Source organism: Lonepinella sp. BR2271 (genome assembly GCF_051851515.1).
GTDB lineage: Bacteria > Pseudomonadota > Gammaproteobacteria > Enterobacterales > Pasteurellaceae > Lonepinella.
The window spans coordinates 57,285-114,955 of sequence record NZ_JBPDVF010000007.1 but is presented as its reverse complement, the minus strand read 5'-3'; the positions used below and the strand labels follow the sequence as shown (position 1 = coordinate 114,955).

The 57,671-nt window shown below is 41.3% G+C and carries 50 protein-coding genes, 3 tRNA genes and 1 pseudogene (2 of these 54 cut by a window edge); 25 read left to right on the top strand and 29 right to left on the bottom strand.

Annotated elements, in window-relative coordinates; all coding sequences use genetic code 11:
* The 3 genes from ACTG7X_RS07330 to ACTG7X_RS07320 all read left to right on the top strand — a co-directional run.
* Positions 1 to 933, top strand: part of the annotated coding region (locus tag ACTG7X_RS07330) for a hypothetical protein (RefSeq protein WP_439257851.1) (this coding region is incomplete at its 5' end). The annotated region extends 3,077 nt beyond the left edge of the window; 933 of its 4,010 annotated nt are in view.
* A gap of 215 nt (positions 934 to 1,148) precedes the next feature.
* The gene (locus ACTG7X_RS07325; RefSeq protein WP_439257850.1) at positions 1,149 to 1,700 is read left to right on the top strand and encodes a hypothetical protein; all 552 of its coding nucleotides are present in this window, start codon (positions 1,149 to 1,151) and stop codon (positions 1,698 to 1,700) included.
* Between the two features lie 253 nt (positions 1,701 to 1,953).
* Positions 1,954 to 2,127, top strand: coding sequence for a hypothetical protein (locus tag ACTG7X_RS07320; protein WP_439257849.1), 174 nt, complete (start codon positions 1,954 to 1,956; stop codon positions 2,125 to 2,127).
* A gap of 308 nt (positions 2,128 to 2,435) precedes the next feature.
* Here the strand turns inward: ACTG7X_RS07320 and ACTG7X_RS07315 are convergent.
* Positions 2,436 to 2,511, bottom strand: a tRNA-Gly gene (locus tag ACTG7X_RS07315).
* A 97-nt stretch (positions 2,512 to 2,608) separates the two neighbouring features.
* Positions 2,609 to 3,157, bottom strand: a complete 549-nt coding sequence (gene orn / locus ACTG7X_RS07310; protein ID WP_439257848.1) for an oligoribonuclease — start codon at positions 3,155 to 3,157, stop codon at positions 2,609 to 2,611.
* A gap of 96 nt (positions 3,158 to 3,253) precedes the next feature.
* Between orn and rsgA the strand changes: the two genes are divergently transcribed.
* Positions 3,254 to 4,312, top strand: a complete 1,059-nt coding sequence (rsgA, locus tag ACTG7X_RS07305; RefSeq protein ID WP_439257847.1) for a small ribosomal subunit biogenesis GTPase RsgA — start codon at positions 3,254 to 3,256, stop codon at positions 4,310 to 4,312.
* Here rsgA and argA read toward each other — a convergent pair.
* From argA to potA, 5 genes are all read right to left on the bottom strand, one after another.
* Entirely contained in the window at positions 4,304 to 5,614 is a 1,311-nt protein-coding gene (argA, locus tag ACTG7X_RS07300; protein WP_439257846.1) for an amino-acid N-acetyltransferase, read from the bottom strand. The two genes, rsgA and argA, sit on opposite strands and share 9 nt — an antisense overlap.
* 185 nt (positions 5,615 to 5,799) lie before the next feature.
* Positions 5,800 to 6,903 (bottom strand): extracellular solute-binding protein, encoded by a 1,104-nt coding sequence (locus tag ACTG7X_RS07295; RefSeq protein WP_439241920.1) that lies wholly within the window; start codon positions 6,901 to 6,903, stop codon positions 5,800 to 5,802.
* A 162-nt stretch (positions 6,904 to 7,065) separates the two neighbouring features.
* Positions 7,066 to 7,836 carry a spermidine/putrescine ABC transporter permease PotC gene (gene potC / locus ACTG7X_RS07290; RefSeq protein WP_386692969.1) on the bottom strand — a complete coding sequence of 257 codons (771 nt, stop codon included), beginning with the start codon at positions 7,834 to 7,836 and terminating at the stop codon, positions 7,066 to 7,068.
* Entirely contained in the window at positions 7,836 to 8,696 is an 861-nt protein-coding gene (potB, locus tag ACTG7X_RS07285) for a spermidine/putrescine ABC transporter permease PotB (RefSeq protein ID WP_439257845.1), read from the bottom strand. The genes potC and potB overlap by 1 nt, the downstream gene beginning before the upstream one ends.
* Positions 8,677 to 9,798 (bottom strand): spermidine/putrescine ABC transporter ATP-binding protein PotA, encoded by a 1,122-nt coding sequence (potA, locus tag ACTG7X_RS07280; protein ID WP_439241947.1) that lies wholly within the window; start codon positions 9,796 to 9,798, stop codon positions 8,677 to 8,679. The genes potB and potA overlap by 20 nt, the downstream gene beginning before the upstream one ends.
* A 309-nt stretch (positions 9,799 to 10,107) precedes the next feature.
* Here potA and pepT point away from each other — a divergent pair, with 309 nt between their 5' ends.
* Entirely contained in the window at positions 10,108 to 11,352 is a 1,245-nt protein-coding gene (gene pepT, locus ACTG7X_RS07275) for a peptidase T (protein WP_439257844.1), read from the top strand.
* A gap of 66 nt (positions 11,353 to 11,418) precedes the next feature.
* On the opposite strand, the gene ACTG7X_RS07270 is transcribed toward pepT, so the two are convergent.
* The 7 genes from ACTG7X_RS07270 to ACTG7X_RS07240 form a co-directional block, all read right to left on the bottom strand.
* Positions 11,419 to 11,505: transfer RNA gene (locus tag ACTG7X_RS07270), tRNA-Leu, on the bottom strand.
* A gap of 34 nt (positions 11,506 to 11,539) precedes the next feature.
* Positions 11,540 to 11,615: transfer RNA gene (locus tag ACTG7X_RS07265), tRNA-Gly, on the bottom strand.
* Positions 11,616 to 11,774: 159 nt separating this feature from the next.
* The gene (gene pgsA / locus ACTG7X_RS07260; protein ID WP_439257843.1) at positions 11,775 to 12,335 is read right to left on the bottom strand and encodes a CDP-diacylglycerol--glycerol-3-phosphate 3-phosphatidyltransferase; all 561 of its coding nucleotides are present in this window, start codon (positions 12,333 to 12,335) and stop codon (positions 11,775 to 11,777) included.
* Between the two features lie 111 nt (positions 12,336 to 12,446).
* Positions 12,447 to 14,705, bottom strand: coding sequence for a DNA topoisomerase IV subunit A (gene parC, locus ACTG7X_RS07255; protein ID WP_439257842.1), 2,259 nt, complete (start codon positions 14,703 to 14,705; stop codon positions 12,447 to 12,449).
* Positions 14,706 to 14,810: 105 nt separating this feature from the next.
* Positions 14,811 to 16,736 (bottom strand): DNA topoisomerase IV subunit B, encoded by a 1,926-nt coding sequence (parE, locus tag ACTG7X_RS07250; RefSeq protein WP_439241910.1) that lies wholly within the window; start codon positions 16,734 to 16,736, stop codon positions 14,811 to 14,813.
* 354 nt (positions 16,737 to 17,090) lie between these two features.
* Positions 17,091 to 17,396 (bottom strand): helix-turn-helix domain-containing protein, encoded by a 306-nt coding sequence (locus ACTG7X_RS07245; protein WP_439257858.1) that lies wholly within the window; start codon positions 17,394 to 17,396, stop codon positions 17,091 to 17,093.
* The gene (locus ACTG7X_RS07240; protein ID WP_439257841.1) at positions 17,396 to 17,764 is read right to left on the bottom strand and encodes a type II toxin-antitoxin system RelE/ParE family toxin; all 369 of its coding nucleotides are present in this window, start codon (positions 17,762 to 17,764) and stop codon (positions 17,396 to 17,398) included. Before ACTG7X_RS07240 ends, ACTG7X_RS07245 begins: the two co-directional genes overlap by 1 nt.
* Positions 17,765 to 18,311: 547 nt before the next feature.
* Between ACTG7X_RS07240 and ACTG7X_RS07235 the strand changes: the two genes are divergently transcribed.
* Positions 18,312 to 19,787: an ATP-dependent nuclease gene (locus tag ACTG7X_RS07235; protein WP_439257840.1), complete on the top strand. Its 1,476-nt coding sequence runs from the start codon at positions 18,312 to 18,314 to the stop codon at positions 19,785 to 19,787.
* 218 nt (positions 19,788 to 20,005) lie between these two features.
* Positions 20,006 to 20,566, top strand: coding sequence for a hypothetical protein (locus ACTG7X_RS07230; RefSeq protein WP_439257839.1), 561 nt, complete (start codon positions 20,006 to 20,008; stop codon positions 20,564 to 20,566).
* A gap of 90 nt (positions 20,567 to 20,656) precedes the next feature.
* Here the strand turns inward: ACTG7X_RS07230 and ACTG7X_RS07225 are convergent.
* Positions 20,657 to 21,667: pseudogene (locus ACTG7X_RS07225) on the bottom strand (IS256 family transposase); the annotation flags it as partial.
* Between the two features lie 188 nt (positions 21,668 to 21,855).
* On the bottom strand, positions 21,856 to 23,787 hold the full coding sequence (locus tag ACTG7X_RS07220; RefSeq protein WP_439257838.1) for an ABC transporter ATP-binding protein: 1,932 nt from the start codon (positions 23,785 to 23,787) through the stop codon (positions 21,856 to 21,858).
* 202 nt (positions 23,788 to 23,989) lie between these two features.
* Between ACTG7X_RS07220 and ACTG7X_RS07215 the strand changes: the two genes are divergently transcribed.
* Both ACTG7X_RS07215 and ACTG7X_RS07210 read left to right on the top strand, forming a co-directional pair.
* On the top strand, positions 23,990 to 24,904 hold the full coding sequence (locus tag ACTG7X_RS07215) for an Rpn family recombination-promoting nuclease/putative transposase (protein WP_439257837.1): 915 nt from the start codon (positions 23,990 to 23,992) through the stop codon (positions 24,902 to 24,904).
* 115 nt (positions 24,905 to 25,019) lie between these two features.
* Complete coding sequence (locus tag ACTG7X_RS07210; protein WP_439257836.1) at positions 25,020 to 25,250, top strand: hypothetical protein; 231 nt, start codon at positions 25,020 to 25,022, stop codon at positions 25,248 to 25,250.
* 255 nt (positions 25,251 to 25,505) lie between these two features.
* On the opposite strand, the gene folK is transcribed toward ACTG7X_RS07210, so the two are convergent.
* The 3 genes from folK to dksA all read right to left on the bottom strand — a co-directional run bounded on the left by folK (position 25,506) and on the right by dksA (position 27,966).
* Positions 25,506 to 25,994 carry a 2-amino-4-hydroxy-6-hydroxymethyldihydropteridine diphosphokinase gene (gene folK, locus ACTG7X_RS07205; RefSeq protein ID WP_439257835.1) on the bottom strand — a complete coding sequence of 163 codons (489 nt, stop codon included), beginning with the start codon at positions 25,992 to 25,994 and terminating at the stop codon, positions 25,506 to 25,508.
* Positions 25,995 to 25,997: 3 nt separating this feature from the next.
* A complete protein-coding gene (pcnB, locus tag ACTG7X_RS07200) occupies positions 25,998 to 27,290 on the bottom strand; it encodes a polynucleotide adenylyltransferase PcnB (RefSeq protein ID WP_439257857.1) in 1,293 nt (430 codons plus the stop codon).
* 229 nt (positions 27,291 to 27,519) lie between these two features.
* Positions 27,520 to 27,966 carry an RNA polymerase-binding protein DksA gene (dksA, locus tag ACTG7X_RS07195; RefSeq protein WP_439257834.1) on the bottom strand — a complete coding sequence of 149 codons (447 nt, stop codon included), beginning with the start codon at positions 27,964 to 27,966 and terminating at the stop codon, positions 27,520 to 27,522.
* A 315-nt stretch (positions 27,967 to 28,281) separates the two neighbouring features.
* Between dksA and ACTG7X_RS07190 the strand changes: the two genes are divergently transcribed.
* The 7 genes from ACTG7X_RS07190 to ACTG7X_RS07160 all read left to right on the top strand — a co-directional run bounded on the left by ACTG7X_RS07190 (position 28,282) and on the right by ACTG7X_RS07160 (position 37,587).
* Entirely contained in the window at positions 28,282 to 30,708 is a 2,427-nt protein-coding gene (locus tag ACTG7X_RS07190; RefSeq protein ID WP_439257833.1) for a DNA internalization-related competence protein ComEC/Rec2, read from the top strand.
* Positions 30,709 to 30,768: 60 nt separating this feature from the next.
* Positions 30,769 to 32,517 (top strand): lipid A ABC transporter ATP-binding protein/permease MsbA, encoded by a 1,749-nt coding sequence (msbA, locus tag ACTG7X_RS07185; protein ID WP_439257832.1) that lies wholly within the window; start codon positions 30,769 to 30,771, stop codon positions 32,515 to 32,517.
* A 15-nt stretch (positions 32,518 to 32,532) separates the two neighbouring features.
* Entirely contained in the window at positions 32,533 to 33,525 is a 993-nt protein-coding gene (gene lpxK / locus ACTG7X_RS07180; protein WP_439257831.1) for a tetraacyldisaccharide 4'-kinase, read from the top strand.
* A complete protein-coding gene (gene kdsB / locus ACTG7X_RS07175) occupies positions 33,522 to 34,310 on the top strand; it encodes a 3-deoxy-manno-octulosonate cytidylyltransferase (protein WP_439257830.1) in 789 nt (262 codons plus the stop codon). The genes lpxK and kdsB overlap by 4 nt, the downstream gene beginning before the upstream one ends.
* A gap of 107 nt (positions 34,311 to 34,417) precedes the next feature.
* On the top strand, positions 34,418 to 35,221 hold the full coding sequence (locus ACTG7X_RS07170; protein ID WP_439257829.1) for a DUF4198 domain-containing protein: 804 nt from the start codon (positions 34,418 to 34,420) through the stop codon (positions 35,219 to 35,221).
* Between the two features lie 369 nt (positions 35,222 to 35,590).
* Positions 35,591 to 37,417, top strand: coding sequence for an excinuclease ABC subunit UvrC (uvrC, locus tag ACTG7X_RS07165; RefSeq protein WP_439257828.1), 1,827 nt, complete (start codon positions 35,591 to 35,593; stop codon positions 37,415 to 37,417).
* Positions 37,418 to 37,434: 17 nt separating this feature from the next.
* Complete coding sequence (locus ACTG7X_RS07160; RefSeq protein ID WP_439257827.1) at positions 37,435 to 37,587, top strand: YoaH family protein; 153 nt, start codon at positions 37,435 to 37,437, stop codon at positions 37,585 to 37,587.
* A gap of 47 nt (positions 37,588 to 37,634) precedes the next feature.
* On the opposite strand, the gene ACTG7X_RS07155 is transcribed toward ACTG7X_RS07160, so the two are convergent.
* From ACTG7X_RS07155 to idnD, 3 genes are read right to left on the bottom strand one after another with little or no spacing between them, the layout of a single operon-like run.
* Complete coding sequence (locus tag ACTG7X_RS07155; protein WP_153985868.1) at positions 37,635 to 38,984, bottom strand: GntP family permease; 1,350 nt, start codon at positions 38,982 to 38,984, stop codon at positions 37,635 to 37,637.
* A gap of 20 nt (positions 38,985 to 39,004) precedes the next feature.
* Positions 39,005 to 39,769 (bottom strand): gluconate 5-dehydrogenase, encoded by a 765-nt coding sequence (idnO, locus tag ACTG7X_RS07150; RefSeq protein WP_439257826.1) that lies wholly within the window; start codon positions 39,767 to 39,769, stop codon positions 39,005 to 39,007.
* Between the two features lie 12 nt (positions 39,770 to 39,781).
* On the bottom strand, positions 39,782 to 40,822 hold the full coding sequence (gene idnD, locus ACTG7X_RS07145; RefSeq protein WP_439257825.1) for an L-idonate 5-dehydrogenase: 1,041 nt from the start codon (positions 40,820 to 40,822) through the stop codon (positions 39,782 to 39,784).
* A 245-nt stretch (positions 40,823 to 41,067) separates the two neighbouring features.
* Here idnD and ACTG7X_RS07140 point away from each other — a divergent pair, with 245 nt between their 5' ends.
* The 3 genes from ACTG7X_RS07140 to ACTG7X_RS07130 are packed head-to-tail and all read left to right on the top strand — an operon-like array spanning position 41,068 to position 42,121.
* A complete protein-coding gene (locus ACTG7X_RS07140) occupies positions 41,068 to 41,613 on the top strand; it encodes a gluconokinase (protein WP_439257824.1) in 546 nt (181 codons plus the stop codon).
* A gap of 42 nt (positions 41,614 to 41,655) precedes the next feature.
* Positions 41,656 to 41,832, top strand: coding sequence for a hypothetical protein (locus tag ACTG7X_RS07135; protein WP_439257823.1), 177 nt, complete (start codon positions 41,656 to 41,658; stop codon positions 41,830 to 41,832).
* Positions 41,825 to 42,121, top strand: coding sequence for a type II toxin-antitoxin system RelE/ParE family toxin (locus tag ACTG7X_RS07130; protein ID WP_439257856.1), 297 nt, complete (start codon positions 41,825 to 41,827; stop codon positions 42,119 to 42,121). Before ACTG7X_RS07135 ends, ACTG7X_RS07130 begins: the two co-directional genes overlap by 8 nt.
* Here the strand turns inward: ACTG7X_RS07130 and gntR are convergent.
* Positions 42,118 to 43,119, bottom strand: coding sequence for a gluconate operon transcriptional repressor GntR (gene gntR, locus ACTG7X_RS07125; protein WP_439257822.1), 1,002 nt, complete (start codon positions 43,117 to 43,119; stop codon positions 42,118 to 42,120). The two genes, ACTG7X_RS07130 and gntR, sit on opposite strands and share 4 nt — an antisense overlap.
* A gap of 112 nt (positions 43,120 to 43,231) precedes the next feature.
* Here gntR and selD point away from each other — a divergent pair, with 112 nt between their 5' ends.
* The gene (gene selD / locus ACTG7X_RS07120; protein WP_439257855.1) at positions 43,232 to 44,278 is read left to right on the top strand and encodes a selenide, water dikinase SelD; all 1,047 of its coding nucleotides are present in this window, start codon (positions 43,232 to 43,234) and stop codon (positions 44,276 to 44,278) included.
* Between the two features lie 142 nt (positions 44,279 to 44,420).
* Here the strand turns inward: selD and dxs are convergent, their stop codons facing one another.
* From dxs to xseB, 3 genes are read right to left on the bottom strand one after another with little or no spacing between them, the layout of a single operon-like run.
* Entirely contained in the window at positions 44,421 to 46,292 is a 1,872-nt protein-coding gene (dxs, locus tag ACTG7X_RS07115) for a 1-deoxy-D-xylulose-5-phosphate synthase (protein WP_439257821.1), read from the bottom strand.
* A 44-nt stretch (positions 46,293 to 46,336) separates the two neighbouring features.
* Entirely contained in the window at positions 46,337 to 47,233 is an 897-nt protein-coding gene (gene ispA / locus ACTG7X_RS07110; protein ID WP_439257820.1) for a (2E,6E)-farnesyl diphosphate synthase, read from the bottom strand.
* Positions 47,214 to 47,483 carry an exodeoxyribonuclease VII small subunit gene (gene xseB / locus ACTG7X_RS07105; RefSeq protein ID WP_439257819.1) on the bottom strand — a complete coding sequence of 90 codons (270 nt, stop codon included), beginning with the start codon at positions 47,481 to 47,483 and terminating at the stop codon, positions 47,214 to 47,216. The genes ispA and xseB overlap by 20 nt, the downstream gene beginning before the upstream one ends.
* 112 nt (positions 47,484 to 47,595) lie before the next feature.
* Here xseB and thiI point away from each other — a divergent pair, with 112 nt between their 5' ends.
* Positions 47,596 to 49,044, top strand: coding sequence for a tRNA uracil 4-sulfurtransferase ThiI (gene thiI, locus ACTG7X_RS07100; RefSeq protein WP_439257818.1), 1,449 nt, complete (start codon positions 47,596 to 47,598; stop codon positions 49,042 to 49,044).
* A gap of 25 nt (positions 49,045 to 49,069) precedes the next feature.
* Here thiI and ACTG7X_RS07095 read toward each other — a convergent pair whose 3' ends face one another.
* Positions 49,070 to 49,777 (bottom strand): class I SAM-dependent methyltransferase, encoded by a 708-nt coding sequence (locus ACTG7X_RS07095; RefSeq protein WP_439257817.1) that lies wholly within the window; start codon positions 49,775 to 49,777, stop codon positions 49,070 to 49,072.
* Between the two features lie 24 nt (positions 49,778 to 49,801).
* Between ACTG7X_RS07095 and gloB the strand changes: the two genes are divergently transcribed.
* Positions 49,802 to 50,503, top strand: a complete 702-nt coding sequence (gene gloB, locus ACTG7X_RS07090) for a hydroxyacylglutathione hydrolase (RefSeq protein ID WP_439257816.1) — start codon at positions 49,802 to 49,804, stop codon at positions 50,501 to 50,503.
* Between the two features lie 42 nt (positions 50,504 to 50,545).
* Here gloB and ACTG7X_RS07085 read toward each other — a convergent pair whose 3' ends face one another.
* On the bottom strand, positions 50,546 to 51,982 hold the full coding sequence (locus tag ACTG7X_RS07085; RefSeq protein ID WP_439257815.1) for a sucrose-6-phosphate hydrolase: 1,437 nt from the start codon (positions 51,980 to 51,982) through the stop codon (positions 50,546 to 50,548).
* Between the two features lie 152 nt (positions 51,983 to 52,134).
* Here ACTG7X_RS07085 and ACTG7X_RS07080 point away from each other — a divergent pair, with 152 nt between their 5' ends.
* Both ACTG7X_RS07080 and scrK read left to right on the top strand, forming a co-directional pair.
* Positions 52,135 to 54,060, top strand: coding sequence for a glucose PTS transporter subunit IIA (locus ACTG7X_RS07080; RefSeq protein WP_439257814.1), 1,926 nt, complete (start codon positions 52,135 to 52,137; stop codon positions 54,058 to 54,060).
* 118 nt (positions 54,061 to 54,178) lie between these two features.
* Complete coding sequence (scrK, locus tag ACTG7X_RS07075) at positions 54,179 to 55,066, top strand: fructokinase ScrK (RefSeq protein WP_439257813.1); 888 nt, start codon at positions 54,179 to 54,181, stop codon at positions 55,064 to 55,066.
* Positions 55,067 to 55,124: 58 nt separating this feature from the next.
* Here the strand turns inward: scrK and ACTG7X_RS07070 are convergent, their stop codons facing one another.
* Positions 55,125 to 56,330: an aromatic amino acid transport family protein gene (locus ACTG7X_RS07070; protein WP_439257812.1), complete on the bottom strand. Its 1,206-nt coding sequence runs from the start codon at positions 56,328 to 56,330 to the stop codon at positions 55,125 to 55,127.
* A 298-nt stretch (positions 56,331 to 56,628) separates the two neighbouring features.
* Here ACTG7X_RS07070 and ACTG7X_RS07065 point away from each other — a divergent pair, with 298 nt between their 5' ends.
* A protein-coding gene (locus ACTG7X_RS07065) for an NCS2 family permease (protein WP_439257811.1) crosses the window boundary here: on the top strand, positions 56,629 to 57,671 show its 5' portion. Its footprint extends 271 nt past the window's final position; the window shows 1,043 of its 1,314 coding nt (coding positions 1-1,043); the start codon lies at positions 56,629 to 56,631; its stop codon lies off the right edge, out of view.

Here is a 57,671-nt window from a genome sequence, read left to right as displayed (position 1 = left end):
GTTTACTACCGTGCAGAAGATGGTACTTACCACTTAACAGAAGTGGAAGGATCAACTGAATACACGGGCAACTTGGCAAACACCGTAGCAAGCTCAGATTCAACTAGCAACCAAGGTGGTAATATCATCAGCTCCGAAATTATCTTAGGCGCAGGCAACGACCACTTAATCGTGGAAGGCTGGACTTATGGCGGTATTGCTGGAAAACAAGCTATCGCAAATGGGTTTATTACTTATGACCAACAATATGACTACGATTATGAATCATACGCTGCTATTTACAACAGCCTTGTAGATGTGGGTGGTGGTTTGAATCATATCGTGGCTAATGGAACAGACAAGCATACACAAATCCGTACGTACAACAACGAAATCATTTCTTCTTGGATTACGGATCGCGGTGAAGATGGTCAAACCACGATTATTGCTCAAGGTATTAGAAACTCACACATCAGCTTAACAGGTGGTGGTGATGATACCATTAGTTTTGAGTATGGTGAGTATAATGGTGGTAATAAATCAGACTTTGATATCTATGATTCAACAGGCAATGTCATTGATTTAGGTCGTGGCTTGGATACACTGATCTTAACGGGTAATGATGTTTATACCTTAAGCAAGATTTCAAGCACCGCAATGTCAGCCGAAACCATTCAAATGACAGGTTCAGGCGCTAAGCTCGTTGTTTCATTAAGCGACTTGCTTAATGAAAATGGTACTGTGGCATTAGATCCAGAAATCGGTCAAGATAAGAAGTCTGTATTACGTCTTGTAGATCAAGGTTCAAACAACACCGTAGATTTAGAAGATGGCAAGTTCACCAAAACTGACAAAGTAATCGTTGACCAAGACGACGCGAAATACGATGTATACACCGTATCTGGCCACGACAACTTGTTAGTTTACGTTGAACAAAGTTTCACTGTAATCTAATCTAGGCGTTACGCTAACCCCAAAACCGCGGTGAAATACCGCGGTTTTTTGTGGGTTGAAAATAAACAAGCAACTATGCTAAACTAAGTCCAACGGCTTAAATAATAGGGAGAAAACGATGAATAGCGTACAACCTAGCCCCCCTCTTGCTCGCTCAATCATTGAACTGCAAGATAACATCAACCAAAGAGTCGCCATTACAGGAAACACCCACGATGAAATCCTTGCACAACTTCAAAGACTTGGCAACCTTGCTAGAGCAAGAAACAGCGAGACCCAAAACCATAGAAATCATCAACATCAGCAAGCCTGAAATTGACGAATTTTTCTATGAAATCAGTGCTATTTTGCTTGATAAATCCATTGATGATATCAAAGAACAATACATCTACGACCTTGCAACCTTAATTAACACTTGGCAAGTGCAAGGTTTTGTAGAAGTGTACCACCAAGACAGCGACGCAAAACACGGCAGAATTAAACCTTCACATATCAATGCCAAAGGGAGCATAACCCCACTTTACATTGGCTTATACCACGCTCGTGTGCAGTACAACCAAAACGACCCCTTGCTCATTGTTACCTTTGAGCCAGATCAAACCAGCAGTAACGACAATAAACAAACACCAATCATCCGTTTTTTGATAGATCACAACAGTATGTTCGTACATTTTAATGAAAAACATCAACAACAAATAATGCACAAAATCCACCAAACCATCAACAAACTCATTAACGCCCCTGAACATTATCAGGATATTTTGTAAATGTGCGGTGAAATTCTTACACCTAAATCTACCAACGCTGAATTGATACACAACTTAATTCAATTTGATAGTTATGTACAAAAGGGCAATTTTACGAAATTTGCAAATGACCAAAAAAATTTGCACGCACATCTAATCTAGTTAAGCTAAACCTAAAATCGCGGTGAAATATTGCGGTTTTTTTGTGGGTTGAATGTTTGACCTTAATCCTTTAAAATAAACTTTATTTTCTCAATAAAACCAAGGGGTAATTATGGCGACATCATCATTAGATAAAACCTTTGTGGTGAATGATTGGGAAGCGATTAAACAACTAGATTGGGATTTAGCCCATCCCGTGGAAGTTAAGTTAAAACGCACCCCAGAACCAACACAAACCGAAATAGATAAAATTATATGTCAAATCAAACAACGATTTCACTTTTAGAATGTGAAGATAAGCCCGAACTTATCGCTTTATATGAACGACATTATTTTAAAGCCATTAACATCAGCAATAATCAAAATGATTTAATCACAATGTATTTTGTTCCTAAATTTAGTGATGAATAAAATCGGGATAATTTTACGAAATTTGCAAATGACCAAAAAAATTTGCACGCACATCTAATCTAGTTAAGCTAAACCTAAAATCGCGGTGAAATATTGCGGTTTTTTTCTGAACGTCATATAGCGAATTTTTGATGACATATTTACTTGATATAAAAAAGGACGCAAAAAGCGTCCTTTAAAATTTGGAGCGGGAAACGAGGCTCGAACTCGCGACCCCGACCTTGGCAAGGTCGTGCTCTACCAACTGAGCTATTCCCGCAGAGCGACATGCAATATGTCGAAAACAGGGCTTATTATAAGAAAAAATTTCTGTCGTGCAAGTAGAAATTTTTATTTTCTGTTTGTTTGTAGAAATTCTAAGCTAATTTAATAAAATGTTCGCGGTAATAAGCGAGTTCTTTAATACTTTCCCGAATATCATCTAAGGCTAAATGGGTGTTTTCTTTTTTAAATCCCTCTAACACTTCAGGTTTCCAACGGCGAGCCAGTTCTTTGAGTGTGCTGACATCTAAATAACGATAGTGGAAATAATCGGCTAAATCGGGCATATATTTAAATAAAAAACGTTTATCTTGTGCCACGCTATTGCCACAAATAGGGGATTGGCCTTTTGGTACCCATTTTTTTAAGAAATCGAGGGTTTGTAATTCGGCCGCACGTTCGGTGAGCTTGCTGGTTTTGACGCGTTCAATTAAGCCATTTTCTGTATGGGTTTTCACACACCAATCACTCATTTTGGCTAATAATTCATCAGATTGTTTAACCGCTAATACCGGCCCTTCGGCAAGGATATTTAAGTTTTTATCCGTGACAATGGTGGCGATTTCAATAATCCGTTCTTTTTCGGGATCTAATCCTGTCATTTCGAGATCGATCCAAATGAGATTTTCTTTATCTTGTGGCATAATATCAAGTATCCTATGTTGAATTTGTGCTATTGTAGCAAAATTCACAATGATAAAATAGATAGAAAAATCACCGCACTTTTAAGGAATAAACCCTTGGCAAAGCAAAAACTCACCCAAAACCAAAAACGCCGTATTCATCGTAATAATGCAAAAGCCTTAGATCGTCATCAACGCCAGCAGAAAAAACAAATAGATTGGCAAGATGATATGCTCGGGGATACGCAAGATGGCGTGGTGGTAACCCGTTATTCTATGCACGCGGATGTGGAAGATGGACAAGGCCATATTTTCCGTTGTAATTTACGCCGTACGTTGGCGAGCGTGGTAGTGGGGGATCGGGTCATTTGGCGTAAAGGGCTGGCGCAATTACAGGGGATTAGTGGCGTGATTGAAGCGGTGCAACCCCGTCAAAATGAACTGGCTCGCCCTGATTATTATGATGGGTTAAAAGTCATGGCAGCCAATATTGATCGCATTATTATTGTGTCTGCCGTGTTGCCAACCCTATCATTGAATATTATTGACCGTTATTTAGTGATTTGCGAAACGGCGAATATTCCAGCGGTGATTGTGTTAAATAAAGTGGATTTGCTTTCTGAGCAGGCACTGGCGGAAGCAGAACAACAGCTAAAAATTTACCAAGATATTGGTTATCAAACCCTGATGATTTCCGCCCAAACGGGCAAAAATATGCAAAAATTAACCGCACTTTTAGCTTCTGGCACCTCTATTTTTGTGGGGCAATCGGGGGTCGGGAAATCCAGTCTGGTCAATCAAATCATGCCTGAAGTCAATGCGGTAACCAATGCGGTGAGTGAAAACTCAGGCTTAGGACAACATACCACCACTTCATCACGTTTATATCATTTGCCACAAGGGGGCAATCTGATTGATAGCCCGGGTATTCGAGAATTTGGTTTATGGCATTTAGAACCCGAGCAAATTACGCTGGGTTATCGTGAATTTCAATATTTTCTTGGCACGTGCAAATTCCGTGATTGTAAGCATTTAGACGATCCGCAATGTGCCTTACGAGAAGCCGTTGAACAGGGCAAAATTCACCCTGTGCGTTTTGAAAATTACCACCGTTTAATTTTAAGCCGTGATGAAACGAAATCACAACGACATTTTGTGGGCGAGTTATCAAGCTAAATCCTGAATCAAAATCTTAGATCGCCGTTGATAATTATAATGTTCTCGTTTTTCCTGTGGCAGATCTTCCACATTGGCGACGCTAAATCCGCGTTCTTGAAACCAATGAACGGTTCGGGTGGTGAGAACAAATAATTTTTCAATGCCGACATTTTTGGCGCGTTTTTGAATGGCGTCTAATAGAATATCACCACGCGAGGAGTTACGATAATCAGGGTGAACAGCGACACAAGCCATTTCAGCCATTTTTTCCTGCTGATAAACATTTAATGCGGCACAAGCGATAATGACACCATCTCGGTCAATAATCGTATATTTTTCAATATCCATTTCTAATTGTTCACGAGAGCGTTTGACTAAAATACCTTGTTGTTCTAAGGGTTGAATCAGTTCTAATAAACTTGGAATATCACGAATGGTCGCCAAGCGAATATCTTCGGCATTTTCCATTGAAAGCTGTGTTCCCACACCGTCACGGGTAAATAATTCTTGCAATAATGAACCGTCCTCTTCATAACTTAATAGGTGCGAACGTTTAACCCCTGCACGGCAAACATCAATGGCCGCTTGTAGAAAGCGAGCTTGGGAGCTGTGATAAAGATCGTTGTGAATAAATTCTTGCAGATATTCCACCGCATTTTGTGGTAATAAATCCGAAATGGTTTGTTTTTGTGGGTCTAAAATCCCTTGTGTGGCACTAAAGCCAATCAGTTTTTCGGCTTTAATTTTAATCGCAACTTGTGTCGCAATTTCTTCAAAGGGCAGATTAAAACTTTCCCCCGTCACGGAGGGGGCAATCGGGCCAATTAATACGATTGCGTCACGATCTAACTGTTGTTGAATATTTTCCACTTCAATACGGCGGAGTTTACCACTTAATAAATAATCGACACCGTCGTCCACGCCAATGGGTTGCGCTAAAATAAAGTTACTGCTGACCACATTGAGCAAAGGCGAATGGGGAAGTCGCATGGACAGTCTTGAGGTAATATCATAATTCAGTTTTCCCACCGCTTGCTTGACCAAATCAAGGGTTTTTTGATCGGTAATGCGAATATTTTTATGATATTGTGGTGTAATCTGGTGTTGTAAAAGTAATTCATTAATTTGCACTCTCGCACCAAACACAATAATTAATTTGATTCCTAGACTGTGTAATAAACGAATATCGCTGATGATATTAATAAAATTTGTACTCGCAATCGTATCCCCATCAAGCATAATCACAAACGTTTTGCCACGGTGCATATTGACATAAGGGGTAGATTGACGAAACCATTGGACTAATTCGGAGCTGTGCATAATATCTTCCTTTGGGGTAATTTTATATATTTATTCATTTATTATGAATATATATTCATTTTAATCCCTATGCAAGCAAAATTATGTGAATGCGAGAAATTTATTTTATGTTTTGGTTTGTTTGAGATAAACAAAAAGTGCGGTGAAAATCACCGCACTTTTTTAAGTTATCAAATTCCGCAATATTATTTTGCTGCTTTTAGCTCTTGATAATATTTTTCATATAATTCAACCGCTTCGCCAACATCATCTTGCCAGTAAGATTTTTGCAAGACGTCAGCCGTTGGGTAGATGGCTGGATCGTTGGTGATCTCTGCGGGTAATTTCGCTTTTGCTTTTAAGTTAGACGTTGGATAACCAATCTCTAAGGTTAATTGCTCAGACACTTTTTCACTTAACATATAGTTAATTAATTTGTGTGCGGCGTCTGGGTGTTTTGCATTAGCGGGAATGGCTAAGGTATCAACCCATAATACAGGTCCTTCTTTCGGGAAGACCATGTCAATGGTATCTGGTGATTCTTTTTTCGCAATGCGTACAGAACCGTTCCATAATTGACCTAATTCAACTTCGCCAGAAATAAACGAGTTCGCTGGGTTGTCTGAATTGAAAGAAAGTACGTTTGGACGCAATTTCAATAATTCTTCGTAAGCGGCTTTGATTTCATCTGGGTTGGTGGTATTTGGATTTTTACCTAATTTCACTAAGGCAATATTAAATACTTCACGTGCGTCATCTAATAATTGCACTTTACCGGCAAATTCAGGTTTCCATAAGTCACCCCAAGAAGTGAAATCAGATCCTTTGTAGGTTTTGACGTTATAGGCAATACCCGGTGCACCTAATAATTGTGGTAAAGAGTATTTGTTACCCTTGTCGTAGTCTTTGTCTAACCAATCCGGATCGAGTTCCGCAATCACTGGCAATTTGCTGTGATCTAACTCTTTTAACATTCCTTCACGTGCCATTTTAGACACGAAATAGTTTGACGGCGCAATCACGTCGTAACCGTCAGCCCCCGCACCTTGTAATTTCACTTTGGCATACATGGTTTCGTTAGATTCAAGGCTTGATACGTTGACTTTGATACCGGTTTCTTTAGTAAATTCATCTAATAAACCATCTGGTACATATTCCGTCCAAGTATAAAGATTGACCACTTTATCTTCGCTTGCTGCGGGGGTGGCCGCAGGGGCTGCAGAAGTTTCCGTTTTGGTTTCTTTATCGTTACAACCAGTCAAAGCAACAGCGACTAAGCTAACTGCGAAAAGACCTGCTAATTTTTTCATTTAAGATTTTCTCCGTTGAGAGTAAGTAAGAGTATCCGCTTTTTATTTTTTCAAATAGAAAGTCATAAAAAAACGCCTGACTTTGGGCTAGGGACTAGCTTCGGGTCGGGCGCTATTTTATGTTGAAACGTTGGTTTTGTCTAGGCTTTCTCTAGGTTTTGCCTATATTTTCTCTTTCTTATTAATCAACTGACCGATCACCACTAATAACAAGGAAAGTACGATCATAATGGTGGCGAGGGCATTCACTTCAGGGGTGACCCCTGTTTTGACCAAAGAATAGATTTTCAATGGTAAAATTTCATAGCTTGCACCGCTGACGAAAGAGGACACCACAACGTCATCTAAGGAGAGGGTGAAACTTAATAGCCAACCTGAAATAATCGCAGGCAGTGCGAGAGGTAAAATAATTTTACGCAAAATCGTCACTTCACTGGCGCCTAAGTCACGAGCCGCCTCAAGCATACGTAAGTCAAAACCTTTTAAGCGAGAGAACACGCTGACCACCACATAAGGCAAACAGAAGGTGATATGGGCGAGTAATAGCGACCAAAAACCTAAGGAAATGCCCACAATCATAAACAGAGCCAATAAAGACACCGCCATCACGATATCGGGGGACATCATCACCACAAATAACATACCGCTGACGGCTTGTTTACCACGGAATTTATAACGGTATAAAGCAATCGCCGTTAAGCTACCGATAATGGTGGCCAAAGTCGCACCCACAAAGGCAATGACGACCGAGTGAATTGCCGCTTGAATTAGCGTATCATTGTTAAACAAACGCTCATACCAGTTCCAAGTAAACCCTTTCCAACTTAACCCATAACGGTCACCGTTGAACGAGTTACCCACTAAAATCACGATGGGGATATACAAATAGGCATATACCACCAACATAAAACCACTACGTAGGATACGACCCATTATTCTAGCTCCACTTTCTTATTCAGTAATTTATTCGCTTTATAGTAAACGAAAATTAATAATGCCATTAAAATGGTTAAGCCAATACTAATCGCCGAACCAAATGGCCAGTTACGTGAAATTAAGAATTCACTCTTAATCACGTTACCCACTAACAAGACTTTTGCCCCGCCTAATAAGTCTGCTACATAGAACATTCCCATGGCAGGCAGTAATACCAGTAAGCAACCAGAGACAATCCCCGGCATGGTCAATGGAATAATGATTTTTACAAAACGTTGGAACCCATTGGCGCCTAAATCTTTGGCAGCCTCTAATAGGCGAAGATCTAATTTTTCAATGGCCGAGTAGAGTGGCAAAATCATAAAAGGTAATAGCAAATAAACTAAGCCAATAATCACCGCAATTTCGGTATTTAAAATCCGAATCGGTTCGCTAATAATCCCAATGGATAATAATAAGCTGTTTAAAATGCCTTTTACCCCAAGAAATACTTTCATGCCGTAAATACGAATCAATGAGTTGGTCCAAAATGGCAACACCAACAGGAACATCAACAGTGGGCGGTATTTCTCCTTGATTTTTGTCATGATAAAGGCGAACGGGTAGCCAATCACCAAACATAAAATCGTGGCAATGCCTGACATATACAAGGAATTCCACACCACAGTGCCATATAACGGCTCGAATAGTCGAGTGTAGTTTTCAAAGGTAAACGGCAACGCATAGAAATTGCTGGCGTCTTTGCTTAAGAAACTCACCAAAAATACAAGAAAGTTCGGTGCAAAAACAAAGAAAATCAGCCACGCAAAAATAATGCCGACCGTAACCTTTTGGAATTTATTGGTGATCATTTTCATCGTTTAATACCACTTCCCATTTTTCAATCCAAGTCACCGCCACTTTTTGATCTAAGGAGTGATCGATATTCGGGTCGTCCTCATTAAAGAATTCGCTAACCAGCACCATTTTGCCGTTATGTTCTAATTCAACGGTGGATTCCAAGGTCATGCCTTTGTAGTTACGTTCACGAATGTAACCAATGATGGCACTGGATTGTTCATTTTCATCCAGTTCTTCAAGCAACACATCTTCAGGGCGTAACAATACCTTGAGTTTTTGTCCTTCATGCACTTCTTGATCCACATAAATATCACAAATGCGACCTTCTACATTGGCTTTTACTCGTTTTTCATCCACACGGTGTAACACGGTAGCGTCAAAAATATTGATTTCGCCAATAAATTTCGCCACGAATAAATTACGCGGTTCTTCGTAAATTTCACGTGGTGAACCGTCTTGTTCGATATTACCTTTTCTTAACACAATAATGCGATCAGACATGGTTAAGGCTTCTTCCTGATCGTGGGTCACGAAAATAAAGGTAATGCCTAATTGACGTTGTAAAGATTTTAATTCATTCTGCATTTGCTTACGCAATTTGTAATCCAATGCAGATAAGGATTCGTCTAATAATAAGACTTTCGGTTTATTCACCACCGCACGGGCAATGGCGATACGTTGTTGTTGACCACCTGAAAGTTGGCTTGGTTTGCGTTCAGCCATGTCTTCTAATTGCACCATACGCAAGGCGTCCAGTACACGGGGTTTAATTTCTGCTTCAGGGACTTTTTGCATACGCAATCCAAAGGCCACGTTTTCAAAAATGGTCATGTGTGGAAAGAGTGCATAACTTTGGAACACGGTATTGACATGGCGTTGTTCGGCGGGAATATGGGTCACATCTTCACCGTCAATAATAATTTGGCCGCCATTGACTTCTTCAAAGCCCGCAATTAAGCGTAAAACCGTGGTTTTACCACAGCCTGAAGGGCCTAAAATCGTGATAAATTCACCGTTATTAATGGTGAGATTGAAATCTTGGATAATGGTGTTATCACCATAGGATTTTGTAAGAGAACGTAACTCAACAATGGGTTTTGGCGTTTCTTCCAAAACGATAGGGTTAGTCGTTTTTTCCACTAGCTTTGGTTTTCTCCCTGAAAAACTAATATGGATTAGTTAAATAGAACCACAACACTCACTTAAACGGATAAGCAAGCACCGAATTTTATAAGCCCTTATGATATAGCGATTGGGGCATAATGAAAAGGAAATAATGCCTTTTTTCGCCAATTTTTTTCAGTGGTTACCCAATAAATGCCTAAAAATTGATATAGATAAAACTTCGTGCATAAATTTGTGAAAAAAATTGCGTATTGAATGGGGTTTTTGCATAATCAAAACAGAAAAATATTAAGGGAGAAAACCATGTCAACAGCGGAATATCATCATGATTTATTGGAGCGTTTTTTAAACTATGTGTCATTTGATACGCAAGCCAAAATCGGCGCGAAATACTCGCCAAGTTCACCGGGTCAACTGAAATTAGCCAAATTTTTAGCGCAAGAACTACAAGCCTTGGGATTGCAAGATATTCAACTTTCTGAACATGGGATTTTAACCGCTTATTTGCCAAGCAATGTGACCAATGCACCCACTATCGGCTTATTGGCGCATTTAGACACCTCGCCCGATTGCAGTGGTAAAAATGTCAAACCCGAAGTGATTGTCAATTATCGTGGCGGTGATGTGGCGTTAGGCCTTGGTGAACAATTTATTAGCCCTGTCATGTTTCCGTTTATGCACAAATTAGTGGGCAAAACCTTGATTGTCACGGATGGCACCACATTGCTTGGTGCAGACAACAAGGCGGGAATTGCCGAAATTATGACCGCACTTTTTCGCTTAAAACACAGCAATCAGCCTTATTGCAATGTTCGTGTGGCATTTACCCCTGATGAAGAAATTAGCTTAGGTATGCAATTTTTTGCGTTGGACAAATTCCCTTGTGATTGGGCCTATACCATTGATGGTGGCGCTGTCGGGGAATTGGAATACGAAAATTTTAATGCGGCCAGTGCGACAATTTGTCTTTCTGGTCGCAACATTCATCCGGGTTATGCCAAAGATAAAATGGTCAATGCGTTAACCTTGGCTTGTGAGTTTCAACAATTATTACCCGCTGACGAGGTGCCAGAAAAAACAGCGGATAAACAAGGTTTTTTCCATTTAAACCGATTTGTGGGGGATGTCAACGGGGTAGAATTACATTACTTAATTCGGGATTTTGATAATGCACATTTTGAACAACGTAAAGCCTTGCTTGTGTCATTGGTGAATCAACTCAACCAACAAAAACAGCTTTCGCCACCAATTCAAGTGACGATCCAAGACAGTTATAAAAATATGTATAACTGCGTGAGTAACGTGCCAAAATCCATTGAATTAGCCGATTTAGCTATGCGAGAATGCGGAATTAAACCTCATCATAAACCGATTCGTGGTGGCACGGATGGCGCTTGGTTAGCCGAACAAGGATTAGCTTGTCCGAATATTTTTACCGGTGGTTATAATTTCCACAGTATTCACGAACTGATTACCCTTGAGGGCATGGAAAGTGCCGTACAGGTGATTTTAAAAATCTTGGAATTAGCTACCGATAGAGATGAATAGCGGAGTGAGAGGCATAAAAAAAGACAGGCTTAAGCTGTCATTATATTGTTTTCATGTTGCTTTAAATGGTGCCCGAGGCCAGACTTGAACTGGCACGCCCCGAAAGGCGAGGGATTTTAAATCCCTTGCGTCTACCGATTCCGCCACTCGGGCTAAACGCATTTCCTAACTTTTGCTAGGTTTAAATTGGAGCGGGAAACGAGGCTCGAACTCGCGACCCCGACCTTGGCAAGGTCGTGCTCTACCAACTGAGCTATTCCCGCTTTGTTTTCGGCTGATGGCTTTCAACGGTTTTGCATTTTACGGATTTTATAACCCGAGTCAAATGTTATTTTAAATAATAAATTCAAATGGTTAAATTTAAATCGATTTTGTATTCTTTTGTAAACAAGATCACGAAATAAATTAATTATGCCTCTAAATTATTCATTATTATGATCTTGCAAAAGCGGCTCTTTGGCTGCATGTAAATATTGCAACATAGACCAAATCGTTAAAATGGCGGCCACATAGAGTAAGGCAATAGCGGCGTATTCCATAAGGCTGTTATAACGCCATAACAACCCCCCCAATGCCAACATTTGTGCGGTGGTTTTGACCTTGCCAATCCAAGACACCGCCACTTTAGCTCGACTGCCCACTTCGGCCATCCATTCACGCAAGGCGGATACGATAATTTCTCGGGAAATTACCACAATAGCCGGAATGGTAATCCAAAAGGCATGATAATATTCCACAATTAAAATTAAGGCAGCGGAAACAATAACCTTATCCGCCACAGGATCTAAAAAGGCGCCAAAACGGGTAGTTTGTTTCCATTTGCGTGCTAAATAGCCATCAAATAAATCGGTGATAGAGGCCACAAAAAAGATCGCCGTGGTCACAATATTTGTCCATTCAGCGGGTAAATAGAACGCAATAATAAAGAATGGGATCAGAATCACCCGAAAAATAGTTAATATGGTTGGAAAATTGAGTTTCATTGGTCTAAACATGGCGTAAGAATAATGTCTTATTCTAAAACAAATTTATCGGTTTTGAAAATAAAAATAGGAGAAAATTTCCCCTATTTTGTGTTTGTGTCGTTCTTTGCGCTATTCCGCCGGCTCAATCACGTCTATTTCTACGCCACTATGCAAGCCTCGTGGCAAACTGGAGCCTTTTCTGCCTCGTTCTGCTCGGAATTTTTGCAAATCTTCTGGTTTTAGCGTGATTTTTCGTTTACCAGAATGGAACACCAAACTGGCGTTTTCGGAAATCAGCAATAATTTCACTAAACTGTCTTTGCCCGCTTTCAAATCTGCACCGGAAATCGTAATGATTTTGTTCCCTTTTCCTTTCGCAAGGGTCGGCAAGTCTGCCACAGGGAAAATGAGCATGCGTCCGGCTTGGGTTAAGGCCACCAAAAGTGCGGTGTTTTTTGGCAAAATTTTGGTCGGTAACACATCGGCATTTTCAGGCAAGCTGATCACCGCTTTACCTGCTTTGTTGCGAGCAACCAAATCCTCAAATTGACAGATAAAACCATAACCTGAACTGGATGACATTAACAAGGCTTGATCGGTATTTTCCATTAAGACTTGCGTTACATTTGCGCCTGTGGGTAAGGTTAATTTACCGGTTAACGGTTCACCTTGCGAGCGAGCAGATGGCAAACTCAATGGATCCAACGCATAGCTCCGTCCTGTGCTGTCGATAAACACCGCAGGCTGATTGCTTTTACCTTGCGCATGGTCAAGATATTTGTCCCCTGCTTTATAACTTAACCCTGTCACATCAATCTCATGACCTTTAGCACAACGCACCCAACCTTGTTCTGATAAAATCACGGTCACCGCCTCAGCAGGTAACATTTCGCTTTCAGAAATGGCTTTGGCTTCGGCTCGTTCAATTAATGGTGAACGGCGTGGGCTGGCGTAGGTTTTAGCGTCTTGCTGAATTTCTTTTTTGATTAAGGTATTTAAACGGCGTTCAGAACCCAGTAACAATTCTAACTGTTCACGTTCTTCTGAGAGTTTATCTTGTTCCGCTTGTAATTCTTGTTCCTCTAATTTGGCTAAATGACGTAAACGCAAGTTCAAAATGGCTTCCGCTTGTTCATCACTCAAATTAAAGCGAGCCATTAATTCCGCTTTGGGGTCATCTTCGTGGCGAATAATCTCAATCACTTCATCAATATTTAAGTAAGCGATCATCAAACCGGCTAAAATATGCAAACGAGCTAAAATTTTATCCAAACGGTGTTGTAAACGACGGGTAACCGTTGTTCGACGGAATTGCAACCATTCCGTGAGGATTTGCACTAATCCTTTTACCGCTGGTTTATGATCCAAGCCAATCATATTCATATTGACTCGATAAGATTTTTCCAAGTCCGTGGTGGCAAATAAATGTGCCATCACCGCCTCCACATCCACACGGTTAGAACGAGGCACTAGCACGATTCGTACAGGATTATCCTGATCCGCCTCATCTCGCATATCTTCCAACATTGGCAATTTCTTGCTATTCATTTGATCGGCAATTTGGGCTTGAATTTTGGTCGGGGATGATTGATGTGGTACAGCGGTAATAATAATTTCACCGTCCTCTTTTTTCCACGCCGCCCGCATTTTGATTGAACCACGCCCTTGTTCATAGATTTTACGAATATCCGCTTTTGGCGTAATAATTTCCGCCTCTGTTGGAAAATCAGGGCCTTGCACGACGGTTAAGAGATCGTCAAGGGTGGCTTTCGGATTATCCAATAACATCACGCAAGCGTCGGCAATTTCATTGATATTATGGGGCGGAATATCCGTTGCCATACCGACTGCAATGCCTGTTGTACCGTTCAGCAAAATATGCGGTAGGCGAGCAGGTAAATATTGCGGTTCTTGCAGGGTGCCGTCAAAATTTGGCTGATAATCCACCGTGCCTTGTCCCAATTCACCGAGCAACATTTCGGAAATTTTGGATAAACGAGATTCCGTATAACGCATAGCCGCAAAGGATTTCGGATCGTCCGCCGCCCCCCAGTTGCCTTGCCCATCTACCAAAGGATAGCGATAAGAAAAGGGTTGCGCCATTAATACCATGGCCTCATAACAGGCACTGTCGCCATGCGGATGGAATTTACCCAACACGTCCCCCACGGTGCGAGCAGATTTTTTATATTTCGCACTGGCGTTTAAGCCGAGTTCCGACATGGAATAAATAATCCGTCGTTGTACCGGTTTTAGACCGTCGCCGATAAAAGGCAAGGCACGATCCATAATCACATACATGGAATAATTTAAATAGGCACTTTCGGTAAAAGTGCGCAGTGGCATTTGTTCAATGCCCTCGTAGTTGATATTGTTATTTTCAGTCATATTTTGTTCCCGTTCCCTCTCCCTTTGGGAGAGGGCTAGGGTGAGGGTAAAATTACGTAATAACCCTCACCCCAACCCTCTCCCAGAGGGAGAGGGGGTTATATTTTACACCGTTAAATCCACCTGATCGCCCTTGGCTTGCAACCAGTTTTTGCGATCATCCGCTCGTTTTTTATTGAGTAACATATCCATTAATTCAAAGGTATCATTCGGTAAAACATCTTCTTTTTCCACCGCACTTTCGTCATCTTCTTTGTAGGTTAACTGCACTAAACGGCGAGTATTCGGATCCATGGTGGTTTCTCGCAACTGACTCGGGTTCATTTCACCTAACCCTTTGAAACGCTGTACATTCAGTTGACCACGTTTTCCTTTTAAACGATCTAAAATAGCGTCTTTTTCACTTTCGTCTAAGGCGTAATAGACTTCTTTACCCAAGTCAATACGATATAACGGTGGCATGGCCACAAACACATGTCCCTCTTGCACTAATTTGGGGAAATGGCGTAAAAACAACGCACAAAGTAGAGTAGCAATATGCAAGCCGTCGCTGTCCGCATCCGCTAAAATACACACCTTGCCATAACGCAACTGGCTCAAATCGTCGTTGTCGGGATCAATCCCCAATGCTACCGCAATATTATGCACTTCTTCCGAGCCAAGCACCTGATCGGAGGCCACTTCCCACGTATTTAAAATTTTACCACGCAAAGGAAGAATAGCTTGATAATCCCGATTACGAGCCTGTTTTGCTGAACCGCCTGCAGAATCCCCCTCCACCAAAAATAGCTCCGTGCGATCTAAATCTTGTTGTGAACAATCCGCTAATTTCCCCGGTAACGCAGGACCAGAAGTCAATTTTTTACGCACCACTTTTTTCGCCGCATTGAGCCGTTTTTGGGCCGAGCTAATCGCCATTTCCGCCAATGCTTTGGCTTGTTCCACATTGTTATTCAGCCACAAACTGAACGCATCTTTCACTACGCCACTAATAAACACCGCACTTTGGCGAGAAGAAAGCCGTTCTTTGGTTTGCCCTGAAAATTGCGGATCGTGCATTTTCAGTGACAGCACATAAGCACAACGATCCCACAAATCGTCAGCCGTGAGTTTGACATTGCGTGGCAACAGATTATGAAATTCGCAAAATTCACGCATGGCGTCTAATAAGCCTTGTCGCAAGCCATTAACGTGCGTTCCGCCCAAAATCGTCGGGATCAAATTCACATAGCTTTCGCCTAGTAACTCGCCTCCCTCAGGCAACCACAATAACGCCCACGCTACTGCCTCCGAATTGCCTTTAAACTCGCCCACAAAAGGCGTTTCAGGCAGAGCCGTAAAGCCATTGACTGCCTCGCTTAAATAATCGGATAGTCCGTCTTGATAAAGCCAAGTATCTTCCGTGCCATTGACCTTATCAATAAATTTGATTTCCAACCCCGAACAGAGTACCGCTTTGGCTCGCAACAAGTGTCGCAAGCGAGAAACAGAGAATTTATCGCTGTCAAAATATTTTGGATTCGGTTTGAAATGTACCGTTGTTCCTGTATTGCGACGACCGCAACTGCCAGTCACGGTTAAATTTTCCACTTTCTCACCATTGGCAAAAGCGATATGATGGACTTCGCCATTGCGTTTAATGGTCACATCCACCCGTTCCGACAGGGCATTCACCACCGAAATCCCCACGCCGTGCAAACCGCCTGAAAATTCATAATTCTTATTGGAAAATTTACCGCCCGCATGCAGTTTGGTGAGAATCACTTCAACACCTGACATTTTCTCCGTCGGGTGCATATCCACAGGCATACCCCGCCCATTGTCGGTCACTTCAAGGGATTGATCTTTGTGTAAAATCACTTCAATTTTGGTGGCGTAACCCGCTAAAGCCTCGTCCACGCTATTATCAATGACTTCCTGCCCTAAATGGTTCGGGCGAGTGGTGTCGGTGTACATCCCCGGGCGAACCTGCACAGGTTCTAAGCCTTTGAGTACCTGAATGTTTATAGAATCGTATTGTTTTTCGGTCATAGTGTTCATTTAGGTTGTACCCTCACCCTAGCCCTCTCCCAGAGGGAGAGGGGATGGCTTAGGTATTTATTTAAAAATTTGTATTACTTCATACTGTTCCCTCTCCCAAAGGGAGAGGGGATGGCTTAGGTATTTATTTAAAAATTTGTATTACTTCATACTGTCCCTCTCCCAAAGGGAGAGGGGATGGAGCAAGGGAATTAATTTAAAAATCTGTATTACTTCATACTGTTCCCTCTCCCAAAGGGAGAGGGGATGGAGCAGGGGAATTAATTTAAAAATTTGTATTACTTCATACTGTTCCCTCTCCCTTTGGGAGAGGGCTAGGGTGAGGGTCAATCCCTCATTATTTTGCTATAACGCAAAAGAAACCGTTTTCCCCGTTGGCAACGCTACCGAAAGACTAAGCTGTCCCCCCATTGCCTCCACATAACGCTTAACCGACGACAAGCGAATATCATTGCCCCGTTTTTCCATTGCTACGACGGACGGTTGACTAATGTTGAGTTCTTTTGCGAGCTGTTGTTGGGAAAGTTCAAGTTCTTCACGAATTTCAGCTAATCTTAATTCCATTAACATTCGTTCGGATTCACGTTTGATTTTTTCTTGGCGTTCAAGGGGAAGTTCAGCTAACACATCATCAAAATTTATAAATTCCATCATTTGTTCTCCATTTGTGTTAAATAAATTTCATAAATTTTCTCGGCTTGAGTAATCATCGTGGTATAAAAACGTTTTTCGTTCTTACCTTTTTTATCTCCACCACATAAAACAACGGCTTGTCTTAATGGATCAAAAATAAAAAAGAGACGAAAAACAGATTGTTTTGATTGTACTCTAAGTTCTTTCATATTGGGATATTTGACGCTGTGCAATGTATCCACATAAGGGCGACCAAGGTTGGGGCCTCGCATTTTGAGCAGTCGTATGGCAGAAAAAACATTGTCTGTATCATCAGGATCTAGTTCAGTCAACCATAACTTTACTTCTTTTTGTAGAATAACCTTCCACGCTTTCATTTTTGCCATATCATTTCTCCATAGATTATAATTTATCATTTTCCAACAGACAAGCAGTTTGAGCCAACCAAATTTATCTGAGTTTTAGAAATTTTGCTATGACTTGTTATCGTTTTTGGAATCAAGATCACAAAAATAGGTTAAAATATGGCGTATTCTTTATATTAAAAACCGAGGGGACAACATGAGCAAACCGAGCAAACTCAAAGCACTTCAATTTAACTTTGTTCAGCTACCTAAAGAAGTGCAAGAGCAATTTAGGCGTTTTGCCAAAATTCTTCAAATTATGTCTAATAAGCCAAAACCGCCGAAATTTTGCCCCCATTGTCGCTCTGCACATTTTGTCAAAAACGGCACGAAGTGAGGCACTCAGCGCTATCTTTGCCGCATTTGCAACAAATCGCTCACCCCTTGTAACAACAACGCTAAATCTAAAACACCCATTTCCTAACGCTCAAAAAATAGCCGATCAAACAAACGCAAATTGCGCAAAAAAAAAACAATTGTAGAATAATAAACAAACACAAACAATCCAACCCTAAATGAGGCTATCCCTATGACCTACAGTAATGACATTAATGATCTACTTGATAAAGTAAAAGAACGTAAATATGGGAAATATCTACTAAAACTAGATATTCATAAAATGCGCGGTATTACAGATCAAGAAATCAAATTTGATTTTCCCGTTACGGCAATCATCGGACCAAATGGATGTGGTAAATCAACCATTTTAGGATCTGTTGTATGCGTATATACCGCACAAAATAATAAATCTATTATACCAAGTAAATTTTTCCCTAAAAGTAATGTGGGCGATACTTCAATGCAAAATTGGGGAGTAACAGGACATTATTTAAGTAAAACAAATAAAGACCAAAGCGAACGCACTCACACAACGGAGTTTAAAGAAAGTAATTGGGCAAGAAGAAATACACCTGTACGTGAAATCTTATTTTTTGGAATTGAACGAACCGTTCCTGCTAGTGAGAAAACAGCATTTAATAAATTAAGAAATAAAAAACAAATTAAGGATCAACAAGAATTAGGCACTTTAAATAAAAATGCAGCTACCATAGCGAGTGCAATTTTAAATAAAGAATTATCAAAATATAAAAAAACCAATATAGATGGAACGACATTCCTAATCGGAGAGAAAAATGACATAAATTATTCTGAGTTCCATTTTGGTGCAGGTGAATCATCTATCATAAGAATGATAGAACAAATTGAATCTGCCGATAAAAACACATTAGTATTAATTGAAGAAATTGAAAATGGTTTACACCCAATAGTCGTAGAAAGATTGGTACAACGACTGATTACAATAGCCAAAGAAAAATCCATACAAATTATATTTACCACGCATAGCGACTATGCGCTATCCCCATTGCCTGATGAAGCAATATGGTCTTGCATAAATCAAAAATTACAACAAGGTAAACTCTCTGTAGATTCATTATTAGCATTATCTGGATATATTGAGAAAAAACTTATTATTTATGTTGAAGATGAATTTGCTAGACTTCTTGTAGAAAGAATCTTATCTGACGTCCCTGAGCTTAAGCGACAACTAGAAATCCATCAAGCTGGCGGCGCAGATAGTGCTATAAAATTCCATAAAAATATTAAATTAAATCCAGCAACGAAAAATAAAGTCAAATCATTATGCATCCTTGATGGTGATCAAGAAAAATCTATAGATAAAGAAAATGGCATTATTACGTTAAAAGGCAATGCACCTGAAGAAGAAATATTCAATGCAGCACTAAATCTTACAGATGAAGAATTAAAATCACTAATGAAATATTGCAATCTTGGGGAAAATTACCCAATGCAATCTTTTAGGGAAAGTATTAACACGATAAAAAACATATCACGTGATCATCATCTTGTTTTTAAAGAATTATCTGAACAAACAGGACAAAGAACAGAAACTCTAAGTATTGGATTTATTTCTTTTTGGAAAGATAAAAACCAAGACTTCTGTCAAAGCATTATTGGTGAAGTTGAACGTATTCTAAATACATAACACCTGTTTCTGCCCTGTTCAACTAATGTGTTGATAACCTTGCAATATAAGGCTTCAAAATTCAAGCCTTATATTGCAATAAATAAACAAAATTTGATGATTATTTAAATATAAACCTATTTAAAAATCATCAACTATTTTCTAAAAAACTATTGTATTTATTTTTATCTACGATAACATCATAATAAAAAATAAATATAATAAAAAAGGAGTTAAATATGCTCAGTAATAAAATTAAATTAGGTTTAATTTGTGGTTCTTTATTTTTAATTTCTCAGAATGTTTTGGCTTCCTATGGATGCCAAGATTTCCCTAAATTTGAAGATAGTTATTGCAGTCCTGATGGTTCAAGATATTTCTATTATGGTGAAGTTACTAAAGAAATGAAACAAATTAAAAGCACCTTTAGGGGAAAAACTTACACATATAAAGATTTAATTCAGCCTTTAAATCCTGATGAAATAGTGGAAATTAAAGAATTTACAAATGAAATTAGAGGTTTTAAAAATGAATTAAAAAGCAAACTAAATAACCTTACAGAAAAACAGTTTGAACAAGTGTTAAAAATAAGAGGTGATTATTTAGAAAATATTTTAGATAAAAAATTATACAGTAGTTCTATAATTAGCAATTTAGTAATTATAGATAATGATATAATTTCTCTTTTTGAAAAGTTTAATGTAAGTCAAGAAAATAGAGAATTATTTAAAAAAGGATCTTCTGAAAAGCACAAAACATTAAAAATAATGGAAGAGTATATAAAAATGGAATCATTCTAAATTAAAAAGCAATAATATATTATATTATTGCTTTTATTTCTAACTATTAAATCGAGCCTATCCCACATTTTGTGTAAACACCAATTTCACTTAAAGGTGATCGCTTAAACGATCACCAAATTCTAGCACAAAATGGTTCAATGCTGCTCGCCAATTTCGGATCGGCATTGACCATTTTTTAGACGCATCTTTAATCGCAAGCCAAACGATTTTAATCACGGATTCGTCAGTCGGGAAGACATTTCGTTTTTTAATCACTCGCCGAATCACGCTGTTCAACGATTCAATCGCATTGGTCGTGTAAATTGCCTTACGAATATCGTCAGGATAGCTGAAAATCGTGGCTAAATTCGCCCAATGATTCTGCCAGCTTTTGGCGATTAAGGGGTATTTTGCTTGCCATTTTTGCTCAAAATTAGCCAGCGCCTGTAGGGCTACCTGTTCCGTAGGTGCTTGATAAATCAGCTTTAAATCCGCTGTCACGGCTTTGTAATCTTTCCAAGTGACATATTTCAAGCTATTACGCACCATATGCACGATACAAAGTTGAATTTTCGTGTCAGGAAAGACGGTGTTTATCGCTTCAGGAAAGCCTTTTAAGCCGTCAATACAGGCAATTAAAATATCCTGTACGCCACGATTTTTAAGCTCGGTTAGCACGTTTAACCAAAATTTTGCCCCTTCATTTTCGGCAATCCAGAGTCCTAATAGTTCTTTGCATTCCTCCAGATTCACGCCCAAAGCGACAAAAACCGCCTTGTTAATAATCCGCCCATCTTGGCGAACTTTCACCACGATACAATCCAAATAAACAATGGCATACACCGCATCAAGCGGTTCATTTTGCCACTCAATAATGCGTTCTTTGACCGAATCCGTCACCCGAGAAATCAGGCTCGGTGAAACATCGGCATCATAAAATTCCTTAAAGGAATCAACGATTTCCTGATTACTTAACCCTTTGGCATATAAGGCAATGATTTGCTCATCCATACCCGTGATGCTAGTCTGATTTTTCTTAATAATTTGCGGTTCAAAGGTGCTGTCACGATCTCGGGGAATGTTGAGTTCAATATCTCCCTCATCGGTGAGCAAGGTTTTTAGCTAATTCATTAGCCAATAATTTAATTTGTTGTTCATTCATAATAAAAATACCTGTTTTTGGTTATTATCTCAGAAACAGGTATTTACACAAATTTTGGTATAGGCTCGTTTTAACTCACTATGTTAGCAACCATTTTGTTATTGACGGCGTGTAAATTGGGGCGTATTGCATACGCCCCGACAAATTAACTCAGATTCTTCTTCTCTTCCAATTCTTCCCACCGCAAAAACGCCGTTTCTAATTCATTTTCAAGCTCGGCTAATTGTTGCAATTTTGCGGAAGTGGTTTCGTGGGATTGTTGGAAAAACGCAGGGCTACCCACTTCCGTTTGAAGTGCGGTGATTTTTTGTTCTAATTCTTCCAGTTGTTGCGGTAATTGCTCCAATTCACGTTGTTCTTTGTAAGACAGCTTGGTGGCTTGTTTTTTCGGTTTTTCAGAAACTTTCGGATTTTGCACCGCAGTTTTTTCCGCTTTTTCGGCGGTTTTAACGGGTTCATTCAACGCTTTTTGAGCGAAAACGTTGGTCTGTTGCTGTTTAGCGTCAAAATAACCGCCCACATATTTATTCAACACGCCATTGCCTTCAAACATATAACATTCGGTAGCAACGTTATCAATAAATTGACGGTCGTGGCTGACAATCAGCAGGGTGCCTTGATAATCTGCTAGAATTTCTTCCAATAATTCAAGGGTTTCCACATCTAAATCGTTGGTCGGTTCGTCCAGAATTAATAAATTATTCGGCTTTAATAATAATTTTGCCAACAATAAGCGATTGCGTTCACCGCCAGACAGGGCTTTGACAGGGGTCATGGCTCGTTTGGGTGGAAATAAGAAATCTTGTAAATAGCCTAACACGTGGCGTTTAATGCCGTTGACTTCAATATCTTGCTTGCCGTCTGCCACGTTATCCATAACAGATTTTTCGGGATCAAGATCTACCCGATATTGGTCGAAATAGGCAATGTCTAATTTGGTGCCACAACGGATTTTTCCTGAAGTGGGTTTAAGTTGTTCGAGTAATAGTTTAATAAAAGTCGTTTTTCCACAACCATTGGCACCCACTAAAGCAATTTTATCGCCCCGCATAATATTGGTGCTGAAATTGGAGAGCAATTTTTTACCGTCAATCTCAAAATTGGCGTTTTCGAGTTCAAACACAATTTTGCCGGAACGACTAGATTGATCGAGTTGTAATTTTGCTGTACCAAGCTGATCTCGGCGTTGACGGCGTTCTTCTCGCAAGGCTTTTAAGGCACGCACACGTCCTTCGTTACGAGTACGTCTTGCTTTAATCCCTTGCCGAATCCAGACTTCTTCTTGAGCGAGTTTTTTATCAAATAGGGCATTTTGCAATTCTTCCACACGCAGATTTTCTTCTTTGGTGGTGAGATAATTGTCGTAATCACCTGAATAGGAAACAAGCTGTCCACGGTCAAGATCCACAATGCGTGTTGCCATTTTGCGAATAAAAGAACGGTCGTGAGAAATAAAGACGATACTGCCTTTAAATTCCAGTAAAAATTCTTCCAACCATTCAATGGCATCTACATCCAAATGGTTAGTAGGTTCGTCCAACAACAACACATCAGGGTTGCACACCAACGCCCGAGCCAAGGCCGCTTTACGCAACCAACCGCCCGATAAATCCGACAATTTGGTATCAGGATTAAGATTCAGTTTAAGCAACACTTCTTTGATTTTATTATCAAATTGCCAGCCGTTATTGTGTTCTAATTTAGCCTGCACGTTGGCGAGTTGATTGAGTAGGCTTTCGCTATAATCCTGTTCTAATTGCGTGGATAAATGATGATATTCTTTCAATAAATCGGCTAAATGCCCAATCCCCTCGGCCACATAATCAAACACATTACCGCTTGCTGTACGTGGCGGATCTTGTTCTAAACGAGAAACAACGAGATCTTGGTTTAACAGCAATTTGCCATCATCCATCACAGTATCGCCAGCCAGAATTTTGAGTAGGGTAGATTTGCCTGCGCCATTGCGACCAACTAAACACACTCGCTCGTTGGGTTCAATATGTAAATCGCAGTGATCAAGCAAAGGATGATCACTAAAAGAAAGATAGCCGTTGGTTAAACTGATTAATGCCATAATGATTGATTAAATTGAAAAAATTGCGGAGATTTTAGCAGTTTTTTGGGGGAATTTGTAGTGATTCATTTTTTACCCTTAGTTTTGCCCGCTAAAAAATCAAATTTTGTGATCTTGATTCCAAAATTGAACTAAAAATCTTGTAGGATTTTCACCGCGGTTAATAATAACCTCAATTTTTAATGACCCAAAAGGGGGGATTATGCAACAACATTCACGTTACATTGATTTAACAACTGATTATGGTTTCAAGCGTATTTTTGGTATGGAGTCGCACAAAGAAATCTTACTGGCTTTTTTAAACGAATTATTCAAAGGCAAGAAGGTCATTAGCGATTTAATGTATAACAAAAACGAACACGTAGGTGATACGTCAAAATTAGGTGCTGTGATTTTTGATCTGACTTGTACCACCGATGACGGTTCGCAATTTATTATTGAAGTGCAGAGTAGTATTCAGGATAATTTTAAACAGCGAACGATTTATTACGGTGCAAAATTGCTGAGTGACCAAGCGCCAAAAGGCAAACGGTACGAGTGGGAATATGCCATTAGCGAGGTTTATGTAATTGCGATTATGGATGGTTTTCATTTCTCTGAAACAGATGAATATTTACACGATATTTGTCTTTGCAACAAAAAGACAGGGGAAATTTTTTATGATAAACTGGGTTTTATTTATATTGAGCTCATCAATCTCAACAAACCAGAGAAACAACTCAGCACAAATTTGGAAAAATGGTTGTATGTCCTTAAAAACATTGTAGAACTCAATAGTTTACCCGATTTTCTGAATGACCCCATTTTTGAAAAAGTATTTGAAATTGCCGAATATAGCAACTTAGATAAAAAGGAGCAAAAAATGTACGATGTCAGTTTAAAACGTAAATGGGACGAATATTCCTTGTTAAGCTCCGCCACGAGAAAGGGGATTGCCCAAGGGATTGCACAAGGGATAGAACAAGGGATAGAACAAGGGATAGAACAAGGTTTACAAAAAGGCTTACAAAGTACCGCCCAGAATATGCTTAATCGTGGTTTTGATATTCAGCTAGTGTCTGAGATTGTAGGTTTGCCCGTAGAGGACATTCAAAAAATGAGACAAACCTTGAATTAAGTCTAAGCTCAATAGGTTCTAACAAAATGGTGGTTTTTATTCACAATTTAAAGGGGCAGAATTCTGCCCTTTAAACATCGTTTTATATAGCAACTTAGATAAAAAGGAGCAAAAAATGTACGATGTCAGTTTAAAGCGTAAATGGGACGAATATTCCTTGTTAAGCTCCGCCACGAGAAAGGGGATTGCCCAAGGGATAGAACAAGGGATAGAACAAGGTTTACAAAAGGGCTTGCAAAGTACTGCCCAGAATATGCTTAATCGTGGTTTTGATATTCAGCTAGTGTCTGAGATTGTCGGCTTGCCCGTAGAGGATATTCAAAAACTTAGACAAACCTTGAATTAACTCTAAGCTCAATAGGTTCTAACAAAATGGTGGTTTTTATTCACAATTTAAAGGGGCAGGATTCTGCCCCTTGAGTATGGCTTTATCGTCCACAAGATATAACTCATTTTTAGGCAAAAAAAATGCAACTGTTAAGTTGCATTTTCATTAGGGATGTTTAGGATTTATGAACAAAATTTTCACTTGTTTTGGAATCACAACTAAGTGAAGTTACCTTAAGCACTAGGGATTACTTAAGATGGAAACCATTATAGCTTATTTATTTTGAATTACAAGCGTCATTTTATTATTTTTGATATTTTTCATCAGGTCGGATAACTTCACTCCATCTGGTAAAATTAAATCGCTATCAATTTCATACAGTGGAATAATTACAAACTCTCGATTTCGCATATCATAATGGGGAATGGTCAGTCTTTCTGACTGAATAACCCGTTGACCATAAAGTAATATATCTAAATCTAAAGTGCGTTCGCCCCAATGACGTAAACGCACTCGGCCTTGTTGATTTTCAATCTGTTGTAAGGCGTCTAATAATGCCAGAGGCGCAAGTTCTGTCTGAAGTTTTGCTACGGCATTAACATAATCGGGTTGATCTTGTGGCCCGAGTGGTTTACTACGGTAAAATGAACTGACCGCTAGCACTTGGGTTTGAGGTAAAACCGCCATAGCCTCAATAGCCGCATTTAGTTGTTGCACAGGTTGATTTAAATTACTGCCTAAGGCAATGTATGCAATGACCATGGGTTAGTCCTTTTTCGGCGAACGTTTGCGAGCATAACGTTTTTTCGGGCGTGGCGCATTTTTATTTTGCTCTTGGATCAACGCAATACGTTGTTCGGTACTGCTAAACTGATATTCATGCCACCATTTGGCCAATTCAATGCTTTCACCGCCCTCAATTTCCGCACGCATGGCTAATAGGTCGTAAGCCGCACGGAATTTCGGGTGTTGCATGGTGCGTTCAGGGAATTTGCCCGAACGTTTGGCAAGCTGTAATTGCAACATCCAAATTTCACGAATGACGCCCGTATGTCGACGAGGTACAGCAAGGGCACGACATAACACGTCCATGATTTCATTTCCTGCTAACGCATAGGCGTCGTGGTTATTTAATCCGCCCTCATTTTTTAGCGTATCGACTTTTTCACGTAACGGATACCAAAAGAATGCCGCAAATAAGAATGCGGAGTTAATCCGTAAATTATCAGCGATACGTTCGTCGGTGGATTTCACCGAATGAATCATCATGCGTTCCGCTAAGCTGTCGCCTTTTTCGGTAAAATAAGGGAGCAGCGCAGGGAACAGTTGTTCAAATAAGGCGTATTGACGCAATAAATGATAGTTTTTTTCACCGCAGCCAGTTTGTAATAACTTCAAACTTTCATCAAATAAACGAGCGGGCGGGATATTTTTCAACAGCGGTGCAAGTTCGACAATCGGCGTTTCGCTGGATTTGTCCAAAAACATATCTAATTTCGCCATAAAACGAATGGCGCGCAACATGCGTACGGGATCTTCTTGATAGCGAGTGACAGGATCGCCGATGAGGCGTAATTTCCCCGCTTTCAGATCGTCAATGCCTTGATAGAAATCGTAGATGACATTGTCTTTGGGGCTGTAATAAAGGGCATTTACGGTAAAATCACGGCGTTCTGCGTCCTGTTCTAATGTCCCGTAAACATTATCCCGTAAAATCATGCCGTCATCATTTTGTTTCGCTTGTTGTTCGGAGTGTTTGACTTCGTGATTGGCACGGAATGTGGCGACTTCAATAATATCTCGCCCAAACATAATATGGGCTAAACGGAAACGGCGTCCGACTAAACGGCAACGGCGTTGGAAAATGGCTTGCACTTGTTCGGGGCGAGCATTGGTGGCCACATCGAAATCTTTCGGTGTTTTACCTAATAACAGATCTCGTATACAGCCACCGACAATATAGGCCTCGTAGCCTTGACGATTCAGTTTTTCCACCACGCTTAGGGCATTTTTACTAAACAATCGAGCATGAATAGCCACTTGACTTGCCTTGATCATTGCATTGGCATGATGTTTGGTATGACTTGGACACACGGATCCCGTAGTCAATTTCAGTTGTGGGCGTGGCGTGTTGTTTGGTTTATCTTGCTTTGTCTGTTTACCAAACCAGTTTTTTATGTACGTTAAAATAATAAACTCCGTAAATAAAATATTTTGTGAATAAAATCAACGGACGTATTTCATTACGTCCGGCGTTTATTCTATATAGCCAGTGAGGGATTTTTGATTAAAACCCCATTTGTTTTTCACGCACTTCGGCTAATGTTTTACAATCAATACAAAGATCGGCTGTTGGACGAGCCTCTAAGCGACGAATACCAATCTCGACACCGCATGAATTGCAGTAGCCAAAATCTTCCGTATCTAATTTTTTTAAAGTATTTTCGATTTTTTTCATCAATTTGCGTTCACGATCTCTGGCACGCAATTCTAAACTAAATTCTTCTTCTTGGGTCGCACGATCTGCGGGATCAGGAAAATTAGAGGCTTCATCTCGCATATGGTTTACGGTACGGCTTGCCTCACCGACAATCTGGTCGTACCATGCTTGTAAAATTTTACGAAAATGAATGAGTTGTTTTTCATTCATGTATTCTTCATTTTTTTCTTCTTGATATGGCGACACGCCCGCCAAGGCTAAAATGCTTAAAGAGGCTTTATTTGTGTTTGTCATGTTGTTCTCCAATCAATAATATTCTGTCTGAGCGATCCATCTAGCGACGTCAAACACGTTAAGTGATTTCCCAAAAATGATAGGGGGTAATTTTAAAGGCGTTATAAATACCAGAAGTTGCCCAAATAAGCAAATAAAATTATTCAAATGGGGCGAACTTTACGTAGTCTTTACATAAAAATGTGATCTCCATTCCAAAAATGAAATAAATTGTTTCGTATTTCGGCATTTTTAGCGTAGGCTTAAAACGAGTTTTGTATATTCTTTATGCAAAATGTAAGACGCTATTACAAAAAGGGTAAAGTGCGGTATAAAATGCAGAAATTGTTTAAATTAATCAATCAACTAGATGTAGATAAAATAAGCCTATATGCGATTTTATCCGTGCTTTCATTATCTTTTTTACCCGCTGATTTTTTGTTATCTTGGCAAACTTGTGTTGCGCTATTTGTTTGTTTATTGCTGTTTCAACGAGTTATGCTACGCTGGCAATTTGCCCCTAAACTTCTCAAACAAGGCTTAAATAGCGCGTTGATTATTCCGCTGTTGCTCGGTTATGCGCATTTCAGCGCAAAACAGGCGTTGGAGAATGCCAATGTACCAACCCCAAAAATCCAAACTGATTTTCGGATTATGGAGGTTCAACATCAAGGGGCATACACCGCGTTAATTGCCCAAGCATTATCTTCGTCGTCGCAACCCTCAAGGCGAGTTTATGTGAATTGGAAAGTGGCGGAAATGCCTCAAATGGGGGAAGTTTGGCGAGGTACGCTGACATTAAAACCGCTTTCTTCACGTTTAAATATTGACGGATTTGATCGGCAAAAGTGGTATTTTGCGAAGGATATTCAGGCCTTAGCTAACATAAAAAGTGCGGTGAAAATAGCCCAAGATTTTTCCTGGCGAGAACAGCGGTTCACCCAAAGCGTAGCACAAACGCAAGATTTGTCTCAACAAGGTTTATTGCTGGCTTTGGGGTTTGGTGAGCGCGCTTGGTTAAATTCGGCAACGTGGAAAATCTATCAACAAACCAACACCGCTCATTTGATCGCGATTTCAGGCTTGCATATTGGTTTGGCCATGGCGTTGGGTTTTTGGCTTGGCAGAGTCGTGCAATATATTCTGCCGACACGATTAATTACGCCCATTTTCCCTTTACTGACGGGGTTGCTGTTGATGTTATTTTATGCCTATTTAGCCGGATTTGCGATTCCCACATTTCGGGCTTGTGTGGCCTTATGTATTGTGGTGATGTTGCGTGTTTGGCGAGGTTATTGTACGGCATGGCAACTGTATTTTCGCGTCGTTGCATTATTGCTGTTAAGCGATCCTTTAATGATCTTATCGACCAGTTTTTGGCTTTCGGTGGGGGCGGTAGCTTGTTTAATTCTGTGGTATCAGCTTTTTCCGCTTAATTTGCTTGAATGGCGAGGGGAACCCCTTTCTCAAAAAGTGCGGTGGATATTGGCATTGTTTCACTTGCAACTGGGGTTATTTTGCTTTTTTACCCCGATTCAATTGGCTTTTTTTGGTGGGTTCTCGTTACAAGGTTTTATGGCGAATATCGTGGCCGTGCCGTTGTATAGCTTTTTGTTGGTGCCATTAGTGTTGTTTGCGGTGTTGAGTCATGGTCGTTTTTATAGTTGGCAAATAGCCGATAATATGGCAGATAAGATTACCCATCTATTGTCTTATTTTCAAGACAGTTGGATTACGCTGTCGAATTCAGCAAGCCAATATGTCAGTTGCATTTTACTTGGTGCCGTTTGGCTGATTTTTTATTTACTTTACAAGAGTAAGAAAACGACAAAAAAGCGGGAGGCCATGACCTATTCACGTCGACCGCCTTGTTTTTCGCTAAAATCTGATCGCAGTTTGTCGCCCTTGTTATATAAACGCGTGCAACAAGGTTTTGCGAGCCTGATATTGTTATTCGGCACAATCTCCCTATGGGATGATGTTCAACAATCGGATTGGCAAGTGGATACGCTAGATGTGGGGCAAGGTTTATCCACCTTAATCGTGAAAAATCAGCGAGGGATTTTGTACGACACCGGCGCCAGTTGGCAAGGCGGTTCCATGGCGGAATTGGAAATTATCCCTTATTTGCAACGGCAAGGCATTGCCTTAGATTATGTGATTCTTAGCCATGATGATAACGATCATGCGGGTGGTGCAACGGCCATATTAAAGGTATTTCCTGAGGCCATATTGGTGACGCCCTCCACCAAAAACTATGGCGAAAACCACCGCACTTTTTGTCAACAAGGGGCGCATTGGCAATGGCAAGGAATAGATATTCAAGCCTTATCGCCTGAAAAACCGGTTGTTCGAGCAGAAAATGCCGATTCTTGTGTGTTATTGGTCCAACAAGGCGATCATAGCGTCTTGTTAACAGGGGATGCCGATTTGGCCACGGAGCGACGTCTTATGCCACAGTTACCTAAAATTGAGCTATTACAAGTGGGTCATCATGGCAGTAAAACGTCAACGGGAGCGGATTTTGTTGAACGAATTCAACCTGATCTTGCCTTGATCTCAAGTGGGCGCTGGAATCAGTGGAAATTCCCCCATGCCAGTGTGATAGCCCATTTAGAACAAGTGCAAAGTGCGGTGTATAATACCGCAGTTTTGGGGCAAATTTCGGTACGATTCTATGGGGATAATACAAAAATTGTCACCGCCAGAAATGCGTTTAGTCCTTGGTATCAGCAGATTATTACTGCTCAACAGGGGGATTAAGTTGGATAATCCTGAAAAAAATTGTACAATGCCAACAACTTTTTAAATGAAGATGTGATTATGAAAGAAAAAGATATTTCGGTATTCAAAACCTTTAAACGCTTATGGCCAACCATTAGTGTATTCAAAGCGGGATTAATTGTGGCAGCTATTGCTCTGGTATTAAATGCGTTGGTGGATTCGGGATTAATTTATTTATTAAAACCTTTATTGGATCGTGGTTTTGGCGAAGCGGATCATGATTTTCTCAAATTAATGGCTGTCTTGGTTGTGGTGTTTGTACTGTTTCGTGGCGTCACTAACTACATTGCCAGCTATTGTTTATCTTGGGTTTCAGGCAAAGTGGTGATGACCTTACGTCGCCGTTTGTTTAAACATCTCATGTTTATGCCAGTGAGTTACTTTGACCAAAATCCAACCGGTCGCTTACTTTCTCGCGTGACCTATGACAGTGAAATGGTCGCCAGTTCGTCGTCTAGTGCGTTAGTGACCATTGTGCGTGAGGGGACTTATTTAATTTCCCTCTTTGTGGTGATGATTTATACCAGTTGGCAGCTATCTATTGTGCTTTTCGTCTTAGCACCGATTATTGGCGTACTGATTGGTCTCGTCTCTAAAATTTTCCGTCAATTAAGCCGTAATATTCAAGACAGCATGGGAGCCTTAACCACCACCACGGAACAAATGTTAAAAGGGCATAAAGTGGTGTTGTCTTTCGGTGGTCAACCGGTGGAAGAACAACGCTTTAATGAAGTCAGCAACGATATGCGCCGCAAAGGCATGAAAATTGTGTCTGCTGACGGCATTTCGGACGGTGTAGTGCAGTTGATCGCTTCTTTTGCTTTGTCAGCCGTGCTGTATGTGGCGACATTCCCTGAAGTGGTCAGTGAGAGTTTGACGGCGGGATCATTTACCGTGGTGTTTTCTTCTATGATGGCCATGATGCGACCACTTAAATCCTTAACCAATGTGAATTCCCAATTCCAACGTGGTATGGCCGCCTGTCAAACGCTGTTTGAATTTTTGGATTTAGACACTGAAAAAGACAGTGGTAACTACGAAGTGGAACGCGCGAAAGGTGAAGTGGAATTTAAACATGTGAGTTTTGCTTACCAAGGTAAAGAAGAACGGGCATTAAACGATCTTTCCTTAACCATTCCGCAAGGCAAAACAGTTGCCTTAGTGGGGCGTTCAGGTTCGGGTAAATCCACAGTCGCCAATTTATTAACTCGTTTTTACGATATTGATCAAGGCGAGATTTTACTGGATGGCGTGAATATTCAAGATTATAAACTCGCCAATTTACGTCAGCAATGCTCCGTCGTGTCGCAACAGGTGCATTTATTTAATGATACCGTGGCGAATAATATTGCTTATGCGGCCACGGAGAAATACAGTCGTCAACAAATTATTGACGCCGCACATGCTGCACATGCTATGGAATTTATCGATAAATTGGAGAATGGTTTAGATACAGTAATTGGTGAAAATGGGGCGAGTTTATCCGGCGGTCAACGTCAACGTTTAGCCATTGCACGTGCTTTATTGCGTAATTCACCAGTATTGATTTTAGATGAAGCGACCTCAGCATTGGATACAGAATCGGAACGCGCTATTCAATCAGCCTTAGAAGAATTACAAAAAGATCGTACGGTTTTAGTGATCGCCCACCGCTTGTCGACCATTGAAAAGGCCGACGAAATCGTGGTGATTGAGCATGGTGAGGTGAAAGAACGGGGTAGTCATGCCGAGCTTTTAGAGCGGGGCGGGGCGTATAAACAATTACACGCCATGCAGTTTTCGCATTAAAACATAGGATAAATAATGAATTTTTGGTATACCCATTCCAAAATCGCTTATCTTTTATTACCACTGGCTTGGCTTTTTGGCTTAATCAGTGGTTTGCGTCGTTTTTTATTTAGAGCGAAGATTTTAAAATCCTATCGTTCGCCCGTTCCCGTCATTATCGTCGGTAATTTAAGCGTCGGTGGGAATGGCAAAACCCCCGTGACGATTTGGCTTGTGGAACAATTGCAAGAAAGGGGAATAAAGTGCGGTGTGATTTCTCGTGGTTATGGTAGTCAATCTGATCATTATCCACGCTTAGTCAGTGCTGATGATGATCCCATTCAATCGGGTGATGAACCTTTATTAATTGCCAAACGAACGGGTGCACCAGTTTGTATCTCGCCTAATCGTCAACAGGCGATTGAATTATTATTAGAAAAACACCCTTGTGAGGTGATTATCAGTGATGATGGTCTGCAACATTATAAATTACAACGGGATATCGAAATCGTGGTGATGGAGGCCGAACGAGGACTAGGAAATGGATTATTATTACCCGCTGGCCCATTACGTGAAACAGCGAGCAGATTAAAAGATGTCGATATTGTCATCACAAATGGGGCAGAGAATGGTTATTCTAATGCGGTGATGACACTTGTTCCGCATTATGCCGTTAATTTAGTGACGGGTGAAAAACGTTTATTAAGTGAAATAAAACAGGCACAAGCCATGGCGGGTATTGGTAATCCAAAACGTTTCTTTACTATGTTACAGGGTTTAAATATTCAGCTCACCCATACTCAACCTTTTGTCGATCATCAAGCCTATCAAGCCACATTATTTACTGGCTTTGATCCAGAACAACCCCTATTAATGACCGAAAAAGATGCCGTGAAGTGCGGTGCATTTGCACAAAAAAATTGGTGGTATGTGCCCGTTGAGGCAGAAATATCCGCTACCACAAAAACACCGCAAAAAATCACCGCACTTTTGGATAACATCATTCATTTAGTTAAGGATAAAAAATGACAGCTTTTAGTGTAATTATTCCCGCCCGTTTTGCCTCCAGTCGCTTACCCGGCAAACCGTTGGCAGACATTGCGGGCAAACCCATGATTCAACATGTGTGGGAAAAAGCCCAACAATCGGGGGCAAGCCGTGTGATTGTGGCAACGGACAACGAGCAAGTGGCACAAGCAGTGCGAGAGTTCGGTGGCGAGGTGTGCATGACTTCGGAAAGCCACAATTCAGGCACAGAACGCTTGGCAGAAGTAGTACAAAAATTAGGCTTGCCTGCTGATGAAATTATCGTCAATATTCAAGGGGATGAACCCTTAATTCCGCCTGTCATTGTGCAACAGGTGGCAGAAAACTTACAAAAATATCAAGTCAATATGGCAAGCCTTGCGGTGAAAATTGACACCCCAGAAGAATTGTTTAATCCCAATGCGGTAAAAGTAATCACCGACAAAAACGGCTATGTGTTGTATTTTTCTCGTGCCGTGATCCCTTGGGATCGGGATCAATTTGCCCAGCTACAACAAGGGCAAAAAGGTGAACTTCAAGAAAAACAACTTCAATTACAACCGCACTATTTACGCCACATTGGCATTTATGCCTATCGTGCAGGGTTTATCCAGCAATATATGAAATGGCAACCCACTGCGTTAGAGCAAATTGAAAGCCTTGAGCAATTACGGGTACTTTGGCATGGTGAACGTATTCATGTGGAACTGGCAAAAGAAGTACCTGCGGTGGGGGTGGATACGCCAGAAGATTTGGAGAAAGTGCGGTGTATTTTGGGTAAGTTTTAGTGACTTAAACAAGTAACAAATTTTTCTTTACAAAATAAGTGGCTTTCTATATCATGCTTCTCTTCTTTTACATTAAAAAATAAGTTGAACAATTATTGAGGTATTTTATGAAGAAAGCACTTTTAGCCACCTTATTAGCTTCTTTAGCTATTTCCGCTCAAGCTCATCGAGTTTGGATGCAAACAGATCACACTCATGGTGGGGAAATTTTAAAAGCCGATTTAGGTTATGGCGAATTTCCCACTTTAGAACAAATCCCTGAAAAACGTTTACATTTCTTTGAACGTGGCGTGACCTTATTTACCGCTCAAGGCAAACAAAAATTAGTCCAAAAAGGCGAACATAACTACCATTTTGAAACCGAAAAAGCCGTAGAAGAGGGGAGTTATATTGTAGCAGGCGAATATAAACCAACCTTTTGGTCTAAAAACGCTGAGGGTTGGAAGCAAGCGGATATGAAAGATACGCCGAATGCCACTTATTGCGAATTGACTTCTATGTATGGCAAAAATATTGTGAATGTAGGACACGAAAGTGCTGCCGTGGATGTAATTACTAAGCAAGTGGGTCACGAGCTAGAAATCGTGCCAATGGATAATCCTGCTAATATTAATGTGAGCGATTTATTTAAAGTCAAAGTATTGTACCGTGGCGAACCGTTGCCAAATGTCACCTTGACGGCGACCTTTGATGGTTTTGATACCGCTGATAATACCAAAACCCATAAAGTGGAGGCGCAAGCCTTTTCTGATGTCACTTTAGATGACGGCACGGTAAATATTATCCCATTACGTCAAGGCTTTTGGAAAGCACAGGTGACTTATGAAGTGCCATTTAAAGATCAAACCCAATGCCAAGTGGCAAAACATTATGCGACCTTGACCTTTAATATTGGAAAACAATATCACTAGTTGAAATCTGTTGACAGATTTGGCATAATAAAAAGGAACAATTTCGTGGTGGAAATTGTTCCCTTTGAGTTAAGTTAAATGGATTCTACATAATGCCAGTGGTATCACCCTTGAGTGATACACAGAGTAGAATAATAATCAACCACTTAACTATCATTAATATAGTTTTTAGTTTCATATTTTTATCCTCATTGGTAAAAATTAAAACAACAAGGATCTACTTGCAACCCAACAGGTGCGAACTGGCGGATTGCAATGCAGATCCACCTACTTTTAGACACTATAAAAATAGTCGTCAAAAGCAACGATATTATACAAACCCTTGTATATAAGTACAAGGGTTTTATTTTTAATTGCAAGATAATAATTATGTTCGATCACAAAACTTTTCTTAAAAACGTCACGCACGATTCCGGTGTTTATCGCATGTTTGATAAAGCCGATCAAGTGATTTATGTGGGAAAAGCCAAGGATCTAAAAAAACGCTTGTCGAGCTATTTTCGTGCCAATTTATCCAGTCCAAAGACCGAAGCCTTAGTGGCGGCGATTTATCGTATTGAAACCACGATTACAAGTAGCGAAACCGAAGCCCTGTTGCTGGAGCATAATTACATTAAGACCTATCAGCCACGTTATAACGTGTTGTTGCGTGACGATAAATCCTATCCCTATATTTTACTGACTAAAGAACGTCACCCTAGACTCACCGCCTATCGTGGTGCGAAAAAAATTGCAGGCGAATATTTCGGGCCTTATCCTCACGCTGGAGCGGTGCGTGAAACCCTGTCATTATTGCAAAAATTATTTCCCGTGCGGCAATGTGAAAATGCGGTGTACAATAACCGTTCTCGCCCTTGTTTACAATATCAAATCGGGCGTTGTGCCGCCCCTTGTGTGAGCGGTTTGGTGACGGATGAAGAGTACGACCAGCAAGTGAACTATGCCCGACTTTTTTTGCAAGGCAAAGACAGCCAAGTGTTGGAGCATTTAATTGGTAAAATGGAAAAGGCGAGTGCTACGTTGGATTTTGAAAATGCCGCCCGTTATCGGGATCAAATTCAAGCGGTGCGTTCTATTATTGAAAAACAATTTGTTAGCCAAGACAGGCTAGACGATATGGACATTATTGCTATCGCTTACCAGTTGGGCGTGGCGTGCGTACAGGTGCTGTTTATTCGGCAAGGCAAGGTGCTAGGCAATCGCAGTTATTTCCCCAAAGTGCCTGCTAATACGGATTTGAGCGAGTTGACCGCCACTTTTGTGGGGCAATTTTATTTGCAAGCCCACCTTGGGCGAACCGTGCCAAATAGCATTGTGGTGGATCATAAATTAGATGAAAAAGCCGAATTAGAAACTTTGCTCACGGAACAAGCTGGTCGCAAGGTTGTGATTCAAGATGCAGTAAAAGGCAATAAAAGCAAATACTTACAGCTCGCCCAAATGAACGCCAAAGCGGCATTAAGTCTAAAATTAAAAGAAACCAGTTTAATCAGCGAACGTTATATCGCTTTGCAAAACCTGCTCGGTATGGAAAAAATTCAACGGATGGAATGTTTTGACATCAGCCATACCCAAGGCAATCAAACCGTGGCATCTTGCGTAGTATTCAATGAAAATGGGGCGTTAAAATCCGATTATCGCCGTTTTAATATTGAGGGCATTACGGGCGGTGATGACTATGCCGCCATGGAACAAGCCCTGAAAAAACGCTATGATCGAGAGCTAGACCCCGACAAAATCCCTGATGTCATTTTTATTGACGGTGGCAAAGGGCAATTAAATCGGGCGTTGCAGGTGTTTGAAAATCTACAAGTAAAATGGGACAAAAACGCACCGCACTTAATCGGCGTGGCAAAAGGCGTGGATCGCCGAGCAGGGCAAGAAACCCTGATTTTAAGCAAATTCGGCAAAGAAATTCATCTTGATCCTGATGATTTGGCGTTGCATTTAATTCAACAAATCCGTGATGAAAGCCACCACCACGCCATCACAGGACACCGCAAAAAACGCCAAAAAGCCTTTACCCAGAGTGGTCTTGAAACCATTGTAGGGGTCGGTGCAAAACGCCGCCAAGCCTTGTTAAAATATCTCGGTGGTTTGCAAGGGGTGAAAAAAGCGACTTTAGATGAAATCGCCAGCGTGCCAGGGATTTCTAAGGCGTTGGCAGAAGTGATTTTTGAAACCCTAAAAGATTAATTATTAAGGAAACCAATATGTTAGATAACACATTATTAGGCTTAACCCACGAACAGCAACAACAAGCTGTGGAACAAATCCAACAGCTAATGGAACAAGGGATTCCAGCAGGGCAGGCGATTAAAATGGTGGCGGAGCAGTTGCGGAAGGAATTTGAGCGGGGGGAATGAAAAACTGCGGTGTTTTTTACCGCAGTTTTTCCTTTTTAATCAATCTGTTAAAGAAGAATACTACCAATTACAGACAATCCAAATCCCACCAAACCAATTAAGGTTTCTTGCACTGTCCAAGTTTTAAACATGGTTTTGGTGTCAATTTCAAGAAAACGGCTCACCAGCCAGAAACCGCTGTCGTTGACATGAGCCAACACCGTTGCCCCTGAAGCAATGGAAATCACGATAAAGCAGAGATCAAATTCGCTTAATCCTGTGGTAGCCGCAACGGTCGGGGCAATGAGTGCGGAAGTGGTAGTAATTGCCACGGTGGCTGAACCTTGAGCTACACGCAAAGCGGTGGAAATCAGGAACGCGGCGACAATCACAGGCATGCCCGTGTCAGCAAATAAATGGGCTAATTCATCGCCAATGCCCGTGGCACGCAATACGCCCCCAAACATACCGCCTGCACCTGTGACTAACACGATAGCACAAATTGGACCCAGTGCGTTGTCGCAGATTTTCTCAATTTGTTCTACGCTACGTTGTTGTTTTAATAGCAAAATTGTGACTAATAAGGTAATCAATAATGCCACAGGTGTTTTGCCGAGCAAACGTAGGCTTTCCACCCAAAGATCTGTGCCGTCCACAATTTTCATTACTTCCAAGGTGTTTAACACCGTGTCTAACATAATTAAACAAAGCGGCAACAATAGAATAAATAACACCTTGCGAAAACTTGGTGGATTTTGCACCGCGGTTTCGTTAATTGGAGCAGCATTTAAAAAGGATTTTGGTAGCGGTAAATGGAATTTACGCCCTAAAAATGTGCCGTATAAATAGGCGGCGAAATACCAAGTTGGCAAGGAAATAATGATCCCAATTAAGGTCAATAAACCAATGTTTGCTCCAAGTAAATCCCCTGAAGCCACAGGACCGGGGTGCGGTGGTAAGAAAGCATGAGTGACGGCAAATGCCCCTGCAGCAGGAAAGGCATAACGGAATAGCGATCCGCCGAATTGTTTGGCGACACTAAAGATAATCGGCAACATAACGACTAAACCTGCATCAAAGAAAATCGGGAAACCGAACAACAAGGAAGCTACGCCCAAGGCAAAGGGAGCTTTTTGTTCACCAAATTTATTGATTAAGGTATCAGCCAGCACTTTCGCACCGCCTGTGATTTCAAGTAACCGCCCAATCATTGCCCCAAGACCCACGAGCAAGGCGACACTGGCAAGCGTGCCACCAAAGCCATTTAACATGGTAGGGATAATTTTACTGACGGGCATGCCTGTCACCAAAGCGGTCAATAAACTGACTAAAACTAATGCCACAAAGGCGTGCACTCTGAACTTGATAATCAGCAAAAGCAACAGAGCAATAGAGGCAATAAGGGTGAAAATTAACATAATATGTTCCTTATAAAAGATTAAACCGCAGCCAACATACCACCATCAACAAACAACAAATGTCCGTTGACGAAGTCAGATGCTTTTGAACTTAAAAAGACCGCTGCACCGATCAATTCTTCAGGGTTTCCCCAACGGGCGGCAGGGGTACGTTTGCACAGCCAGTCGGAAAATTCTTTGTTTTCAACCAACGGCTTGGTTAATTCGGTTTTGAAATAACCAGGGGCGATGCCGTTGACTTGAATGTTATAGCGAGCCAGTTCTACGCACATACCACGGGTGAGCATTTTCACCGCCCCCTTGGATGCCGCATATGGCGTGATAGTGTCACGTCCGAGTTCGCTTTGCATTGAACCGATATTGATGATTTTGCCTTGTTGGCGTTTAACCATGTAACGAGCCACAATTTGCGATACGATAAATACGGATTTTTGATTGACCCGAATCACTTCGTCATATTCCTGTTCAGGAAATTCACAGAACGGATGACGGCGTTGGATGCCTGCGTTGTTAATCAACACGTCAATCACCCCGATATGTTGTTCAATATGATCTACTGCTTGTTGAATGGCTTGGGTGCCGGTAATATCAAAAGCGACAGCGTGGGCTTTGTAGCCTTTGGCGTTGAGTTCATCAGCAACTAATTGAGCTTTTGCTTGACTCGTGCCGTTGATAATCACTTCCGCCCCAAATTCCGCCACGCCTTCAGCGAGCAAGCGACCGATACCCCGAGTCGAACCCGTAATTAAAATACGTTTATTGTTTAGGGAAAATAAGTCTTTCATTATGAGCGTCCTTTAAAAGGTGAGTTGCACTTTGGAAATTTCATTTTTGTTGGTGGCGGTTTGTAATGCCTGTTCCAACTGGTGAAAATCAAAGGTCGCCGAATGGAGTGGTGTCGGATCAATCTTGCCTGAACCGAGCCATTCCACGGCGGTGTTAAATTCTTCTACAAAGCGGAATGATCCTTTCCAGTTGATTTCTTTGGCGATTAAAGTCATGGCGTTAAATTGTGGCACAGCACCGCCCATGCCAATTTGAATCACCGTGCCACGGGCTTTGACCACGGCAAAGCAACGCTCAATGGATGACGGATGACCTGATGCTTCAAAACACACATCAAATTCGCCTTTGTGAGCGAGATACAGGCTAAAATCGCCGTCTTGAGCGTTTAACACCCTGGTTGCCCCCATTTGTACTGCTAAATCTAAGCAGCGTTGACTGACATCTGTGCAGACAATTTCTGTTGCACCCAATGCTTTCACGGCTGCCACGGTTAAACAGCCAATGGGTCCAACGCCCGAAATAAATACTTTTTTGCCTTGTAAATCGCCTGCTTGTTTCGCCGCATGAATGGTGACGGCTAAAGGTTCGGCAAATACCATAATTTCATCTTTGGCATCTTGCGGATAAGGGATACATTGTGCGTTATCCACCACTTTATATTGAGTAAAACCGCCGTCAACGTGGGGGTTATACATGGCACTGCCAAAAAATCGCATGGTTTCGCATTGATTGCTTTCGCCGCTTAGGCAATATTTGCAATGTTGGCAAGGCTTACTGGGATTAATTGCAACTTTTTGCCCAACGTATAAATTGGGATCGTTGGTTTTTTCAATAATCCCGATGACTTCATGACCTAAAATCATCGGATGTTGCACCGCAAAATTGCCCACTTTGCCGTGTAAATAGTAGTGCAAGTCAGATCCACAGATTCCACCACGAGTGATTTTAATCAAAGTTTGATCCGCACTTTTTTTGTCAAATTCAATTTCTTGTGGCATCACGTCAACGGATTTTTCGCCTTTGACCACACAAGATAAGGTGTTTATGTTCATTTTTGTTGTCCTTATTTTTTAGCAAGGTTTCTTGTTACGGGTAACATATTCATTTTTGTCATGGGAGTAAAGTATCTTTTGTCAAAATTGTGAAGTACGTCACAATTTTTTTGAAAAAAGTTAAAATTTGCTCACCTGAAAGCAAAACTTTGTGATCCAGATCACAAAAATAAATGTTACCAGTAACGATATTTTGAAATTTAGGGTTAAAATAGCGAAAAATAAAAATTGAAAGGAAAAAATTGATGAATGAAAGCGTATCTCAAGGCTCAAGTTTTATTTTAATGGGCGTTTCTAGCACAGGCAAAACTTCCGTTGGCACAGCAGTCGCCAATAAATTGGGGTTAAAACTGATTGACGGGGACGATTTGCACCCGAGAGCCAATATTATCAAAATGCGACAAGGGCATCCGCTTAATGACGAAGATCGCCTGCCTTGGCTAGAACGCATCCGAGATGCCGCTTTTAGTTTGGAACAAAAAAGCGAAAAAGGCATTATTGTGTGTTCAGCCTTAAAGAAAAAATACCGTGATTTGATCCGAGATGGCAATGGAAATGTGAAATTCTTGTTTTTGCACGGCAGTTTTGCATTGATTTTGGAACGAATGAAACAACGCAAAGGGCATTTTATGAAAGAAGAAATGCTCAAAAGCCAATTTGATACCTTGGAAATTCCACAAGCGGATGAGCCAGATGTGATTGCGGTTGATATTGAGGGTAGTTTTGATGAGGTGGTGGAGCGGTGTGTTAGGGCGTTGGAACCGTTATTAGATTTACAGCATAAAGAATAAGGATTATAATTAACCTGTTTATATATCTACGAGAACAAGTCTATGTTTAAAGAAAAAGGTTATGATGAGTTTGTGAATGAATGTGTTCGCAAAGGTCGGGAAGAAAAACAAGCAGGTTTAGGTTTTACTTTAGAACAAGCAAAAGCCAGTTCTAAACAAGTGATTGAGCGTAAATCACAAGAATTAGATGATTTTATTAAAAACGTTGCTTATGCCTAAATTAACAATTCTTCCGCAAGCATTACAACAGATAAACGAAATTTTAGTTAATGTTGTTGAATTTACAGGATTTGATGTAAGCGGAATCCGGTTATCTGATGAAATTTATGAAAAAATAGAACGAATTGCGTTTATGCCACTTGCTATTGGGCGTTTGCGAGATGATGGCTCAAGAGAAGCCTTCGCAAGAAAATATAGAATTGTGTATGATTTTAATGAAATCGCAGATGAAGTGGTTATTTTATCGGTGATTCATAGTAGCCGAATCTATCCCCGTCCTGAAAATTAAACCGTTTCCCCCAAATGAATCTCATATCCCAAATTAATAATACGGCTTTGTTGGGGCAGTCCGTTAATGCGATTGAGTAATTCTTGAGCGGCAACTTTGCCGATGTCCAATCTTGGCGTGATGACCGTAGCAAGTTGAGGCGTAAGAGATTGTCCTACATCGTGTCCGTGAAAACCTGCAATGGCGATTTGTTCGGGAACTTGAATCCCTAAGCGTTGACATTCAAATAATGCCCCAATGGCTAAGTCGTCATTGGTACAAAAAATCCCGTTAATTTCAGGGTGTTGCTTTAAGGCTTGTTGTAAATATTCTGCTCCGAGGGTAAAGGATGATGCCTGTTGCGAACCTACGGTAATTGGTGGTAGGCGGTGTTTTTTCATGGCTTTTTCATAGCCTTGTTGTTTTAGCAAGGTGCGTTTATCTTGGCGAGAGGAAAAATACACAATATGTTGATAACCACGCAAAATCATGGTTTCAACCATCGCCTGTGCCGCCGAAATATTGTCAAAGCCCACCACTTGTTGAATCCCCAGCTCCGAGGTATCCATAATTTCAATCACGGGAATATTGGCAATTTCCAGCATTTTTAAGGTGCGTTTACTGTGCTGATTTTCTGCCAAAATCAAGCCGTCCACATTATAAGACAACAGACTTTCAATGCGTTGTTGTTCTTTTTGTTGACTATAACCATAGTGAGCCAACATCGTTTGATAGCCTGCTTGATCCGTCACAATTTCAATGCCTTTCAACACATCAGCAAACACCGCATTGGTTAAAGACGGCAACAACACCCCAATCGCCCGACTTTTGGCATTGGAAAGCATATCAGGGGCTTTGTTCGGAATATAACCAAATTGCTCAATGGCAACTGCAATTCGCTCTCGCGTTTCCGCTGCTACCATATCGGGATTACGCAAATAACGGCTAATGGTCATTTTGGTAATGCCGAGATGATTGGCGATGTCTTGTAGCGTTGGGCGTTTTTTTTTGGTTTGCATAGTCAAATAAAGCGGAATAGACGATTTTTAGGATTAATTTTCACTATAATACAACTAAATAGGCAAAATTACAGTATAATTAACCATTATTTATCACAAAGGATTCAAAATGATCACAGAGCCTGTGCGACTCACGCAATACAGCCACGGCGCCGGTTGAGGCTGTAAGATTTCGCCTAAGGATTTAGGGACAATTTTACAATCGCAACTGGCGCAATTTGTCGATCCCCATTTATTGGTGGGCAATGATACGGCAGATGATGCGGCGGTGTATGATATTGGCAATGGTGTTGGGATTATCAGCACCACGGACTTTTTTATGCCAATTGTAGACGATGCCTTTGATTTTGGACGGATTGCGGCGACCAATGCGATCAGTGATATTTATGCGATGGGCGGTAAGCCGATAATGGCGATTGCGATTTTAGGTTTTCCGACCAAAGTCTTGCCTGTTGAAATTGCGCAGAAAATTGTGGACGGTGGGCGTTGGGCTTGTCATCAAGCAGGGATTGCTTTAGCGGGCGGTCATTCCATTGATGCTCCTGAGCCAATTTTTGGTTTGGCGGTCACGGGCATTATTGATACGGAAAAAGTGAAGAAAAATGCTTCCGCCACGGCAGGTTGTCAGCTGTATTTAACCAAACCGTTGGGGATTGGGATTCTGACTACGGCGGAGAAAAAAGGCAAATTGCAAGCACAGCATAAAGGGCTTGCCACCGCAACAATGACAAAATTGAATAATATTGGGGCGGAATTTTCAAAAATTGACGGGGTAAAAGCCATGACGGATGTGACTGGGTTTGGCTTACTCGGGCATTTGTTGGAAATGTGTGAGGGGGCGGATTTGAGTGCGGAAGTGCAATTTAATCAGATCAAAACCCTTGACGGCGTATTGGATTATATTGCCCAAGGTTGTGTACCAGGTGGCACCGAACGTAATTTTATCAGTTATGGACATAAAATCTCGGCATTAACCGAGGTGCAAAAAGCGATTTTATGTGACCCGCAAACCTCGGGCGGATTATTAATTGCTGTTGAACCGCAAGCACAGCAACAGGTACTTGATATTGCGCAACAAGCGGGAATTGAATTAATTTCGGTGGGGCAATTAATGGAAAATACGGAGAAAAGTGCGGTGAAAATTCAGGTAATTTCTTAACCCGATAAAAGAAAAAAACCGCTATCGAAATGGGATAGCGGTGGATCTTTAAAATAAAGAATTTTGAAAAAAACGACTGCGATATAAAGGATCATCAAGATATGCAGTGCACTAGCAATTACTCAGACTAGGCAAATTAAAATTAGTTCAGATTTTTTTCATTTTTTTGTAAAAAAGCCTGAATTTGTTTTTCAATTCCGTCTGCATTCAATCCAATTTCCGCCAACATTTCTTGTTGTGTCCCTTGTGCAATGAATTTATCGGGTAAGCCTAGCTGTAAAACTGCGGTGTTTTTTTGCAACGTATTTAATATTTCTGTTACGCCAGTACCCGCCCCGCCTAAAATAGCATTTTCTTCTAAGGTCACAATGACATCATGCGTTTCCGCAATATGGCGAATGCAGTCTATGTCTAATGGTTTCACAAAACGCATATCTACCACTGTGGCGTTAATTTTTTCAGCAACCTCTAACGCATTGGGTAACAAGGTACCGAAATTTAAAATCGCAATTTTTTCACCGCACTTAATGGTTTTGGCTTTACCAATGCCTAAGGTTTGTAATGGTTTAAGATCGACCCCAATGGCATTGCCACGGGGATAACGCACGGCAGCAGGTTGGCCACAATGTAAGCCAGTGTAAAGCATTTGACGACATTCGTTTTCATCACTTGGCGTCATAATCACCATATTTGGAATACAGCGCATAAAACTTAAATCAAATGCCCCTTGGTGCGTTTGTCCGTCTGCGCCCACAATGCCTGCTCGGTCAATAGCAAATAACACTGGTAAATTCTGGATCGCCACATCATGAATTAACTGATCGTAAGCACGTTGCAAGAATGTAGAGTAAATAGCCACCACAGGTTTATAGCCACCAATGGCTAAACCCGCCGCAAAGGTGACGGCATGTTGTTCCGCAATGGCCACATCAAAATATTGCTCAGGAAAACGTTCAGAAAAGGCGACCATGCCTGATCCCTCACGCATAGCGGGGGTAATGCCGATGATTTTAGGATCTTGTGCCGCCATTTCGCATAACCAATCACCAAAGATTTTGGAATAGGTGGGTTTGCTGTTCGATTTGGGTAATTCATAACAGTTCGGATCGAATTTTGGCACGCCATGATAACCGATAGGATCTTTTTCCGCCGGTGCATAGCCTTTGCCTTTTTTGGTGCGAACATGCAAAAATTGAGGGCCTTTGAGCTCACGCATATTGCTGAGGGTCGCCACCAGATCTTCAATATTATGGCCATCAATCGGGCCGATATAATTAAAACCAAGTTCTTCAAATAGCGTGCTTTCAGGCGAAAATACCACGCCTTTCATATGTTCTTCGGTTTTCTTCATAAAGTTTTTAATGGTCGGCACTTTATCCAGAATTTTTTTGCTGCTATCTCGCACCGTCGAATACATAGAACCCGAAAAAATCCGTGCTAAATGATTGTTTAATGCCCCCACGTTTTGGGAAATAGACATTTCGTTATCATTTAAAATCACCAACATATCCGTATGTACCGCTCCCGCATGATTTAAGGCCTCAAAGGCCATGCCTGCGGTAATCGCACCATCTCCAATTACACAAACCGTCTTGCGTCCTGCGTTTTCTTTTTCTGCGGCAATAGCGATACCTAAACCAGCGCTGATGGAGGTGGACGAATGGCCGACGCTCAACACATCAAATTCACTTTCTTCACGCCATGGGAACGGGTGCAAGCCGTCTTTTTGGCGAATGGTTGACATTTGATCACGGCGACCAGTGAGGATTTTATGTGGATAGGCTTGATGTCCGACGTCCCAAATCAGTTGATCGAACGGGGTTTTATACACATAATGCAGTGCAACAGTTAATTCCACGCAACCCAATCCGGAGGCTAAATGACCGCTACTTTGGCTCACACTTTCGAGCAAATATTGGCGAAGTTCATCACAAACTTGAGGCAATTTTTCTTTGCTAAGCGAACGCAAATCGTCAGGCGAATTAATATGTGAGAGTAGGTTGTAATCAGTCATAGGCCGTTGGTTTAAGATTAAATATAAAAGTTGCGTGTATTCTACTAGCTTTTTCGGTTTACTACAAATTCCGCTAAAGATCGAAGTGCCGACGTATCAAATGGGATTTCTTGCAAATTTTGCACCGCAGTTTGGTAGAGTTCTTGCGCTTTTTGTTTTGCGCCGTCTAGCCCGAGTAATTTTGGGTAAGTGCTTTTATCTAAATCGACATCCGATCCCACGGGTTTGCCGATTTCAGCCTGATCGCCCACAATATCCAAAATATCATCTTGCACCTGAAACGCTAAACCAATGGCGTTAGAATAATTATCCAAGTGTTGAGCCAATTTTTGATTGCCAAATTCCGGTGAACAAATAAAGCCCATGGTGACCGCCGCAGACAATAAGGCGCCTGTTTTATTGCGGTGAATGGTTTCTAATTCGCTGAGTGACACCTGTTTATGTTCAGCCAATAAATCCAAACTTTGCCCCAAACACATGCCTTGCACGCCTGACGCTCGGCTTAACACTTGGACTAACGTAAGTTTTTGTTCGGCTGAAAGTGCGGTGTTTTTGGTGAGAATGTCAAAGGCAAAGGCTTGCAGGGCGTCGCCCGCTAAAATCGCTGTGGCGTGGTCAAAAGCAATATGACAAGTAGGCTGTCCACGGCGGAGATCGTCATTATCCATGGCAGGCAAATCATCATGAATCAGTGAATAAGCATGAATACACTCCAACGCCGCCGCCGCATAATCCAACTGTTCAAGATTAGCTCCCAACATCCGCCCCGTGGCATATACCAAAAACGGACGAATCCGCTTGCCACCGAGCAATAAGCCGTATTTCATTGCCTCCGCCAAGGGTGACGAATAACATTGAATATCATCAAATTGCGCCAGCATAAAAGCGTTAATGCGTTGCTGAATTTCGCTTAAATCTTGCTTAAAATTGTATGTCGTCATCTTGTTGCCCTTGATGATAGTCGTTCAATTCTGCGGTGGCATTTTTTTGCAATAAAATCTGAATACGTTGCTCCGCCTGTTGCAAACGTTGTTGCCCTAACTTGGCTAAATTTACCCCATTTTCAAAGGTTTTTAACGCGTCTTCTAAGGGCAAATCGCCACTTTCTAACTGATTGACCACTTGTTCTAATTGGGTTAGTGTACTTTCAAAATCTAATTCGGTTTCGGTTTCTTTCGGTTTGCGTGCCATGTGTTGTTCCTGTATCGGGCGATTATGAATGGGGGTATTCTACTTGATTTTTCCCGAATATAAAAATTTCCTGTATAATGCCGTCAAATTTTTATTCAATAGAGTTATTTAAATGAAATTTATCATCAAACTTTTCCCTGAAATCATGATCAAAAGCGACAGTGTTCGTAAGCGGTTTATTAAGATTTTAACCAGCAATATTCGCCAAGTATTAAGTAAACATGACGACACCTTGGCTGTCGTTCGACATTGGGATTTTATTGAAGTGCGGTCAAAAAATGAAGAATTTCGACCGCAGTTAATTGAATTGATTGGGCGTATTCCGGGGATTCATCATTTTCTTGAAGTGGAAGAAAAACCATTTACCGATCTACACAATATTTTTGAGCAAACCCTTGAACAAGTGGGTAACAGCCTGAATGGCAAAACCTTTTGTGTGCGAGCTAAACGCCGTGGACAACATCCGTTTAGTTCATTGGAAATTGAGCGTTATGTGGGCGGTGGGTTAAATCAGCATATTGAAACCGCCCGAGTGAAATTGAAAAATCCTGATGTGACGGTACGTATTGAAGTAGAAAATGATAAATTAATTTTTATTAAACAACGCTTTGAGGGGATTGGTGGTTATCCGATTGGGACACAAGAAGATGTGCTTTCCTTGATTTCGGGTGGCTTTGATTCAGGCGTGTCCAGTTATATGCTGATTCGTCGTGGTAGCCGTGTGCATTATTGTTTCTTTAACCTTGGCGGAGCCGCACATGAAATCGGTGTGAAACAAATGGCATATCATATTTGGCACCGTTACAGCAGCTCGCACAAAGTACGGTTTATTGCGATTAATTTTGAAAATGTCGTTGGCGAAATTTTAGAAAAAGTCGACAACGGGCAAATGGGCGTGGTGTTAAAACGCATGATGGTGCGTGCCGCTAGCCGTGTTGTTGAGCGTTTTGCTATTGAGGCTATTGTGACGGGCGAAGCCTTAGGGCAGGTGTCGAGCCAAACCCTGACCAATTTACGCTTAATTGACGAAGCCAGTTCTGCCTTGGTGTTGCGACCGTTAATCACCCACGATAAAGAACAAATTATTGCGATGGCAAAACACATCGGCACGGACGATATTGCTAAATCCATGCCTGAATTTTGTGGGGTCATTTCCAAAAATCCAACGGTAAAAGCCGTGCGAGAAAAAATTGAAGCCGAAGAACAGAATTTTGATTTCAACGTATTAGAAACTGCGGTGCAAAATGCGCAATATTTGGATATTCGTCAAATTGCCGAACAAACGGAAAAAGAAGTCATTTCCGTAGATACCGTTTCTGTGTTGGGCGAAAATGATGTGATTTTGGATATTCGCAGTCCTGAAGAAACCGATGAAAAACCGTTGAATGTCGACGGTAAAACGGTGCAATTAATGCCATTTTACAAACTCAGTTCTCAATTTGGCAATTTGGATCAAAACAAAAATTATGTGCTGTATTGCGAACGGGGCGTAATGAGTAAGTTACAAGCCTTGTATTTGAAAGAGCAAGGGTTTGAAAATGTGCAAGTGTTTAAAAAATAAGTAAAATAAGGTGCATTTTTGCACCTTACATTTTATTTTCATCCACTTCCCGAAATGCCCCCACGGTTTCCCCTTGAAACAATTCTCTTGGATCAAACCGCCGTTTTTGTGGTTGTAGGCTCAATGGATAGGTTTGTTTTTTGGCGATAATGGCATAAATATTGCCTAAAGATTGCTGTTGATGAATCTCAAAATTGAGTAAATGCAGCCAGTCAATAATGCGGCAAGGCAAGAAATGGCGGAATGGTAAGGCTGGACGTTGAGCGTAATTTATTTTTTGTTTAAATAACAATCCGCCAACGGGATTAAAAATAGACAAAAATAAATAGCCATCATCGGTTAAAATACGTTGGATTTCACGCAATAATTGGTGGGGATCCTGCATAAAGTTAAGCGTATTGGCAGCAATGCAAACGTCTACGGATTGATTTTCAAAGGGCAATTCGGCAAGATCGCCTTGAATCAGTGAATAGCCGTTTTGGCTAGACAGTGCGGTTAATTGGCTGTTGCTGTCGGGGGTGAGGACAAAATGATAGGGGAGTGACATTTTGCATTCCAATTCGGCACTTAATCCGCCCAAACGCACTAATTGTTTTCCTGTTATTAAGGGCGAAAATTTGGCAAAATAGTCCCCGAGCGTGCTGCAATATTGTTCGCCTTTTTGTACTTGTTGCCAGCTAGACGGCAATTTAAATGCCTTTGCTGATTTTGCTTGCCAACGTATGTGTGCCATATTCAACCTTTGTGAGAGAAAAAAATGTTAAACGCTATTCCTGCCCTTAATGATAACTATATTTGGCTGTATTCACGAGATAATTTATCGGTAATTGTGATCGACATTCCAGAAATTTCGCCTATTTTATCATTTTTTGAACAAAATCCTTATAAAATCACCGCACTTTTGTTGACGCATAACCATAATGATCATGTGGCGGGTGTGGCAGAATTTAAACAGCATTTTCCTGATGTGCCGATTATTGGATCGTCAGAATGTGCTTATTTAGGGTTAAATCACGAGATCAACGAGGGAGAAATTGTAGTTGATGATTATAAAATTCAGGTGATTCCTACGGGCGGACATACAGCAAATCATGTGAGTTTTGTGGTAGATGGGCATTTATTTAGTGGTGATTGTTTATTTTCAGCGGGCTGCGGTCGGGTGTTTACGGGGGATTATGCGCAGATGTTTGATTCGCTCCAACGTTTAAATGCCTTGCCAGATAACACCTTAGTTTGTGCAGGGCATGAATATACGTTGAGCAATTTAGCCTTTGCAGAAACCGTGGTGAGCGAGAAAAGTGCGGTGCAAAATCAGCGAGTTTGGGTGGAACAGTTGAGAAAGCAAGGCTTATCCAGTATGCCGACAAAATTAGGGTTGGAAAAAACAATCAATCCATTTTTAAACGCAGATAATTTGGCGGAATTTATCAGATTAAGACAGGCTAAGGATCGGTTTTAGCCAGAAAAATTGGGGCAAATAATATGCCCCAGTGAGTTTCGGTTAGGTTAAGTTAAACAACGAGCCTGTTGGCTGGCCCTGTAAAATCCGAATGCCGGTTTGATCTTGATTTGGGAATACACGCCCAGAAAACACTTTTTCACCGTTATTAATAAAGATTTCAAACACGGATTTATCCACGAAAATGCGAGCGGTGGTGAGTTGTTTTTCAATGCCACAACGGCGAACGGTACCAAATTTTTCGGCAAATTTTTCACCGCAGTTTGTACGATCCACAATGATTTCGCCTTTTTCGGTATCTACCACAAAACTTAAGCCATGACCTTGCTTGTCTGCCATTAAAACGATTTCGTGGCGTTGGTTTGGGCTAAATTCAAGGTTGAGTTCGTAGACATTATTGGTGGTTTGTTTTTCCGCAAACGTTTCTTCACTTTTTCTGAGTTTGACCATGTCAGCCACCGGGTTTTGGCACAATTTGCCGTTTTTTAGGCTGAGTTCTTTGACGAGCGATAAGCAACCTTGATAGTCAAATTTATCCGTTGGGTAGTCCATATCAGGCAAAGCAAGCCAACTGATACACAAGGCACGTCCGTCTGGTGCGTTGAAAGGTTGAGTGGCGTAGCATTCAAAACCGTAGTCAAATTGTTGTAATGGGGTTGGGTTGACTAATACAGCCTTTTCCACATCTAAATCGTCTGCAATTTTAAACATATTCGGGTAGATATTTTGGTAATCCAGTACGTTTTTATCTAAACCTTGCGGACAATAAATTAATACAGGTTTGCCCTCTACAAACACGATATTAGGGCATTCCATCATATACGCCGTGTTATCATTGGCGAAATCGAGATCATGGATATATTGCCAATTTTGGTAATCATTGTTGACAGCCTTATAGAGTTTAATAATCCCTTTTTTGGCCAGATTTTGGCCACCCACAATGGCGTAATATTGTCCTTGATAGTCAAAAATTTGCGGATCACGGAAATGATCGGTCACGTCATCAGGTTGAGCAATCAGTATTTTATTGATCTTTTCAATCTTGCCGTTCTGATCCATTAACGCCCCGATTTGGTAAGGGTGGCGCACCCAGTTTTCATCTCGCACATTACCGGTGTAAAACAAAAATAATTTGTCGCCAAATTGCATGGCGGACCCCGAATAAGCGCCGTGGCTGTCGAGTGGTGTATCGGGGTACATCAGGGTGCCAATTTCTTTGAAATGCACTAAATCGGAACTTTCCGTATGTACCCAAGATTTCAAGCCGTGAGCGGCGCCGAATGGGAAATATTGGTAAAACAGGGTAAATTTGCCGTTAAAATAAGAAAAACCGTTGGGATCGTTAAGCAAGCCGTGCGGTGTTTCAATATGAAATTGGGTTCGCCATGGTGAAAGTGCGGTGTTTTTTTTAATTTTTTCTACATATTCTGCAGGCCAATCTGCATAAGGGCGATAGCGTTGTTCGGTGGTAAATGCCATATTTTCTCCAAAATAAATTTTTTGGTTATAGTACCGAATATTTGCCCATTGAAAAAGCACTATTTTGCTTAATTTATGTTTAATTTATCAGCAAAAAATGGTAGAGTAGCGCCCAGTTTATTCACCCTTATCCTATGGAGATTTTGCAACGTATGACAGATACTGAAATTGCAAAGAAAATTGTTGAAGCCATTGGTGGTTTTGACAACGTGCAAAGTTTTGCACATTGTGCGACACGTTTACGTATTATGGTAAAAGACGAGTCGAAAATTGATAAAGACACCATTGAGGACTTGGATAAAGTCAAAGGGGCGTTTTTTAATTCAGGACAATATCAAATTATTTTGGGTACAGGGACGGTAAACAAAATTTATGCGGAAGTGATGGCGTTAAATGGTGGCTCCACCCAAGCCAGTGAAAGCGCAGCGCCAGCCCAACCGCAAGGTCATTGGTTTAAACGTGCGATTCGTACTTTCGGTGATGTGTTCGTACCATTATTGCCTGCTATTGTGGCTACGGGTCTGTTTATGGGCGTACGTGGGGCGATTAACAATGATGCGATTTTAAGCCTGTTTGGTACCACATCAGCGGCATTTTCTGCTTCACATTTTTATATTTATACTCAGGTTCTCACGGATACAGCCTTTATTTTCTTCCCTGCGTTGATTTGTTGGTCAGCATTCCGAGTATTCGGGGGCAATCCGATTATTGGGTTGGTATTAGGTTTGATGATGGTAAGCCCCGCTTTACCTAATGCGTGGGCGGTGGCATCTGGTGGTGCTGAACCGATTTACTTCTTTGATTTCATTCCTGTGGTGGGGTATCAAAACTCCGTGTTGCCGGCGTTTTTCGTGGGGTTAATTGGGGCGAAATTTGAGAAATGGTTTGCGAAACGGGTGCCAGATGTATTGGCCTTGTTGGTAGTGCCTTTTGTCACGTTCTTGATGATGTCTTTCTTGGCATTAATCGTGATCGGCCCGATTTTCCATTCTGTTGAAAACTATGTGTTAGCCGGTACCAAATACTTGCTTGCCTTGCCTTATGGTATTTCAGGTTTAGTGATTGGTGGCGTACATCAAGTGATCGTGGTAACAGGCGTACATCATATTTTTAACTTGCTTGAATCCCAATTAATTGCCGCAGATGGACAAGATCCGTTCAATGCACTGATTACCGCCGCCATGACTGCCCAAGCGGGCGCCACCTTAGCCGTCGGGTTCAAAACCAAATCGGCGAAATTAAAAGCCTTGGCTTATCCAGCAGCGCTTTCTGCGGGATTAGGTATCACGGAACCGGCCATTTTCGGGGTCAACTTACGTTACGGCAAACCGTTTATTATGGGCTTAATTGCCGGTGCATTCGGGGGCTGTTTAGCCTCGATTTTAGGCCTAGCGGGGACAGGTTTTGGGATTACCATTATTCCGGGTTCATTGCTTTACTTGAACGGACAAATCATTTCTTACGTGATTATGGTATTAGCGACAACCGCATTGGCCTTTGCTTTAACTTACATGTTCGGCTACGAAGATGAGAAAAAAGACGAGAAAAAAGCAGAAACGGTGAAAACCTTGGAAAAAAACACCGCAGTTTCTACATCAGTGCCAACAGCGGAAAGCAAAACCAATGAAGAAACGTTAGTTTCGCCTTTAACGGGTGAAGTGATTGCCTTAGAAAATGTGAATGATCCTGTATTCTCTGCGGGCGTGATGGGCGACGGTTTAGCCGTCAAACCTACTGAGGGCGTGGCTTATGCGCCTGCTGATGCAGAAGTGGAAATCGTACATGAAACAGGTCACGCTTACGGTTTAAAAACCGCCAACGGTACGGAAATTTTAATCCATATCGGTATTGATACGGTGAAAATGAAAGGCGAGGGCTTTGAGCCATTAGTCAACGTGGGTGATACCGTGAAAGCGGGACAGCCGTTGGCTAACTTTGATTTAGCTAAAATTGCCGCTGCGGGTTATGATCACACTACGGTATTAATCATCACCAATACCGACGAATTTAGTGCAGTAACGGGCATTGCTCAAGGAAATATTACTCACGGCGATAATTTCTTAAAAGTCGTTAAATAACGGTGTAGGGGCGGAGCGATGTATCCGCCCGAAAATCACTTCGTTTTTAGCGGGCGAACACATAGGTTCGCCCCTACATTTTTCCGAATATTTTCAACAAAAATGGAGAAAATACAGAATGACAAAATTATACGGCAGCCTTGAAGCAGGCGGCACCAAGTTTATTTGTGCAGTAGGTGATGCGCAATTTAATGTGGTGGATAAAGTCCAATTTCCTACCACCACACCTGATGAAACCCTTGCACAAACGGCAGCATTTTTTCAAGGTTATGCGGATCGTTTACAAGGGATTGCGGTGGGTTCCTTTGGGCCGATTGATATTGATAAAAATTCACCGACTTATGGTTATATTACCACCACGCCCAAACCGCATTGGGCGAATGTGGATGTTATCGGTGTCCTTAAAAAAGCCGTTGATGTGCCATTTTATTTTACCACAGATGTGAATTCCTCCGCCTTTGGCGAAACCTTGGTCCGTCAAAATGTGATCAGTTTGGTATATTACACCATTGGCACGGGCATTGGTGCCGGCGCTATTCAACATGGTGAATTTGTCGGGGGCATTGCGCATACCGAGGCGGGCCACGTATTAGTGTCCTTGCACCCGCAAGATCAGTCCAAGGATTTTCATGGCACCTGTCCTTTCCATAAAAATTGTTTGGAGGGCTTGGCGGCGGGGCCGTCACTGGAGGCTCGGGCGGGTATTCGTGGTGAATGTATTGCGCAAGATAGCGAAATTTGGGATATTCAAGCCTATTATATTGCGCAAGCCGCATTACAAGCCACCTTATTATATCGTCCACAAGTGATTGTGTTTGGTGGCGGCGTGATGGCGCAACAACATATGTTAGATCGGGTGCGTAAGCAGTTTGCTGAATTGCTTAATGATTATGTGCCTGTGCCAGACTTGGAACAGTATATTGTAACGCCTGCGGTAGCCAATAATGGCTCGGCCACGTTAGGCAATTTTGCGTTAGCGAAGAAAGTTGCTGAAGTGTCAGTCTAAACGACGAAAGCATAACAAAAGGGACGTTTAAACACGTCCCTTTTTTATCTTTGGCAGATTAACCAATCACGTTGGGTAAATAACCCGCTTGAATTAAGAACGGCACATTCATAATCAATAAGCCGAGTAATAAGGCAATTAGTAAAGAAATGTTACCGCCAATCACACGATAAGGCATCTCAGGATAACGTTTTCTGGCACGCCATACCATGCCCACGGGTAAGACTAAACCATAGAATGTAAACATTTGTCCCGCAAAGGCTAATACGGATAAGAAATCATTATAGAATAACGCAAAGAATAAGGTAGGAATGAACGTTAATAAACCTAATGACGCACGTCCAGCCTTAATATTAATGCGTTTAAGTAGGTCATCTAAGCAATCAAATAACGCCAAGGCCACGCCTAAGAAAGAGGTTATCAAGGCAAATAACGAGAATAAACGCACTGACCAACCGATCAATGGACTGCCTGTAATATGGGTGACGGCGTTGACTAATCCGCCTAATGTCGGATCTTGATTTAAAATTTGGACAAATTCAGATTGGGTTAACACACCATGCGTCGACATCTGCCAAACAATATACAGGGCTAAAGGTAATCCCGTCCCGATAATAATAGAGGTTCTTAAGCGTGCGACATTGCCCTCTAAATATTTATTAATACTTGGGATCACCACATGGAAACCGAAAGAGGTAAAGAAAAACGGACTAGCAGAAATTAACAAGGCTTTATCTAACGGCACCGCCATTAAATTATCCATGCTCACTTTGGGCAACATCAAGAATAACAACACCACAAAGGCAGCGAGTTTGGCAATAAATAACAAGCGAGTGGCAATATCCACGTGTCCTGTGCCGGCAATAATAAAGATGGCAAAAAAGACGGTGAAAATCACGGAAATCGCTGTGCCGTATTCTTTCAGTTCGGGTAATACGGTAGAAATTAAATTACTGCTCATTAACACATACACGGTGAGAATGGCGTACATAAAAATGACCAGAGCCAAGGTGGCTAAAACACGGCCAGTCATGCCAAAATATTGCTCAGCCAAGGTAGCAATGCCCGCATCTTGACGTTCTGCTTTTTGATAGACTTCAACAAATAACAATGCGCTATAACAGAGTAGCACCCATAACATCACTAATAAAGCCACGGTGTAACCAAATCCCATACCGGCAGAGGTTAATGGCATGGACACCATACCGGCACCAATGGTGGTGCCTGCCACAATTAATGCGCTACCAAGCGTTTTATTTTTCATACTGCTTTCCTTAGATTAAAAAAATACATCAAATAAACCAGATTGCTATTCTATACGATAATATTTATTTTTGTAATTATAAATTTACGCTGTTTTGAAAAATTGACGTTTTATGGCTAGAAAATAACAAAAAAGTGCGGTGGATTTTTGCAAAATATTTAAAAGTCGGCGAAAAACGGCCCGTTTTGTCGGGTATGACCACTTTCTTTTAGCTGAAAATCCTTGACGCAAACGTTTACTATTTTTTGTTTTCAGGTAGAATACGTTTCTTTTTTATTCAATTCATTTAGGAATTTTTATGTCTCTAGAAAAAACATTCGAGCTTTCTGCTCGGGGATCTAATCTTCGTCAAGAAATTACGGCAGGCTTAACCACCTTTTTAGCCATGGTGTACTCGGTTATCGTGGTGCCAAACATGTTAAGCCAAGCGGGTTTTCCTGCGGAAAGCGTGTTTATTGCCACCTGTTTAGTGTCGGGGCTTGGCTCCATTTTAATCGGTTTATGGGCCAATGCGCCAATGGCGATTGGTTGTGCCATTTCATTAACTGCTTTTACCGCCTTTAGTTTGGTGATCGGTCAACAAGTGAGTATTCCCGTTGCGTTAGGCGCAGTGTTCTTAATGGGGGCGGTGTTTACCTTAATTTCCGCAACCGGTATTCGTTCTTGGATTTTGCGTAATTTGCCATCCAGTATTGCTCATGGTGCGGGTATTGGTATCGGTTTATTCTTGTTATTGATCGCCACCAGTGGGGTGGGTATTGTGGTATCAAACCCAAATGGCACCTTGGTAAAATTCGGTGAATTTACTTCTTTCCCCGTATTGATGTCCTTAATCGGTTTGGCGTTCATTATTGGATTAGAAAAAATGAAAGTGAAAGGGGCGATTTTATGGGTAATCATTGCGATTACGATTATCGGCTTAATTTTCGATCCGAATGTGAACTTCTCTGGTGACGTATTTAAAATGCCAAGTTTTGGTGAGCAATCTTTATTTTTGCAATTAGACATTATGGGCGCTTTACAACCTGCGATTTTGCCAGTGGTGTTTGCTTTAGTGATGACCGCCGTTTTTGATGCGACGGGGACGATTCGTGCGGTAGCGGGACAAGGTAATTTGCTTGATAAAGATGGTCAAATTATTAACGGCGGTAAAGCCTTAACGTCGGATTCTGTGAGTAGTTTATTCTCTGGTCTTTTCGGTACTGCCCCCGCTGCGGTGTATATTGAATCCGCAGCAGGCACGGCCGCAGGCGGAAAAACGGGGATTACGGCCATTGTGGTTGGCGTCTTATTCTTGTTTATGTTATTTTTCCAACCTTTAGCCTTTTTAGTACCAAGTTA

Bases quoted from the DNA above. Each gene is read 5' to 3' on its own strand.
- pcnB (WP_439257857.1), bottom strand. From the start codon at position 27,290: ATGATCAAGGCAAGTCAAGTGGCTATTCATGCTCGATTGTTTAGTAAA.
- ACTG7X_RS07155 (WP_153985868.1), bottom strand. From the start codon at position 38,984: ATGTTAATTTTCACCCTTATTGCCTCTATTGCTCTGTTGCTTTTGCTG.
- gloB (WP_439257816.1), top strand. From the start codon at position 49,802: ATGTTAAACGCTATTCCTGCCCTTAATGATAACTATATTTGGCTGTAT.
- idnD (WP_439257825.1), bottom strand. From the start codon at position 40,822: ATGAACATAAACACCTTATCTTGTGTGGTCAAAGGCGAAAAATCCGTT.
- ACTG7X_RS07295 (WP_439241920.1), bottom strand. From the start codon at position 6,903: ATGAAAAAATTAGCAGGTCTTTTCGCAGTTAGCTTAGTCGCTGTTGCT.
- kdsB (WP_439257830.1), top strand. From the start codon at position 33,522: ATGACAGCTTTTAGTGTAATTATTCCCGCCCGTTTTGCCTCCAGTCGC.
- folK (WP_439257835.1), bottom strand. From the start codon at position 25,994: ATGGTCATTGCATACATTGCCTTAGGCAGTAATTTAAATCAACCTGTG.
- ACTG7X_RS07160 (WP_439257827.1), top strand. From the start codon at position 37,435: ATGTTAGATAACACATTATTAGGCTTAACCCACGAACAGCAACAACAA.
- argA (WP_439257846.1), bottom strand. From the start codon at position 5,614: ATGCACAGCTCCGAATTAGTCCAATGGTTTCGTCAATCTACCCCTTAT.
- xseB (WP_439257819.1), bottom strand. From the start codon at position 47,483: ATGGCACGCAAACCGAAAGAAACCGAAACCGAATTAGATTTTGAAAGT.
- gntR (WP_439257822.1), bottom strand. From the start codon at position 43,119: ATGCAAACCAAAAAAAAACGCCCAACGCTACAAGACATCGCCAATCAT.
- ACTG7X_RS07140 (WP_439257824.1), top strand. From the start codon at position 41,068: ATGAATGAAAGCGTATCTCAAGGCTCAAGTTTTATTTTAATGGGCGTT.
- idnO (WP_439257826.1), bottom strand. From the start codon at position 39,769: ATGAAAGACTTATTTTCCCTAAACAATAAACGTATTTTAATTACGGGT.
- orn (WP_439257848.1), bottom strand. From the start codon at position 3,157: ATGCCACAAGATAAAGAAAATCTCATTTGGATCGATCTCGAAATGACA.
- lpxK (WP_439257831.1), top strand. From the start codon at position 32,533: ATGAATTTTTGGTATACCCATTCCAAAATCGCTTATCTTTTATTACCA.
- ACTG7X_RS07130 (WP_439257856.1), top strand. From the start codon at position 41,825: ATGCCTAAATTAACAATTCTTCCGCAAGCATTACAACAGATAAACGAA.
- potC (WP_386692969.1), bottom strand. From the start codon at position 7,836: ATGGGTCGTATCCTACGTAGTGGTTTTATGTTGGTGGTATATGCCTAT.
- ACTG7X_RS07135 (WP_439257823.1), top strand. From the start codon at position 41,656: ATGTTTAAAGAAAAAGGTTATGATGAGTTTGTGAATGAATGTGTTCGC.
- thiI (WP_439257818.1), top strand. From the start codon at position 47,596: ATGAAATTTATCATCAAACTTTTCCCTGAAATCATGATCAAAAGCGAC.
- ACTG7X_RS07245 (WP_439257858.1), bottom strand. From the start codon at position 17,396: ATGGAATTTATAAATTTTGATGATGTGTTAGCTGAACTTCCCCTTGAA.
- ACTG7X_RS07320 (WP_439257849.1), top strand. From the start codon at position 1,954: ATGGCGACATCATCATTAGATAAAACCTTTGTGGTGAATGATTGGGAA.
- uvrC (WP_439257828.1), top strand. From the start codon at position 35,591: ATGTTCGATCACAAAACTTTTCTTAAAAACGTCACGCACGATTCCGGT.
- ACTG7X_RS07170 (WP_439257829.1), top strand. From the start codon at position 34,418: ATGAAGAAAGCACTTTTAGCCACCTTATTAGCTTCTTTAGCTATTTCC.
- scrK (WP_439257813.1), top strand. From the start codon at position 54,179: ATGACAAAATTATACGGCAGCCTTGAAGCAGGCGGCACCAAGTTTATT.
- pgsA (WP_439257843.1), bottom strand. From the start codon at position 12,335: ATGAAACTCAATTTTCCAACCATATTAACTATTTTTCGGGTGATTCTG.
- ACTG7X_RS07190 (WP_439257833.1), top strand. From the start codon at position 28,282: ATGCAGAAATTGTTTAAATTAATCAATCAACTAGATGTAGATAAAATA.
- ACTG7X_RS07085 (WP_439257815.1), bottom strand. From the start codon at position 51,982: ATGGCATTTACCACCGAACAACGCTATCGCCCTTATGCAGATTGGCCT.
- ACTG7X_RS07230 (WP_439257839.1), top strand. From the start codon at position 20,006: ATGCTCAGTAATAAAATTAAATTAGGTTTAATTTGTGGTTCTTTATTT.
- parC (WP_439257842.1), bottom strand. From the start codon at position 14,705: ATGACTGAAAATAACAATATCAACTACGAGGGCATTGAACAAATGCCA.
- ACTG7X_RS07080 (WP_439257814.1), top strand. From the start codon at position 52,135: ATGACAGATACTGAAATTGCAAAGAAAATTGTTGAAGCCATTGGTGGT.
- ACTG7X_RS07215 (WP_439257837.1), top strand. From the start codon at position 23,990: ATGCAACAACATTCACGTTACATTGATTTAACAACTGATTATGGTTTC.
- ACTG7X_RS07325 (WP_439257850.1), top strand. From the start codon at position 1,149: ATGAAATCCTTGCACAACTTCAAAGACTTGGCAACCTTGCTAGAGCAA.
- msbA (WP_439257832.1), top strand. From the start codon at position 30,769: ATGAAAGAAAAAGATATTTCGGTATTCAAAACCTTTAAACGCTTATGG.
- ACTG7X_RS07070 (WP_439257812.1), bottom strand. From the start codon at position 56,330: ATGAAAAATAAAACGCTTGGTAGCGCATTAATTGTGGCAGGCACCACC.
- ACTG7X_RS07095 (WP_439257817.1), bottom strand. From the start codon at position 49,777: ATGGCACACATACGTTGGCAAGCAAAATCAGCAAAGGCATTTAAATTG.
- ispA (WP_439257820.1), bottom strand. From the start codon at position 47,233: ATGACGACATACAATTTTAAGCAAGATTTAAGCGAAATTCAGCAACGC.
- ACTG7X_RS07235 (WP_439257840.1), top strand. From the start codon at position 18,312: ATGACCTACAGTAATGACATTAATGATCTACTTGATAAAGTAAAAGAA.
- parE (WP_439241910.1), bottom strand. From the start codon at position 16,736: ATGACCGAAAAACAATACGATTCTATAAACATTCAGGTACTCAAAGGC.
- pepT (WP_439257844.1), top strand. From the start codon at position 10,108: ATGTCAACAGCGGAATATCATCATGATTTATTGGAGCGTTTTTTAAAC.
- ACTG7X_RS07240 (WP_439257841.1), bottom strand. From the start codon at position 17,764: ATGGCAAAAATGAAAGCGTGGAAGGTTATTCTACAAAAAGAAGTAAAG.
- dxs (WP_439257821.1), bottom strand. From the start codon at position 46,292: ATGACTGATTACAACCTACTCTCACATATTAATTCGCCTGACGATTTG.
- ACTG7X_RS07220 (WP_439257838.1), bottom strand. From the start codon at position 23,787: ATGGCATTAATCAGTTTAACCAACGGCTATCTTTCTTTTAGTGATCAT.
- ACTG7X_RS07210 (WP_439257836.1), top strand. From the start codon at position 25,020: ATGTACGATGTCAGTTTAAAGCGTAAATGGGACGAATATTCCTTGTTA.
- dksA (WP_439257834.1), bottom strand. From the start codon at position 27,966: ATGACAAACACAAATAAAGCCTCTTTAAGCATTTTAGCCTTGGCGGGC.
- potB (WP_439257845.1), bottom strand. From the start codon at position 8,696: ATGAAAATGATCACCAATAAATTCCAAAAGGTTACGGTCGGCATTATT.